At 70.2% G+C, this 43050-nt stretch carries 37 protein-coding genes and 1 riboswitch; of the genes, 16 read left to right on the forward strand and 21 right to left on the reverse strand.

Annotation, left to right across the window (positions count from 1 at the left end; translation table 11 throughout):
* Window positions 1-222: 222 nt before the first annotated feature.
* The 3 genes from AF1_RS14890 to AF1_RS33335 all read left to right on the forward strand — a co-directional run bounded on the left by AF1_RS14890 (window position 223) and on the right by AF1_RS33335 (window position 2781).
* Window positions 223-918 (forward strand): histidine phosphatase family protein, encoded by a 696-nt coding sequence (locus tag AF1_RS14890; protein ID WP_067798397.1) that lies wholly within the window; start codon window positions 223-225, stop codon window positions 916-918.
* A gap of 142 nt (window positions 919-1060) precedes the next feature.
* Entirely contained in the window at window positions 1061-1603 is a 543-nt protein-coding gene (locus AF1_RS33330) for a DUF4365 domain-containing protein (protein WP_084262909.1), read from the forward strand.
* Window positions 1600-2781: a hypothetical protein gene (locus AF1_RS33335; protein ID WP_242608539.1), complete on the forward strand. Its 1182-nt coding sequence runs from the start codon at window positions 1600-1602 to the stop codon at window positions 2779-2781. Before AF1_RS33330 ends, AF1_RS33335 begins: the two co-directional genes overlap by 4 nt.
* A gap of 416 nt (window positions 2782-3197) precedes the next feature.
* On the opposite strand, the gene AF1_RS14895 is transcribed toward AF1_RS33335, so the two are convergent.
* Complete coding sequence (locus tag AF1_RS14895; RefSeq protein ID WP_067798400.1) at window positions 3198-3488, reverse strand: hypothetical protein; 291 nt, start codon at window positions 3486-3488, stop codon at window positions 3198-3200.
* Window positions 3489-3550: 62 nt separating this feature from the next.
* Between AF1_RS14895 and AF1_RS14900 the strand changes: the two genes are divergently transcribed.
* The gene (locus AF1_RS14900) at window positions 3551-4186 is read left to right on the forward strand and encodes a TetR/AcrR family transcriptional regulator (RefSeq protein WP_131732253.1); all 636 of its coding nucleotides are present in this window, start codon (window positions 3551-3553) and stop codon (window positions 4184-4186) included.
* Between the two features lie 80 nt (window positions 4187-4266).
* Here the strand turns inward: AF1_RS14900 and AF1_RS14905 are convergent, their stop codons facing one another.
* A complete protein-coding gene (locus AF1_RS14905; RefSeq protein WP_067798406.1) occupies window positions 4267-4869 on the reverse strand; it encodes a TetR/AcrR family transcriptional regulator in 603 nt (200 codons plus the stop codon).
* Window positions 4870-4889: 20 nt separating this feature from the next.
* Here AF1_RS14905 and AF1_RS14910 point away from each other — a divergent pair, with 20 nt between their 5' ends.
* A complete protein-coding gene (locus AF1_RS14910; protein ID WP_207393898.1) occupies window positions 4890-5660 on the forward strand; it encodes an NAD(P)-dependent oxidoreductase in 771 nt (256 codons plus the stop codon).
* A gap of 292 nt (window positions 5661-5952) precedes the next feature.
* On the opposite strand, the gene AF1_RS34390 is transcribed toward AF1_RS14910, so the two are convergent.
* From AF1_RS34390 to AF1_RS14920, 3 genes are all read right to left on the reverse strand, one after another.
* Window positions 5953-6150, reverse strand: a complete 198-nt coding sequence (locus AF1_RS34390; protein WP_131732254.1) for a hypothetical protein — start codon at window positions 6148-6150, stop codon at window positions 5953-5955.
* The gene (locus AF1_RS14915) at window positions 6143-6439 is read right to left on the reverse strand and encodes a hypothetical protein (protein WP_067798411.1); all 297 of its coding nucleotides are present in this window, start codon (window positions 6437-6439) and stop codon (window positions 6143-6145) included. Before AF1_RS14915 ends, AF1_RS34390 begins: the two co-directional genes overlap by 8 nt.
* Window positions 6440-6621: 182 nt before the next feature.
* Entirely contained in the window at window positions 6622-7791 is a 1170-nt protein-coding gene (locus AF1_RS14920) for a helix-turn-helix domain-containing protein (protein WP_067798414.1), read from the reverse strand.
* Between the two features lie 162 nt (window positions 7792-7953).
* Between AF1_RS14920 and AF1_RS14925 the strand changes: the two genes are divergently transcribed.
* The 3 genes from AF1_RS14925 (at window position 7954) to metE (ending at window position 11460) form a co-directional block, all read left to right on the forward strand.
* A complete protein-coding gene (locus AF1_RS14925; RefSeq protein ID WP_067798416.1) occupies window positions 7954-8145 on the forward strand; it encodes a DUF397 domain-containing protein in 192 nt (63 codons plus the stop codon).
* A 268-nt stretch (window positions 8146-8413) separates the two neighbouring features.
* Window positions 8414-8857, forward strand: a complete 444-nt coding sequence (locus AF1_RS14930) for a hypothetical protein (protein ID WP_242608540.1) — start codon at window positions 8414-8416, stop codon at window positions 8855-8857.
* Window positions 8858-8902: 45 nt separating this feature from the next.
* Window positions 8903-9118: riboswitch (cobalamin riboswitch) on the forward strand.
* 104 nt (window positions 9119-9222) lie between these two features.
* Window positions 9223-11460 carry a 5-methyltetrahydropteroyltriglutamate--homocysteine S-methyltransferase gene (metE, locus tag AF1_RS14935; protein ID WP_067798419.1) on the forward strand — a complete coding sequence of 746 codons (2238 nt, stop codon included), beginning with the start codon at window positions 9223-9225 and terminating at the stop codon, window positions 11458-11460.
* Window positions 11461-11515: 55 nt separating this feature from the next.
* On the opposite strand, the gene AF1_RS14940 is transcribed toward metE, so the two are convergent.
* The 5 genes from AF1_RS14940 to AF1_RS14960 all read right to left on the reverse strand — a co-directional run bounded on the left by AF1_RS14940 (window position 11516) and on the right by AF1_RS14960 (window position 14813).
* Window positions 11516-12274, reverse strand: a complete 759-nt coding sequence (locus AF1_RS14940) for an ATP-binding protein (protein ID WP_131732255.1) — start codon at window positions 12272-12274, stop codon at window positions 11516-11518.
* 339 nt (window positions 12275-12613) lie between these two features.
* A complete protein-coding gene (locus AF1_RS14945; RefSeq protein ID WP_067798425.1) occupies window positions 12614-12811 on the reverse strand; it encodes a DUF397 domain-containing protein in 198 nt (65 codons plus the stop codon).
* Between the two features lie 6 nt (window positions 12812-12817).
* Window positions 12818-13660, reverse strand: coding sequence for a helix-turn-helix domain-containing protein (locus tag AF1_RS14950; protein ID WP_165488288.1), 843 nt, complete (start codon window positions 13658-13660; stop codon window positions 12818-12820).
* A gap of 101 nt (window positions 13661-13761) precedes the next feature.
* Window positions 13762-13989 (reverse strand): DUF397 domain-containing protein, encoded by a 228-nt coding sequence (locus tag AF1_RS14955; RefSeq protein ID WP_067798431.1) that lies wholly within the window; start codon window positions 13987-13989, stop codon window positions 13762-13764.
* Entirely contained in the window at window positions 13986-14813 is an 828-nt protein-coding gene (locus AF1_RS14960; RefSeq protein WP_084262913.1) for an SAM-dependent methyltransferase, read from the reverse strand. The genes AF1_RS14955 and AF1_RS14960 overlap by 4 nt, the downstream gene beginning before the upstream one ends.
* A 137-nt stretch (window positions 14814-14950) precedes the next feature.
* Here AF1_RS14960 and AF1_RS14965 point away from each other — a divergent pair, with 137 nt between their 5' ends.
* Window positions 14951-15295, forward strand: coding sequence for a hypothetical protein (locus tag AF1_RS14965; RefSeq protein ID WP_131732256.1), 345 nt, complete (start codon window positions 14951-14953; stop codon window positions 15293-15295).
* Window positions 15296-15351: 56 nt separating this feature from the next.
* Entirely contained in the window at window positions 15352-16179 is an 828-nt protein-coding gene (locus AF1_RS14970) for an MBL fold metallo-hydrolase (protein WP_067798482.1), read from the forward strand.
* Between the two features lie 3 nt (window positions 16180-16182).
* On the opposite strand, the gene AF1_RS14975 is transcribed toward AF1_RS14970, so the two are convergent.
* Window positions 16183-16443 (reverse strand): hypothetical protein, encoded by a 261-nt coding sequence (locus tag AF1_RS14975; RefSeq protein ID WP_067798439.1) that lies wholly within the window; start codon window positions 16441-16443, stop codon window positions 16183-16185.
* 3 nt (window positions 16444-16446) lie between these two features.
* Window positions 16447-19044, reverse strand: coding sequence for an MFS transporter (locus AF1_RS36360; RefSeq protein WP_131732257.1), 2598 nt, complete (start codon window positions 19042-19044; stop codon window positions 16447-16449).
* Between the two features lie 195 nt (window positions 19045-19239).
* Here AF1_RS36360 and AF1_RS14985 point away from each other — a divergent pair, with 195 nt between their 5' ends.
* Both AF1_RS14985 and AF1_RS14990 read left to right on the forward strand, forming a co-directional pair.
* The gene (locus AF1_RS14985) at window positions 19240-20637 is read left to right on the forward strand and encodes an MBL fold metallo-hydrolase (RefSeq protein WP_067798442.1); all 1398 of its coding nucleotides are present in this window, start codon (window positions 19240-19242) and stop codon (window positions 20635-20637) included.
* 19 nt (window positions 20638-20656) lie between these two features.
* On the forward strand, window positions 20657-21232 hold the full coding sequence (locus AF1_RS14990) for a rhodanese-like domain-containing protein (protein WP_067798445.1): 576 nt from the start codon (window positions 20657-20659) through the stop codon (window positions 21230-21232).
* 174 nt (window positions 21233-21406) lie between these two features.
* Here AF1_RS14990 and AF1_RS14995 read toward each other — a convergent pair whose 3' ends face one another.
* Window positions 21407-21970, reverse strand: coding sequence for a DoxX family membrane protein (locus AF1_RS14995; RefSeq protein ID WP_067798448.1), 564 nt, complete (start codon window positions 21968-21970; stop codon window positions 21407-21409).
* Window positions 21971-22211: 241 nt separating this feature from the next.
* Here AF1_RS14995 and AF1_RS15000 point away from each other — a divergent pair, with 241 nt between their 5' ends.
* A complete protein-coding gene (locus AF1_RS15000) occupies window positions 22212-22559 on the forward strand; it encodes an MmcQ/YjbR family DNA-binding protein (protein ID WP_067798452.1) in 348 nt (115 codons plus the stop codon).
* A gap of 213 nt (window positions 22560-22772) precedes the next feature.
* On the forward strand, window positions 22773-25406 hold the full coding sequence (locus tag AF1_RS15005) for a LuxR C-terminal-related transcriptional regulator (RefSeq protein ID WP_131732258.1): 2634 nt from the start codon (window positions 22773-22775) through the stop codon (window positions 25404-25406).
* Between the two features lie 3 nt (window positions 25407-25409).
* Here AF1_RS15005 and AF1_RS15010 read toward each other — a convergent pair whose 3' ends face one another.
* Window positions 25410-25637, reverse strand: a complete 228-nt coding sequence (locus AF1_RS15010; RefSeq protein ID WP_067798458.1) for a hypothetical protein — start codon at window positions 25635-25637, stop codon at window positions 25410-25412.
* A 257-nt stretch (window positions 25638-25894) separates the two neighbouring features.
* Here AF1_RS15010 and AF1_RS15015 point away from each other — a divergent pair, with 257 nt between their 5' ends.
* A complete protein-coding gene (locus AF1_RS15015) occupies window positions 25895-27952 on the forward strand; it encodes a helix-hairpin-helix domain-containing protein (protein WP_157419200.1) in 2058 nt (685 codons plus the stop codon).
* A gap of 20 nt (window positions 27953-27972) precedes the next feature.
* Here the strand turns inward: AF1_RS15015 and AF1_RS15020 are convergent, their stop codons facing one another.
* Entirely contained in the window at window positions 27973-28902 is a 930-nt protein-coding gene (locus AF1_RS15020; RefSeq protein ID WP_084262914.1) for a Rieske (2Fe-2S) protein, read from the reverse strand.
* Between the two features lie 207 nt (window positions 28903-29109).
* On the opposite strand from AF1_RS15020, the gene AF1_RS34400 reads away from it, so the two are divergent.
* Window positions 29110-29271 carry a hypothetical protein gene (locus AF1_RS34400; protein ID WP_157419202.1) on the forward strand — a complete coding sequence of 54 codons (162 nt, stop codon included), beginning with the start codon at window positions 29110-29112 and terminating at the stop codon, window positions 29269-29271.
* 376 nt (window positions 29272-29647) lie between these two features.
* Here the strand turns inward: AF1_RS34400 and AF1_RS15025 are convergent, their stop codons facing one another.
* The 6 genes from AF1_RS15025 to AF1_RS15055 form a co-directional block, all read right to left on the reverse strand.
* On the reverse strand, window positions 29648-30547 hold the full coding sequence (locus AF1_RS15025; RefSeq protein WP_067798463.1) for a serine/threonine-protein kinase: 900 nt from the start codon (window positions 30545-30547) through the stop codon (window positions 29648-29650).
* The gene (locus tag AF1_RS15030) at window positions 30544-32715 is read right to left on the reverse strand and encodes a UvrD-helicase domain-containing protein (protein ID WP_067798467.1); all 2172 of its coding nucleotides are present in this window, start codon (window positions 32713-32715) and stop codon (window positions 30544-30546) included. The genes AF1_RS15025 and AF1_RS15030 overlap by 4 nt, the downstream gene beginning before the upstream one ends.
* Window positions 32712-39221 (reverse strand): DEAD/DEAH box helicase, encoded by a 6510-nt coding sequence (locus AF1_RS15035; protein ID WP_067798470.1) that lies wholly within the window; start codon window positions 39219-39221, stop codon window positions 32712-32714. Before AF1_RS15035 ends, AF1_RS15030 begins: the two co-directional genes overlap by 4 nt.
* A gap of 310 nt (window positions 39222-39531) precedes the next feature.
* A complete protein-coding gene (locus AF1_RS36365; RefSeq protein ID WP_255218810.1) occupies window positions 39532-41001 on the reverse strand; it encodes an ASCH domain-containing protein in 1470 nt (489 codons plus the stop codon).
* Between the two features lie 18 nt (window positions 41002-41019).
* Window positions 41020-41592, reverse strand: coding sequence for an AAA family ATPase (locus AF1_RS15050; RefSeq protein ID WP_165488289.1), 573 nt, complete (start codon window positions 41590-41592; stop codon window positions 41020-41022).
* Window positions 41582-42511 carry a hypothetical protein gene (locus AF1_RS15055; protein WP_067798476.1) on the reverse strand — a complete coding sequence of 310 codons (930 nt, stop codon included), beginning with the start codon at window positions 42509-42511 and terminating at the stop codon, window positions 41582-41584. Before AF1_RS15055 ends, AF1_RS15050 begins: the two co-directional genes overlap by 11 nt.
* Window positions 42512-43050: the final 539 nt, after the last annotated feature.

A 43050-nucleotide genomic window follows, 5' to 3' on the forward strand; every position in this document is an offset into this window, starting at 1 on the left:
TGCTGGGCACCGACCACCCGACAACCGGGATCGTGCGTCATAACCTCCAGGTAGCAACAGAAATGTCGGTCACGTCTCAAAACGATCGTTTTTCATCCTGATGTGCGGGGGCCGGTCACCGCAAGATCGCGTTACGCGCGTCCGCGGGCTGACGTAACAAGCCCCCCGGGTGTTATCGGCGGGGGGTTCCGCCGCGCCGGGTCCGCGTGTCAGCCTGTCGGCGTGATCAAGGTGCGGCGGGTGTGGCTGATCCGGCATGGGCAGAGCGAGTCGAACTCCGGGCTTCCGACGAACGGTCCGGGGGCGGCCCCGCTCACCACGCGCGGACGCGAGCAGGCGGCGCGGATAGCCGAGGTGTTCACCGCGCCGCCCGATCTCATCGTCAGCTCACCGTTCGTCCGCGCACGCCAGACCGCCCAGGCGACCATCGAGCGGTTTCCCGAGGTCCCGTACGAGGAGTGGCCCGTCGAGGAGTTCACCTTCCTGGGCAGGCTGCACGGGCCGCAGACCACGGCGGAGCAGCGGCGGCCCTTCGCCGAGTCCTACTGGAAGCGCCTCGACCCCGCTTACGTCAACGGCGGCGACGGCGAGTCCTTCCATGCGCTCATCACACGCGTCCACGCCCTCCTGGACCGCCTTGCCGACCGTCCCGAGGACGGTCTGATCGCGGTGTTCACGCACGGCCTCTTCCTGAAGGCCGTGATCTGGTCCCTGTTCACCGGCGTCACCCACCCGGACGTCACCGCGATGCGCGCCTTCCGCCGTTTCAACGGCACATGCGACATCCCCAACTGCACCGTCACCGAACTGTGGCGCCCGAGCGGCCCGTACGGCTTCCGCGTCGTCCCCGGCGGCACCACCCACCTGCCCCAGCCCCCCACCCCCCGGCAGCCGGCCTCCTCCGCCCACCTGGACTAGGCCCTTCCACCGACCGCGCCGGGACACTCGGTCGCGTTCCTGGGGATGGCGGCAAGCCCAACACGCGTGTCCAACTCATGACCGACCACCCGCTGTGCACGACTCGCCATTTTCGAGTCAACTTCTACGGCACAATCGACCTGTGCGGGACCACGACCAGAACACCTTCCAAGGTGACTTCGGCGAAGCCTGGATAGAGGCCGTCGCCGCGGGCTGCGGTCTCCTTCGCGGTCGGCCTACCACGGTAGATCTCCAGAAGGCGGACGTGCAGCTCGTGTACCCAGGGGTGGAGCTGGGGACGTACTACCCGACAGTGAACGTACAGGTAAAAACTACGATCGAGCTCAGGCGGCTTGAATCCGGAGAGTTCAGCTACGACCTTGACCTAGAGACATACGATGCACTCAGACGCACCGATCACGCCGTTGGTAGGGTGCTCGCTGTCATCGGCGTTCCTGGGGAAGGTGAGAACGTGCGCCTTCAGGAGGAGGGAACGCTCCTGTGCGGGCGTGGGGCGTGGGTGTCACTTGAGGGTATGAGCCCCTCAAGTAACCGGACCAGCCAAGTGGTCCACCTTCCTGCGGTAAACACCCTGGATCGTTCAGGCTTGCACAGAATGCTCAAGACGCACGGAATTCGGCGATCGACCCCAGTTCCCGCCATTGATGTTTGGGAGCAGCCGTGAGCCAACTGGACACCGCCCCCGGGGGCGGCGCATTTAAGGCTCCAGGTCTAGAGGCGCTCACAAACTACCTGGAGAATTCGGGATGGTCTCTCGAAGATTTCGATGGCCGCACGAGTTTGTGGCAACCCGCTGACGGCATCACCGATCGCGTGATCCGCATCGTGCTACCCGCACAGCAGGAAGTTCGCGACTATCCCGAACGCACTTACGAAGCCTTGCAGGTGCTGTCCTTTGTGGAGCGAAGACTTCCCCAAGAGATAGTTAATGACATTCTTTTTGGCGGGGCCGACAATATTGCCGTCCGCCTGACTCCGGATGTTCCACCGGGCGAAGCACCACTGAATCTTGCGTATTCCGCCATTTCGGCCCTGAGGAACTTTGTGGTGGCCGCCGCCGCCGCACTGGATTTCGATTCTCTTGTCCTGCCGCCTAGGCGCCCGCAGCGCGCTGAAGCTTATGCCTCCCAAACAAGGATCTCAACGCAGCCGGGAAGCTTTATTCTTTCTCTCGCACTGCCGCTGGACGACATCTATTCGACCGAGTCTGACGACTCGGCACCACCGGGCCAGGAATCGCTTGTTCAGGTGCCCCCTCAGCCCTTTGGACGCAAAGTCACAAACAGAATGCTTACGGCTGCAAGAAAAGCCCAGCAGCTGGCTGGGCAGGTAAGCGAGGGAGATCTTCCGCTTTCCTCATTCGGAAAATACTCCCCCGGTGCACCAAATGCCACCGAACTTGCCGCCCTAAGTTCTTTGGGGGGTGCGGACCACGGGATTTACCAGATACGGTTCGCCAAAACACCACTGGCAGGTGGCGTGGCAGATCCGGCTTTTCTGCGAATAACGCCCGGCCAGCAGCGCATCCTCGGGGAGGCCGCTGACTACCTGCGCACAAAGCAGCCCAGAGCAGGAGTCACTGTCACCGGCCTCGTTGTCCGTTTGTTCCGAGAAGGAAAATACGGGTCGGGCGAAGCGGTAATCCAAGGGGTTTCTGATGACTCCGGCGAAACTCGTAGATATCGGGTGGAGTTGGGCGAGTCCGATTACAACGAGGCATTCCGTGCTCATGGGAACGGACTGTCGGTCACCGTAACGGGCGACCTGGACATAAGGGGGACGAGGCGATCGATTCGGAGAATCGAGTCCTTCTCTGTTCTCCCCGGTCTTGAAGACGAGTAGTCGCCAAGCGCAACCCGGCTTGCTGAACGTTCCCAAAGCGGGGCTCCGCAGCCCCAGTTTCCTGCGAGCCGGTCGGCTTGAGAATTCAAATCTCCCGCCATGGCCGGGGCCACCGGGCAGGTTTGTGGCCCGACCTACAATGGCGAGAGCGAGCACGCGTGCGGTTGTCGAAGGTTTAAGCGGTTGCGCGCGGATGGCGTTGCTTCCAGGCTCGGGTCATCGGCCAGGTAAGGCACCGCCCACCGTACCGGCCAGGTCTCGGAATCGCTGGACGAGTACGCGTGCTACGAGCCGGGCCCCATACGAAAGCAGGGCGCACGGGTGGCGGGCAGCGGCGTCCCGGGCCTGAGCGCCGGCGGCTCACCGGGGCGCACCCCTGGGGCGTCCTCCGCGGCGTGCGGGCGTGGAGGAGCCGGTCAGTGCCCGATCCAGGCGTCGACGAGTTCGAGACGCTCGACCGGCGGCTCGGGCGGGCGGAAGCCGAGCGCCTCGGTCACGACGCTGTCGACGACCGGGTGGAGGCGTTCCTCGACGAACCTGTTCCAGTCGGCCTTGGACTCCCACACGTCGATGTAGCGCAGGCCGCCCTCGATGCGGTACGCCAAGTGCGCGATGAGCCCCTTGGGCGGCTCGGAGCCCAGCCCCTCCTTGATACGGGCGTACACGTCGGGGCCGATCGGAACGTCGTAGGTGAACGCGTGTGCCATGGGATCCCCCTATCAATTTTCATCCGAAATGACTTCGGATGGATATGGCTATCATGAGACCCGTGGCATCACAGGTCAAGAGGCGGTACGACGCCAGCGCACGGCGGCAGGCGGCACAGGCCAACCGGCGGGCCATCCTGGACGCGGCCCGGGAGCTGTTCAGCACCCACGGCTACGCGGCCACGACGATGAGCGACATCGCCGAGCGCGCCGGTGTCGCCCTGGACACCGTCTACGCCGCGGTCGGCCGCAAACCCGCGGTCTTCCTGGAGCTGGTGGAGACCGCGTTGTCCGGCACCGACCAGATCGTTCCCGCGCGGCAGCGCGAATACGTGCGCGCCATCCGCGCCGAACCCGACTCGAAGCACAAGCTGGAGATCTACGCACGCGCGATCGGCGACATCCACGGCAGGCTGGCGCCGCTGCTGCGCGTCGCCCAGACGGCGACCCACCCGGAGGTGCGCGAGGTCTGGCAGAACATCGCCCGGCGCCGCGCCGCCAACATGCGTGAACTGGCCCAGGAACTCGCCGCCACCGGGCAGCTCCGTCCCGAACTCGGCCTGGACGAGATCACCGACATCATCTGGGCGACCAACTCCCCGGAGTTCTACTGCCTCCTCGTCGAGGACCGAGGCTGGTCACCGGAGCGATTCACCACCTGGCTGGCCGACACCTGGCACCGTCTGCTCCTCGCCTGACGCACCCTGGGCCGGTCCCGGTACCAGGCGACCACCCCGCCCATCGGCCTGCGCGGGACCGCCGGTGATCAGGGCCTCTGTCAGCGCAGCAGTGCGGTGACGAGGGTGTGCTTGAGCCAGGTTTCGTAGTCCTCGTGGGACCAGCCGGCATCCCCCACGAGGCTGTCGTGGACGCCCCCGCTCATCAGGGCGACGGCGATGTCGGCGGCCCGGGGATCGACGCGGGAGCCGGTGGCGCGGATGCGCTCGACCACCATGTCGACGCCGAGCCGGTTGCGGCGGGCCACCTCCGCCTGGGTGGCCGCGATGTCCGGATCGACGGCGGCGCCCGAACTCAGGATCGTGACGATGTCACCGCAGCGTTCCCTCACCTGGCGGGCCGCCCGCGCCAGCAGGCCGAGCAGTTCGACGGGGTCGCTCATTGCCTCCGACTCGGCGACCAGGTCCGGGATGCCCGCTTCGTCGTCCAGCAGGTCGACCAGCCCGGCGAGCACACCCGCCTTGGAACTGAAGTGGGCGTAGATGGTCTGCGGCGAGACACCCGCTTGTTTGGCGATGAGACGGATCGGGGTGCGCGCGTAGCCGTGCTCGGCGAAGAGCTCGCGCGCCGCGGTGAGGATCGTGCGCAGCGTCAGCGCCTCTCGCCGATCCCTCAACCGGACGACGCCTGGCAGGTCCCCCATGTAAGCTCCTACTTAGAACGTTGTTCCAACTACTGGATCGATGTACTAATTTTACCAGTGATCAGGCACTGACCAGCGAGATCAAGGAGAAGCCAGTGAAACTCGTCATCTTCGGGGCGAACGGCCCGACGGGACGCCTGGCGACTGAAATGGCGATCGCCGAAGGCCACACCGTGACCGCCGTGACCCGCCGGCCCGAGGCGTTCCCGCTGAGCTCCGCGGGGCTGACGGTGGCCGGAGCGGACGTGCTGGACGCCCAGGCGGTGGGCCAGGTGGTGGCCGGACACGACGCGGTCATCTCGACGCTCGGCGTCCCGTACACCAAGGAGCCGGTCACGGTCTACTCACAAGGCGCGGCCAATATCACCGCCGCGATGATCGACCACGGCCTGCGCCGCCTGGTCTGCGTGACCTCCATGGGAGTCTCCGGGCAGGCCGCGCCGGGCGACGGCCTCATCTTCCGCAAGCTGATCGCCCCCGTGCTTCTCGCCATGGGACGCACCATCTACGAGGACATGCGCCGGATGGAGGACATCGTGCGCGGCAGCGACCTCGACTGGACGATCGTCCGCCCGGCGGGACTCTTCGATGCCACCACGGTCACGACCTACCGCGCCGCACCGGAGCGCCTTTCCGGCAAGTTCACTTCGCGCGCCGATCTCGCCGACACGCTGTTGCGCGAGGCCACCGAAAACCGGAACATCCGTCGCTGCATCGACGTGGTCACCACCGAAGGCGTCCCCAGCTACATGCGCGTCTTCCTGAAAGAAGCACTCCACATCGGCAACTGAGCAGAACCGATACGGGACCGGGGCGCGGCAACCAGGAACCACTGACGTGGCGTGCTGGTGTACGCGATCGACGGCACCACAACGACCGTGCCCGACAACTCCGCGATGCATGGCCCCGTCTCTCTGCTACGGGGGCGAAGCAGAGAGACGGGGCCAGGCGGTGACGAGCAGCGGCCCGTTTCCCCAACTGGAGCCGGCCGTCACCACCGGGAACGAGGGACAATCCCCGAGCCCCACCCCACGGGATTCGTCCCTCTCGTGACCTACCGGGTGCCGGGGACGGCCGGCACGCTCATCGCCGGGAGGCGGCGGGGAGGAACTTGCGCTGAGGCCACGGCCAGGCCGCGGGGTTCTCGATCGCCGTCCGCAGTTCACGAGGATTGGCCGCCTCCACCAGCCGGACGCCGTCCGGTGAGGGGACCAGCGCCCACCATGCCCCGGTAGCGCGCCCGTACCAGGTGACCACTACGGGAGCGGTGCGCTCACCCATCGGCCTGCGCGGCGAGTTTGCCTTTCACCGCCACCACCACGTCGTGCAGGTGCGCGTCGTCGGCCGGAGCGATCGCACCGCCGCCGGGGAAGGCGAACCACAGTTCGCCGCCGCAGATCGCTCGCGGGTCACAGCGCACCAGCACCGGCGACCCGAACGCGGCCGGAACCGCCAGCAGCGGATCCGACTCGGCCACCTCCACCGCGTACCCGTGCGACTTGAGCGCCTGCGCCAGTGCCCAGACCCGTAACCGCCGCACCTCTGCCATCTCGGTTGGCTCCGCCGCCATGAACAGTCCTTCCGTCGAGTAGGGGGATGGACTGAGCAGCACGCGGCACCGCCGAGACTGAACTCTGCCGATCCGGATTGATCGGCGATGCTGTTGCACGTCCATGGAACGGACGCTTTTCATCCAGTTCAGCAACGTCAATGGCACTCTGAGCTTGACAGCTTGGGAAGTGCCACGCAGCGTCAGACCGGTAGGTGCATGAAGTCCGCGAATTCCCGCATATCAGGCGTCAGGGTTCGTCGCCGAGAAACGATCTGCCAGAAAATGTCCCGCGCATAGCGCTGGTTGGCCGTCCATTCGGGCACGTCATGGCGAACGTTCTGGAGCAGGTCGAACGCCTCCGCATGTTGCCGAAGCTGCACGCGTGCCTTGGCGACGTCGAGCAGATGCCGGTTCCGGTTGTTCGATGTGGGGCGCATGTCGCGAACCGGGATGTTCTGCGACATGGCGAGGACCTTGTCCGGCCGATCTTCCACCATGGCGTTCTCCGTCCGCTTCATGGCGACAGTGAGCGGCCCGAAGGCCCGGAGGAAGTCGCCGGGAGGCGAGTACTCACGCCCCATCGCGACGGCGGCGGTTCGTGCCAGCCGGATCGCATCCTCCGCATCACCGGGTCGGTTGTTGCGCACCGCCGCAGCCGAGAGCCGGACCAGCAGCCAGCCCCACGCGGAGAGTTCCGCCATGGTCGCGCGGGACATCCGAGGCTCCACATCGTCCGCCCACTCGGCCGCAAGCGCCCGCGTTTCGGTGAAGCGTCCCTGCCTGATCAGCAGCCAGGCGAGCGTGTTCACGGTGGCCGCGGCGTCCAGCCGATCGGACGCGTCATCGAGTGCCCGGCGCAGCGCCAGGTCAGCGGCGTCGAACTGCCGAGTCTGCGTCAGCAGCCAACCGGTGTGCTGCAGCAGGCGCGCCCGGACCTGGCGCCCTTCCGCGCCCAGCGCCTCGGCGTCCCGCAGAAGTGGCGGGAGCAGGACGGCGAGGTCCGGGTAACGGTCTGAGGAGAAGAGCGGCATCGCGGACGCCAGGGACCGTGCAACGCCTTCTACTGTGGGTTCCTCGGCCACTTCGTCTCTCGGGCGCCCATGCAGCGCCTCCCGGACGGCACTCCACTGCTCTGTATCGACGCCCGTCACCTCGTCGGATGCGGAGCCCCCGATCAACTCGGACGTCGGGATCTTGAGAGCGGCAGCGAACTTGCGCAGGGTCTCCAGCCGGGTGTCCTGCCGTTCGCCTTGTTCGAGCTTGCGGATCAGGGACAGGGAGACTCCGGCAAGATCCGAGAGTTCCCGCCGGGTGATCCCGCGCCGCTTACGCCACTCCTGTAAGCGTCGCCCAACGCTCCGAGTGCTCATGTTTCCAGGCTATGCACCGCGACCTCGTACGAGCAGGGCATCAATGAGATTAGCGGAGCACCGCCAGACGCGACCCAATCTGTTAGCAGTAAGGTACGACTCGATTAGGGACATAGCCGACCTATCTCGGATCCCTCTGGGGGCCGAATTGGAGGAGTACGCATGACCCAGTGGCGCAAATCGAAGCGCAGCGGCGGGGGCGCGCAGTCCAATTGTGTGGAGGTGGCGAGCCTCTCCGGTCACATCGGCATGCGCGACAGCAAGGACCCGGACGGCCCCCGCATCACGCTCCCGGCCGAGCAATTCCGCCGGCTGGCCGCCGACATCAAGCACGGAGCCCATGACGTGGCCTAGCAAGGCCGCCCTCCGGCAGGCATGAAGAGCCTCCGTCCGCCAGTCGCGGACGGAGGCTCTCCCGTCTTCACTCACTCCGTGCGCCGGACCGGTTCGAGGAGATCGGGGTTGAAGGTCGCCCGTCCCTTGCCTGCGCGTCCGGCCCCTTGACGGGGAGAAGGCCGCCGTCATGCTTGAGGTGGCCACCGATGACCGCCGGGGTACGCAAGTTCGACCCTTGTCCGAAGGACACGCCTTGCCACGTATTGCCATATCCGGTCACCGAGGATTGCCGAGTGAGACAGAGCAGCTCGTAGACCAGGCCATACGCGGGCTGCTCGCCTCCACCGAGGGGGAGATCACAGGGTTGTCCTGCCTGGCGGACGGCGCCGACCAGGTGTTCGCCCGCGCCGTCCTGGACCATGGCGGGGCCGTCGAGGTCATCGTTCCCGCGCGGCAGTACAGGGACGGGCTTCCCGAAGCGGTGCGTGCGGAGTACGACCGCATCGCCTCCAAGGCGAGGGATGTCCATCGGCTCGACTTCACGAAGTCCGAGTCCAGGGCCTACATGGCGGCCAGCGTCTACATGCTCGACCGCGCGGACGAACTGTGGGCCGTGTGGGACGGGAAGCCCGCGCGCGGCTACGGGGGCACCGCCGATGTCGTCGCCTGCGCCCGGGAACACCGCATCCCCGTCCGCGTGATCTGGCCGGACGGCGCGCAGCGCGGCTGAACCCGGGGGCGCGGCTCTCATCGCGGCCCTGATCGTCCGCCGTCGGTAGACTCGGGGTGCGGATGGTTCGTCCGTGCCCGGACGGGTGCGGACGTCGTAAGAGGGAACCCGGTGCGAGTCCGGGACTGCCCCGCAGCGGTGAGCGGGAACGACCGCCGTCATCACGCACTGGGCCGTACGGCCTGGGAAGCGACGGCCAGTAGGACGCCTTTCGAGGCGGCGCCCGCGAGTCCGAAGACCTGCCTCCGCCCGCGCGCCGGCCGGCGCGCGGTGGTCCGCGGTCTCGTGGGACGGCCTGCGACACGGCTTCGTCATGCCGTGCGCCCTCCCGCGGGTCCGCCCGTGGCACAGCGAGGGAAGCCGCCATGCACACGACGATCCTCGGATATCCCCGTATCGGGGCGCACCGGGAGCTGAAGTTCGCCACCGAGGACTACTGGGCGGGACGCGCCGACGCCGACGCCCTCACCGAGACCGGCGCCGACCTGCGCGCCGAGGTCTGGACGGGCCTGCGCGACGCCGGGCTCGACGCGATCCCGTCGAACACGTTCTCGTTCTACGACCAGATGCTCGACATGAGCGTGCTGCTCGACGCCGTCCCCGACCGGTACCGGCACCTGATGGGGTTCGACCGGTACTTCGCGATGGCGCGCGGGGTCCAGGACGTCCCGCCGCTTGAGATGACCAAATGGTTCGACACCAACTACCACTACATCGTCCCCGAGCTGGGGCCGGACACCCGGTTCCGGCTGGCGTACGGGGCGGCGGCCAAACCGCTCGCCGAGTACCGGGAGGCGAAGGCGCTCGGCATCGACACGCGTCCCGTGCTCGTGGGGCCGCTCACGTATCTGCTGCTGGCCAAGCCGGCGGTGGAGGGGTTCCGTCCGCTCGACCTGCTGGACGGCCTGGTCGACGTCTACGCCGAGGTGCTGGAGCGCCTGGCCGGGTCGGGCGCGCAGTGGGTGCAGTTGGACGAGCCGGTCCTCGCCGCCGACCGGAGCGAGGAGGAGATCGACGCGCTGGCCCGCGCCTACGCGCGCCTCGGGCAGCTCACCAGCAGGCCGCACCTGATGGTCGCCACCTACTTCGGCACGGTCGGCGCGGACGCGTTGCGGGTTCTGGCCCGCAGCCGGGTCGAGGCCGTCGGCCTGGACTTCGTCGCCGGGCCCGGCAACGTCGACGTACTCGCGTCCGTGGGCGGGCTGCCGCGCAAGACGCTCGTGGCGGGCGTGGTCGATGGGCGCAACGTATGGCGCACCGACTCGGGCAGGGCGCTGTCCACCTGCGCCTCCGTGCTGGGTCTCGTCGATCAGCTCGTGGTGGGCACGTCCTGCTCGCTGATGCACGTCCCGATCGACCTGGACGCCGAGACGGCCCTCGACCCGGGCGTCCGGGGGCGGCTCGCGTTCGCCCGGCAGAAGGTCGCCGAGGTCGTCGCGCTCGGACGGGCGCTGCGCGAGGACGTTCCCGTCCCGCAAAGCGCGCCCCTCCCCGAGGCGGGCACGGACCGGGCGGTCCGCGAACGGCTCGGAAGCATCGGCGACACGCGCCGCGGCGACCGCGCCGTCCGGTTCGCCGCGCAGCGGGAGGCGCTCGGCCTGCCGGACCTGGCGACGACCACGATCGGCTCGTTCCCGCAGACCCCCGAGATCCGCGGGGTCCGCGCCGACCGCCGGGCCGGGCGCATCACCGGCGACGCGTACGTCAGGGCCATGAAGGACGAGATCGCCCGCGTGATCGCGCTCCAGGAGGAACTCGGCCTGGACGTCCTCGTCCACGGCGAGCCGGAACGCAACGACATGGTGCAGTACTTCGCCGAGCAGCTCGACGGGTACGCGGCGACCGAGCACGGGTGGGTGCAGTCGTACGGGTCGCGGTATGTCCGCCCGCCGATCCTGCACAGCGACGTCGCGCGGCCCCGCCCGATGACGGTGGAGTGGGCCACGTACGCGCAGTCGCTGACGAGCAGGCCGGTCAAGGGAATGCTGACCGGGCCGGTGACGATGCTGGCCTGGTCGTTCGTCCGGGACGACCAGCCGCTCGCCGAGACCGCCCGGCAGGTCGCCCTCGCCCTCCGCGACGAGATCGCCGACCTGGAGGCCGCCGGGATCCGCGTCATCCAGGTGGACGAGCCGGCGCTGCGCGAGCTGCTGCCGCTCCGGGAGGCCGACCGGCCCGCCTACCTCGACTGGGCGATCGGCGCGTTCCGGCTGGCCACCTCCGGGGTCGGGGACGCCACGCAGATCCACACCCACATGTGCTACTCGGAGTTCGGCGAGATCATCGGCGCGATCGGGGCGCTGGACGCGGACGTGACCAGCGTGGAGGCGGCCCGCTCGCACATGGAGCTCGTCGGTGACCTGCGCGCCGCCGGCTACGGGAACGGCATCGGCCCCGGCGTGTACGACATCCACTCGCCGCGCGTGCCCGCCGCCGAGGAGATCGAGGAGAATCTGCGCCGCGCGCTGCGGGCCGTCGAACCGGGCCGGCTGTGGGTCAACCCCGACTGCGGGCTGAAGACCCGCGCCTACCCCGAGACCGAGGCGTCGCTGCGGAACATGGTCGCGGCCGCCCGCCGCGTCCGCGCGGACCTGGCCGGCTGACCCCCGCCGCCGCATGGCCCGCCCCCACCCGGGCCATGCGGCGGCCGTTCACCGGTTAGTCGTTCATGCACTCGTGCAGCCGGACCAGTTCCTCGCAGACCTCGGTGATGTCGGCGATCGGAAGCCGTCCGGTCTCGCCGGTGCGGGCGTGCCAGCGGAACGTCGCCGCCTCGCACCAGACGGTCAGGTCGCCGTTTCCGGACAGGACGCGGACGCCGAGTTCGTCCCGCGGGCTGAGATGCTCGACGCCGCGCTGGACGAGCAGCGCGTGCAGGTCCTTCGTCGCGTGCGGCTCGTCCCGCCTCCAGGCGTGCCGCCGGCGGCGCGCGGAACGCGGGAGCGGCAGGGCGATCCAGGTCGCCTTGCCGCGGACGGCCGGTGTCCGGAGCCGGGACCGGGACGGGTGGTGCCCCCACCGCCCCCGGGTCAGCAGGTCGATGATCTCCAGGCCGCGGCCGTGTTCGAGCATGGGCCGGCCGGCGTCCTCCTGGGGGCGCCATCCCCTGAGCGTGTCGAACGCCTTGACGACCAGTTCGTCCCGGCCGCTCCCGTCGGTGCGCTGGTAGACCCAGAGTTCGGCACCGGACGCGCCCTCCCGCGACGTGGCGTGTTGCAGGACGTTGGTGGCCAGCTCGCTGACCATGAGGGTGATGTCGTCGACGTCCTGGATGGAGAGCCCCAGTGCCGGGAGCAGTTCCGTGACGTGGGCACGCGCTACCCGCGCGATGGATTCGTCCGCGGGCAGGGGCAGGGCCGCGCAGCCGCCGTTCTCCAGCCTCCAGGGAATCCCGCGCATCGTTGCGGCCTTCGTCATGGCGCCCACCCTCGGGGGTTAGAGAACATTCACGATTCGGGCGATCGCGACATGACGCTCATGCTTCGCGACTCGCTATGTGTGAATCACAGGTCATAGCTTCGCACATTTCTGCCCGTAGGACGCCTCAGGCGGCAAAGAACATGCGAGCACAGTTGAGATGTTCACCGATACACCCGAAAACGTCCAAAGTACGTTCTACTCGGGTAGAAGAAGCATGTACCGACGGTCACCGGACCGGCCGGCGCCGGTCGCTGTAGCGTGGACGGCGCCTGAGAGAGGGCCGCACACACGAAGATCCCCCAGGGGTGCAGCCCTGGGGGATCGTGTGCGGCCCGGTCAGCGGTCGTACCGGCCCGCCTTCACGTCCGCGAGGAACGCGGCGAAGGCGGACCGGGCGACGACATGCGCCCCGGCCTCGGGTGTCCTGCTGTCGCGCAGCCCGGTGGCCGTTTCGAGGTCGGCGACCTCGACGCACCCCCCGTTGCTGCTCGCGCTCGCGGTGGCCTTGAACCACTGTGCCTGAGAGAGGTCCATATCCGCTTACTCCAGCGTCGCGATGATTTTCTCCAGATGTTCCGCGGTGTCGGCGGGGCTCAGCGCCGCCTGACGGATCTGTTCGAAGATCTCCTCATATGCCTCCACTTTGCCGGGGGTGTCGATCTCCTGAATGTCGGCATCGTTCTCCAGGAAGACCATGGTCGGCTCCCCGCCGGGGAACCGGAAGATGTTGACCAGCGTCGACATGCCCGGATGCAGGCCGTCCGACATGCGCAGCAGCCGCAGCTCGACCTTCGGGCGCGCGGCCATCGTCAGCAGGTGGCGGAACTGGGCGCGGCGGTCTCCCGGGTCGCCCCACTCGTACCGCAGGGCCGCCTCGGTGATCACCGCGATCAGCTCCGGCGCCGTCCCGTCGTCGCGGTCGAGGATCTGCTGGCGGCGCAGCCTGGCCCGCAGCGCCTGCTCCCGCCACTCGGGCGACCTCGACCCGGACGTCAGCAGTGCCTGCATGTACGGCAGGGTCTGCAGAAGACCGGGCAGCACCAGCGGCATGACCACCCGGATGCTCGACGCGTCCCCCTCGTAACCGGGGAACTCGTTGGAGTACACCTCCGGGTAGTCGCGCCACCAGGCCCGCTGCCGGGCGCGTGTCGCCAGCTCCTCCAGTTCGGCGAGATCGCTGCCCTCGTAGATGCGCGCCAGGTCGCGGATGTCGCTGAGCTCGGGGCGAACCCAGTTGTTGGCCTCGAACCGGCCGACCTTGCCCCTTCCCCAGTTCAGCCGGTCGCAGACCTGGTTGGCCGTGTATCCCGCCTCGACGCGCAGATCTCTCAGGCGGCGCGCCAGCCCCCGCTTGGCGATCGTGGCGCCGTATGCCTCGTTCACCGGCGCCACCTCCCTTGACATGCGGCCGGCATCAGCATACGCCTTCCGAATTTGTGAATCACAGATCTAACCGGATCAGGAATGGGTCCCATGGTGCGACCTCACGAGGCTGCGCGATCGAACTCGCCCTTCTTCACGCCGTCCAGGAAGCAGGCCCACTCGTGCTCGTCGAACACCGAGATGAGGTCGCCGGACGTGCGCAGCAGCGTCCATTGGCCCACGAAGGCGACCTCGACGGCGCCCTCGACGGCGCCCTCGCCGCTCGCCGAGCGCTGCCAGTCCAGGGCATCCGGGTCGATGCCCAGTTCGCTCACCGTCGGCTTCTTCATGCTGTCTTCCTCGCCACAGCGCAGTACACCCACCGCGATCCATCACTATCAGCGGCGATAGGGTCCTCGGCACCCCATTCGCCGGCGTAGGTCACCTTGGGGGCCGCCTCGTCGTGGGGCGGGACGATCTCCAGGCCGTCGAAGAACCGCTCGACCTGTGCGCGGGTCCGCGGGTTGGCGCTCGCGGTGGACTTGGCGTACACGGCCTTGATCGTGCCGATCGCTCGCTCGGGCTGCCGGTCGCTGGTTCCGGCGGACAGCGCCAGGTAGCTTCCGGGCGCCAGCCGGCTCATGTACCGCCGGACGAGGCCGTACGGGTCGTCCTCGTCCGGCACGAAGTGGACCAGCGCCACCAGCAGCAGCCCGACCGGCTTCGTGAAGTCGATCATCTCCCGGGTGACCTCGTGGTCGAACAGGCCGTCCGGGTCGCGGAAGTCGGCCGTGATGAACGCCGTCCCGGTCGAGCCCGCCAGCAGTTTGTTCGCGTGGACCCGGACCATCGGGTCGTTGTCGGCGTACAGGACCCGCGCGTCGGGCGCGACCGCCTGCGCCGCGTCGTGCGTGTTGTTCATCGTGGGCAGTCCCGCGCCGAGGTCGATGAACTGCCGGATACCGTGCTCGGCCAGCCAGCGCACCGAGCGCTGCAGGAACCCGCGGTTCGCCCATGCCACGTCGTCGACCTCGGGGACGTGGGCACGAATCTTGTCCGCGGCCTGGCGGTCGACCTCGTAATTGTCGGTGCCGCCGAGGTAGTAGTCGTACATTCGAGCCGGACTGGGGACGGTGATGTCCACCCCGGGTGGACCCTGCTCGATCTTGCGCACAGTTTCGCCTCCATTGCCGCAACTTGTGATGCACGGATTATGAAGCAACCCCCATGTTCGTGTCGCCCATGTCAATGTCCGGTCAGTTACTGGTCATGGCCGGGCGCGCGTGGTGGACTGGACGGGTGACAGATCCCATGACCGTGGCCATCGCCACCGCCATGGCGGGAAAAGCCGTCGAGGTCGCCGGGGAGCCGGTCCGGGCGGCCGTCGCGGAGATCTCCCGGCGGGTCCGGGAGCGGTTCCGCGGGCGTCCGGCGGATGAGGCGGCCCTGGCGCGGGCCGGCGAGGAACCCGAAGTTCTCGAAGGGGCGGTACGGCGGCTGCTGGACGAGGACCCCGCATTCCGCGCCCAACTCGAAACGATCTGGCAGCAGGGCCACGTGAACGCGTCGGGGGACGGTGTGGTCAATGTCTTCAATGGGAGAGCTGAGAAGGTCGTCCAGCTTAGGGACGTTCAGGGCGATATCAACATCGGGTAGGGCGGGATTCGAGGTCATTCCCCCGGGCATTACCGGGACGAAAAGGGGGAATGACCATGAAGACCGCGCCGGAACTCGCGCTACGCCAGCTCACCATGCAGTTCATCGGCAACGCCACGGCGCTGCTGCGCTGCGGGCCGTTCACGCTGCTGACCGACCCGAACTTCCTGCACCGCGGGCAGCGCGCCTATCTCGGGCACGGGCTGACGACCAAGCGGCTGACCGAGCCCGCGCTGCGGATCGAGGAACTGCCGCGCCTGGACGCCGTCGTCCTGTCCCACCTGCACGGCGACCACTGGGACCGGGTCGCCCGCGCGAAGCTCGACCGCGGCCTGCCGATCGTCACCACGCCGCACGCGGCGCGCCGGCTGCAGGGCTGGCACCGCTTCCGGCACGCGATCGGGCTGCGCACCTGGGAGTCGCACACCCTGATCAAGGACGGGACGCTGCTGCGCATCACCTCGATGCCGGGACGGCACGCCCCGGGCCCGGCCCGGCTGCTCCTGCCCCCGGTGATGGGCAGCCTGCTGGAGTTCAGCCCGGCCTCCGGTGACGTCCAGTTCCGGATCTACATCACCGGCGACACGCTGATGTTCGACGGAATCCACCAGATCGCCCGCCGTGCACGGGACATCGATCTGGCCGTCCTGCACTTGGGCGGTACCAAGCTGCCCGGTGGGCTCCTCGTCACGATGGACGCCACCCAGGGCGCTGACCTCGTGGAGGCGATCCACCCAGGGCGCGCTGTGCCGATCCACTACAACGACTACAGCGTCTTCACATCGTCCGTGGAAGACTTCCGCCACGAACTGGAGCGTCGGGGCCTGGGCGAGCACGCGACCTACATCTCCCCAGGGCAGATCCACACGTTCACCCAAGCCTGACCGCTACCGGCCCGCCCGGGTACGCCCCGCCCGTTTTTGCATGGCGCGGATCATGCGCAACGGGAAGAGGCCGACGAGCGGGGCCCGCCGCCCCAGGTCGTCGGTGTCCTTCTTGTCGAAGGCGCGGGCGTAGCGCCGCGCCTCGGACGCGGTGGAGTACTCCTTCGAGCCCGCGGCCCCGCATTCGCGGGCGCACCACCAGCGCATCGTCGTGCCCTCCGCGGCGAAGCGGAAGTCGTGGCCGAAGATCTGGCAGGTCAGCATGGGTCAGGGTTCCATGGTCGAGGCGGTGGCCCTGGGCGGCCCGTACTGGTTGCGCGCGAGCGGCTGCGCCCGTCCCTCGTGGACGGCCTCGCGCAGCGCGGCACGGAACCGGCCCGGCCCCCAGTAGCGGGCGCCCACCAGCTCGGCGAGCCGGGTGCGGCTCGTCGGCCCGTGCTCGATGAGCGCCTGCGCGATCGTGTTGACCTCGCGGTCCAGGGCGATTTCCGCGTCGGGCGCCCAGTCGCCCAGGGCGCCGAGCATGGCCGGCGCGTAGAACCTCTCCCCGGGGCCGGGGCGGAACCTGTGCAGCCCGGCGCGGCGCTCCCGCTGGCGGCGCAGGATGCGGGTGCGGATGCGCTCGTCGCGTTCCCGGGCGGCCCGCTCGCGTTCCGCCGCCGCCGCGCGTTCGCGTTCCGCCTGCTCGGCCGTGCCCGCCCGCGCCGCGAGCGTCTCGGCGGCGGAGCGGTGCTGCGCGGCCTCCATCCGGTCGGCGGCCGACTCGGCGGACAGCCGGTGGACGTCGGCCTCGCGTTCGTGCTGCGCGGCGGCCTCTTCGTCGCGCTCGGCGCGGGCCGCGTGGGCGAGCGCCAGTTCGGTGTGCATCCGCTCCCACGCGTCGTAGGTGTTGGCCTGCTCCTCGGCGATCTCCGCCTCGGCCCCCTCCAGATGTTCGGCGCGGCCTCGGGTCTGCGCGGCCATCGCCCGCTGCTCGCGGGCGCGGGCCCGCTCCACCGCGGCCTCCGCCAGGGCCGCGTGGGCCTCGGCGTCCTCGGGGTGCTCGGCGGCCAGCGCCTCCGCCCGCTCGCGCAGCGCGCGGGCCCGCTCGTCCGCCGCCCTGGCGCGTTCGCGGGCACCGGCGCGCTCGGGCTCGTTCCCGGCCTCCTCGGCGTGGGCGCGCTCGTCGTGCGCGGTCGCCTCCTCCGTGAGACGCTCGGCGTCCCATTCGGCGATCTGCGCGAGGGCCTCCTCGACCCGTAGCCGGTCGAGGGCACCGAGATCCCCCTCGTCGGCGCGCGGTTTCAGCTCGTGGACGGCGGCGCGGTGCTCGGCCGCCCGCGCCCGCTCCTCCTCGGCGTGCCGGCGCGCCTCCAGCGCGGCGCGACGCCCCGGCCGTCCTTCCGCCTCGGCCCCCGCCGCCGGCGCCGCCTCCTCCTCGACGGCGTGGGCGGTGAGCGGTTTGGCGATGGCCTCCAGCGAGGACCGCTCGGCGCGGACGCCGAAGAGCAGCTCGGCGATGCCGCCCACCGCCATGATCCCGGCGCCGACGAAGAACCCGATCGCGACCTTGCCGGTGACACCGCTTTCGATCATCTTTCCGAAGATGAGCGGGCCGGAGATGCCGCCGACGGCCGTCCCGATCGCGTAGAAGAACGCGATCGCCAGCGCCCGCGTCTCCATGGGGAAGATCTCGCTGACCGTCAGGTAGGCGGCGCTGGCCCCGGCCGAGGCGAAGAAGAACGTCACGGCGGTCAGCGTGATGAACGTCCAGCTCGTCAGCCCCTCGGACGCCAGGAAGACGCCGAGCAGGACGGTCAGCGCGGCCGAGATGAAGTACGTCCCCGAGATCATCGGCTTGCGGCCCACGGTGTCGAACATGCGCCCGAGCAGGAGCGGGCCGAGGAAGTTGCCGAGCGCGAACAGGACGATGTAGTACGGCACCGCCCCGGACGCCACGTCGAAGTACTTGCTCAGGATAGTGCCGAGGTCGAACGTCACCGCGTTGTACAGGAACGCCTGCCCGACGAACAGCGCGAACCCGAGCAGCGCCCGCCTCGGATAGTGCCTGATCGCGACCTGGGCGATCTCCCGGAACGGGATGGCCTTGCGCTGCCGGACGGTGATGCTCTGGCCCGGTTCCTCCAGCTCCTGGTCGGTCTCCCGGCGGACCTCGGCCTCGATGCCGTCGACGATCCGCTCGGCCTCCTCCTCGCGTCCGTGGATGAACAGCCAGCGCGGGCTCTCCGGGACGTGCCGCCGGACGATCATGATCGCCAGGCCGAGCACACCGCCCAGCCCGAACGCCAGCCGCCAGCCGAGGTCCTGCGCGAAGAACGAGGTGTTCAGCAGGAGCAGCGCGGCGAGCGCGCCTCCCGCGGACCCCACCCAGTAGCTGCCGTTGATCGCGAGGTCGACGCGGCCGCGGTTGCGGGCCGGGATCAGCTCGTCGATCGCCGAGTTGATCGCCGCGTACTCACCGCCGATGCCCATCCCGGTGACGAACCGGCAGATGAAGAAGTACCAGGGGGCGAACGCGAACGCGGTCGCGACCGTGGCGACGACGTAGACGACCAGCGTCAGGATGAACAGTCTCTTGCGGCCGAACCGGTCGGTGAGCTGGCCGAAGAACAGCGCGCCGAGGCACGCGCCCGCGACGTAGATCGCCGCCGCCGTCCCGATGTCGCTCGGGGACATGTGCACGCCGCTGCCGGGCTCGGTCAGCCGCGCGGCGACGGACCCGACGATGGTGACCTCAAGGCCGTCGAGAATCCAGACCGTCCCGAGGCCGACGATGATCATCCAGTGGAATCGCGCCCACGGAAGCCGGTCCATGCGCGCCGGGATCCGGGTGGTGATCGTCCCTACGCGCGTATCGGTGGTCATCGGGGGCAGCCCTCCCATGAAACCTGCGGCCGTCAACGGACGGATCAGCGATGAGTGCTACCCCTCAGTCGGATCTCACACCTCCCTACACCGTCGAGAATGCGGCCCCGTGCGGCATTTGCATCACCACATACCCCCTGGGGTATAGTGGCGGAAGTCCGTAAGGTACCCCAATGGGTATAAGGAGCGAACAGGATGCAGAACGGAAGGGTTCATGTCGAGGTCGTGGAGACCTCCTCTCTCGGCGACCGCAGCTACCTCGCCCATGACGGACGGGTCGCGCTGGTGGTCGACCCGCAGCGCGACATCGACCGCTTCCTGGCACTGGCCGGACGGCTGGGCGTCCGCATCACGCACGTCGCGGAGACCCACATGCACAACGACTACGTCTCCGGCGGGCTGGCGCTGGCCAAGGCGACCGGCGCGTCCTACCTGGTGTCCGCCGCGGACGAGGTCGGCTTCGAACGGGTCGGTGTGACCGACGGCGACGAACTCGCCCTGTCCGAGGCGATGCGCCTCCGGGTCGTCGCCACCCCGGGGCACACGTTCCACCACCTGTCGTACGTCCTGTCCGGGCCGGACGGCCCCGAGGGGGTGTTCACCGGCGGGTCCCTGCTGTTCGGCACGACCGGACGGCCCGACCTGCTCGGCGCCGAACACGCCCACACGCTGGCCCGCCACCAGCACGCCTCGGCACGGCGCCTGGCCGACCTGCTGCCCGACGGCGCGCGGATCTGGCCCACGCACGGGTTCGGCAGCTTCTGCTCGGCGAGCCAGTCCGACGCCGCCGCCTCGACCATGGGCAACGAGAAGCAGACCAACCCGGCCCTCCGCCTGGAAGCCGACGACTTCGTCACGCAGACTCTCGCCGGGCTGGACGCCTGGCCCGCGTACTACGCGCACATGGGCGTCCGCAACGCCTCCGGGCCCGAACTGGCCGACCTCACCCCGGCACGGACCGCCGACCCCGAGGAACTACAGGAACGCCTCGCCGCCGGGGAATGGGTGGTGGACCTCCGTTCCCGTAAGGCTTTCGCCCAGCGGCACCTGGCCGGGACGCTGAGCTTCGGCTTGGACGGTCCAATGTCGACCTGGCTCGGCTGGATGATCGAGTGGGGCACCCCCATCACCCTGCTGGGCGAGAGCCCCGAGCAGGTCGCCGAGGCGCAGCGCGAGCTGGTGCGCATCGGCATCGAGCGTCCGGCGGCGGGCGCGTCCGGCACCCCGGAGGAGTGGGCCGGCGGCGACGCCTCCAGACTGGCCGGGATGGCCGTCGCCGCGTTCACCGACCTCGCCGCCGCCCGCGCCGGACGTCCCACGCGGGACCTGCCCGCGGCGGACATCGTGCTGGACGTCCGCATGGGCGACGAGTGGCGCGCGGGCCACATCGACGGCGCCGTCCACATCCCGCTGCCCGATCTCCGGCACCGCATGGACGAACTGCCCGAGGGGGCCGTCTGGGTGCACTGCGGTTCCGGCTACCGGGCCGCCGCGGCGACCGCCCTGCTCCAGCGGGCCGGACGCCGGGTCGTGCACATCGACGACGACTTCCCCGAAGCCGGAGCCGCCGGCCTGACCATCACCGACAACTGACCCACCGAAAGGAAACTACGTGTCGAACCCCGCCATTCTCGATAGCGCCGCCCTGCGCCAGCTCATGGACTCCTCTGACGCACCCCGCGTGATCGACGTGCGCACCCCCGGCGAGTTCGAGACCTCCCACATCCCCGGCTCCTACAACGTGCCGCTGGACCTGCTCCGCGAGCACCGCGCCGAGCTCCGGGGCCACCTGGACGAGCAGGTCGTACTGATCTGCCGCTCCGGGCAGCGGTCCGACCTGGCCGCGCAGGCGCTGGCGGAGGCCGGGCTGCCCAACCTGCGCGTCCTGCAGGGCGGGATCACCGCCTGGCAGTCCGCGGGCGGGCCGATCGCCCACGGCCAGCCCCGCTGGGAGCTGGAACGCCAGGTCCGCCTGATCGCCGGGTCGATCGTGCTCGTCTCGGTGCTCGCCAGCACGGTCGTGCCGGGCGCCGAGTGGGTCGCGGCGGCGATCGGCGGCGGGCTGACCTTCGCCGCGCTCAGCAACACCTGCGCCATGGGCATGGTTCTGTCGAAGCTCCCCTACAACCGCGGGCCGCGGACGGAGATCCGCACCGTGGTGAACGCCCTCGCCGCCGACCGCGCGTGAGCGTGCGCGACGCGGAAACGGCCCGCTGACCGCGCCCGCCTTCGGCCCGTGCTCGGCTTCGGCGCGGGTCGGCTTCGGCGCGGTCAGCATCTGGCCCCCGCACAGCGAAGCCCCCGCACAGCGAAAGGGCGCCCGCCTCGGCGGGCGCCCTTCCGGGTCGGGTCACTTGTCGGGTCACTTGAGGAACGGGAGCCGCTTGACCAGCGGGAGGCCGGCCCACCAGCGGCCCAGGCCCAGGGTGTCGCCGGCGCTGACCAGCGCCAGCCCGACGATCAGCAGCGCGTAGATGAGGTGGTCGTCCATGAAGACGTTGTTCTCCGGAGGAAGAACCGCCGACCACATCAGCACCAGCAGCGCCGCGCCGCCGACGGCGGCGATCCGCATCCCGATGCCCAGGATCAGCGCGGCGCCGATCCCGGCCAGCCCGATCATGAACAGCCAGTCCGCCCACGCGGCGCCGGCCAGGTCGTTGTAGAACCCCGCGAACGGGCCCTTGGGGGCGTGCGCCAGGAACCCCTCGGTGGGGCTGCCGCCGTCGATCCAGCCCTTGGCGGCCGGGGTCTCGTGTCCCAGCCCGAACAGCTTGTCCACGAACGCCCAGGCGAACACCCAGCCCAGCGCCAGCCGCGCCGCGGCCCACACGTAACGGGCGGCGGGCGACTCGGTCAGCGGCTTGGGGGTGACCACGCGGATCAGGGTGCTGCGTCCCACGTGCGTCTTGTGCTCGGAGACTGTCATCGCCTCTCACCTTCCATCACTTCGCTGCTTTCGCTCACCCCCTACTCAACCCCCGCCACGCCCCGCGCCCTAGGTCCGTTCGGACCACGATCAGCGGGTACAAGGTCCCCAAGCCAGACGCCCTGTGCGCCTTCCAGTCCCTACGCGGAGGGGACCTCCGTCCCTATCCCCGGGGCTTTTCACCGGCTGCCGCAGGTTCGGGGGCCGGGAACCGTCCGACCCGGCTGGTACAGCTTGCGGGATGAGCGTTGACGTTTTCCTGAAGGCCGTGCGCGGGCTGCCAGAGGTGACCGAGGCCGACTCGTTCGGCGGCATGACCGGCTTCCGAGTGCACGGCAAGGGGTTCTGCTACCTCAACGAGGCCGACGGCATCATCCTGCTCAAGGCCACCCGCGAGGAACAGGAGGCCCTCGTCGCCGAGGCCCCGGAGGTCTTCTCCCCGTCCTGGTCCAGCGGACGCTTCGCCTGGCTGGAGATCGACCTCGGCAAGGTCGATCCCGAAGAACTGGGCGAGCTGGTCACCGAAGGCTGGCGGCTCTCAGCACCGAAACGCCTCGCGGACACGCTCCCGGCCCCGTCCGCCCCGTAGATCGTCCGGGCACCCGGCCGAGCCGCGCGGTATGCGCCTCTCGCGCGGTTTTTCGGAGTTATGGGATTGCTGTGGACCGTCGAAAAGATGGTCGTAGATACCGTCAAGGGGGGTCGTATCACAAGTAATCCCATAAATCAGCTTCCGTAGTGATTCCTCGGTGAGCGGGTGCGGGCCGCGGGACGGCGGCTCCGCGTGGGGGGAGGAGCCGAGATGAGCGAAGCTCCAGCGCAGGGGCGGGCTCGCGGTCGTTCACCGGCCCCGATCGCCAAGGCGAAGGTGTGCGTCCCCGGCGGACACCCCTGGGTCATCACCCGGCCCCACCTGATGGCGCGGCTCGAAAAGGGGACGCGGGGGCCGCTCACGGTCGTGACGGGTCCCCCCGGTGCGGGCAAGTCGGTCGTGACGGCGTCCTGGGCGGCCACCGGCCACCGGCCGGGCCCGGTCGCCTGGGTCTCGCTCGACGAGCCGGACCACCGCCCGGACGTGTTCTGGGATCTCGTCGTCGCGGCCCTGGAGCAGGCCGGGGTCGCCGATCTGCCCCGCCGCACCGGGCACGGGCACGACATGTTCTGCGCGCGGCTCGCCTTCACCCTGTCGGCCCGCGCGACACCCGTGGTGCTGGTGCTGGACGACTTCCACCCGCCGGTCGGCTCCGCGCTGGCCCACGAGGTGGCCCGCGTCCTGAAGGGGGCCGGCCCGGTGCTGCGGCTCGTCCTGACGTCCCGCAGCGATCCGCCGCTGCCCCTGCACCGGTACCGGCTGATGGGCGAGCTGGTCGAGATCCGGAGCGGTGACCTGGCGTTCGACGACCGGGAGGTGCGCGAACTGCTCGCCCACCACGGGGTGTCGGTGACACCGGCGTCCGTCAGCGCGCTGCGCCGGCGGACGGAGGGATGGGCGGCGGGTCTCCGGCTCGCGGCGATGACCATGGAGGGCCACCCGGACCCGGACGGCTTCGCCGCGCGGTTCGCCGGGGACGACCGCGCCATCGTCGAATACCTGGTGGCGGAGGTGCTGGACGCGCAGCCCCCCGAGGTCCGCCGCCTGCTGCTCGTGCTGAGCGTGGCGGAGCGCTTCGACGCGGAACTGGCGGCCGAACTGGCCGGGCCGGACGCCGGTGAGCTCTTCGCCGACCTCGTCCGCCGGAACGCCTTCGTCCTGCCGCTGGGGCACGGCTGGTACCGCTACCACGCGGTGTTCGGCGCGGCGCTGAACCTGATCCTGCGCCACGAGCATCCGGCGGCCTCGACGCCGCTGCACCGGCGTGCCGCGGCATGGTTCGGCCGCGCCGGGCTGCCGGACGAGGCCGTCCGGCAGGCGGTGCTGGCCGGGGACTGGTCCTACGCGTCCTGGCTGGTCATCGACGGGCTGGCGATCGGGCGCCTGCTGGGCCTGGCGGACGGGCGTCCCCTCGCCGCGCTGCTCGGCGACATCCCGGACCATGCCGTGTCCGGCACGGCCGAGCCCGAGCCGTCGCTCGTCGCCGCGGCGGTGTCGCTGGCGCGGGGAGACGACCGCGCCTGCGCCGAGCACCTCGGCCGGGCGGAAGATCTCCTGGCGGGCCTTCCGGACGCGCACGCACTTCCCGGACGGCTGGCGGCCGGGCTGATCAGGCTGGCCGCGATCCGGCCGGTGCGGCATGAGCACCTGCGCGACCTGGTCCGGGACCTGGACCGGCTGCTGGCCGCCGTTTCCGGCCCCGAATCGCCGGAACTGCGGGCACTGGTCCGCTACGCGCACGGGCTCCTGGAGTTGCGGGCCGGGCGGCCCGGCCATGCCGCGAGGGCGTTCCGGGACGCCCTGCCCGCCACGGAGGCCGGCGGCGATCTCCAGCGCCGCCGCTGCCTGGGCTCGCTGGCGCTGGCGGAGGCACTGCAGGGCAGATTCCGGTGGGCGGCCGACCTGGCGGCGAAAGCCGGGCGGCTGCCGGAGGTCTCCACCCTCCCGGCCGGGCGGAGGGTCGCGACCGCCCACCTGGCGTGCGCCTGGGTCGCGTTGGAGGACGCCCGTTTGGACGAGGCCCAGGTGGAGCTTGCCAAGGTCCGCGTGGCCAACGAGCAGGTCCCGGACGATTTCCTCGCCGTCCTGCACGATCTCCTGACGGCTCGCCTGGACATCGCCACCGGCCGTCCCGAAAGGGCGCTGACCGTGCTGGACGGCACCGACGAGGACGCCGCGGAACTGCCGTGGCTGCGGCGCCGGATGCGGCTGGCCGAGGCCGAGGCGCACATGGCGGACGGCGCACCGGCCGCCGCGATCGGACCGGCCCGGGACGCGGGCGGCGCCGAGGGGGCGGTCGCGCTCGCACGCGTGCACCTCGACCGGCAGGACCCGGCCGCGGCGTCCACGGCGATCCGTCCCGTGCTGACCGAATCCTCCGCGCCCGCCCCGGTCAGGCTGGACGCCTGGCTGCTCGACGCGTGCCTGGCCTACCGGACGGGGGACCACTCCCGGGGCCGCCGTTCGCTGGAACGCGCGCTCCGGCTGGGCGAACGCGAGGGGATCAGGCTGCCGTTCGCCAGGGCGCGCGGCTGGCTGCTCCCCGTCCTGGAGCGCGATCCCGAACTGCTGCGTCCGCACCGGCGGCTCATCGCCCCCCTCGTCCCGGCGGGCACCCGCACCCCGGCCGCGCCCGAAGCCCCCGCCGCCGTCGACCGGCTGAGCGCGCGGGAACGCGAGGTGCTGACCCTGCTCGCCAAGATGCTGACGACGGAGGAGATCGCCGCCGAGATGTACATCTCGGTCAACACCGTGAAGACGCATCTGAAGAGCATCTACCGCAAGCTCGCGGTGACGCGCCGGGGCGAGGCGGTCCGCCGCGCGCACCGGCTCCACCTGCTGTGATCCTCAGAGCCGGCGGACCTCAAGCAGCTCGAATCCCAGCGCCTGGACGCGTTCCAAGATCCCGTACAGGGCCGCCTGGTCCAGGTCCCGCCCCCGCAGCACCGTCTCGACCGGCGTGACCGTGATGCTGAGATCCTCGAACGCGAGCCGGAACGAATCACCGAGGCGGCCACTGATCCGGATCTCGTAGTCACTGAGTGCCTGCCGTGTGTCGTTCCCCGGTTCCGGCACGTCCCCTCCCCCTTCCGGCCGGCGCGGCCACGACCGGCTCGCCGCCCCGCCCGGAACGGCCGTCGCAGGGCTTCGTCCATGACCGAACGACACCGATTTCCGCACCCGCCCGGCATCCTCCGCCACGGGTGATTTGCGCGCCGGACCAGCAGGTCATCATGGTGGGACACGCTCGGGCAGCGCAGGCGGCGCGGCCGGGCGGCCCGGTGCCATCGGGCCGCACGAGCGGGCCCCGGACACTCCGGCAGGTGATGGGAATGGCCGCCGAATCCAGGATTTCAGACTCCACCCTCTGGGGAAATGTCGCCGTGGGTTTCCTCGTCCTCGTCGGCCTCCTCGTCCTCGCCCGGCTCATGGCGCTCACCGTCACCGGATCCCGGAAATGGGCACCTCTGGAGCGCAGACAGGCGTGGCTCATGCGAAACGGCCGCCTGCTCATCGTCCTTGTGACGGCGGCCTGGACGATCCGCCTCGTGCTCGGCGGCGAGAAAGAGATCATTCACTGGACCGCACTGGTCATGGTCGCCGTGGCGGGCCTGGTGGTGTTCGCCAACATTCTGATATGGCGGAAGGACGACTGGGCGGGCGGCGCCGGAATCCCGTCCATTCCGCTGGCGCTGGTCGTGGCGGGGGCAACGGCGGGGCTCGCCCTCACCCCGTTCGGCGGCTATCTGGCCACCGCCGCCCTGACCGCCGCGGGAGTGGCCGCCCTCGGTCTCGCGCTCGGCATCCAGCTCCGGATGCGGCTGACGGTCCGCAAGGCCGACGGCGGTGAGGACCCGGCAGGCGCCGCCTACGTCGTAGCCCGAATATCGACAATGGGGGCCGACAGGCCGCGAGGGCTCAAAGCACCGGAGGGAACCGACGTCCTCGCCCTCCCCGAAGAAGCCGTCAACGCCCTTCCGAAAGAGGGGCAACTGGCGGCGGGGGTGCTCAAGCTCATGATCGGCCTGTTCTCCCTCGCCCCCTGGCGCGCGAACATCGTGTTCGTCGACGACACCACGGTGACCGTGGACCTGCGGCGCAACGCACAACAGGTGACGTCCACCCTCATCTTCCACTCGGAACTCGGAGTGACCGGGCTCGACGCCGAGGCAGGCCCGCCCGGTGGCGATGTGACCTGCCACGACCTCCTGACCGCGGCGGCCGCCTTCCTCCTGCTCGAACTGAGCAAGCGGCATCCGGCCTTGAAGGAGGGGTTGTGCGGAACCGAGCGGTGGCGCAGCCTCGCCGGCCAGGTCCTCGCGGGCACGGCGCCATGGCAGGGCCGGCCGGAGGCCGAGGAGCAGCTCTTCGCGACGGCGGTGGAGCAAGACCCCGGAAACCACGCGGCCTGGCTGGGCTATCTCCACAGCCGCGCCGGTACCGCCGTCGGAACGCCGGAGACCGAGAAACGCTACGTCACCCGCCTCAGCGCGCTGTACGAACGCCTCCGCACAAAGTTCCATGAGAACGGATATCAAGCCCTGTGCATGCGCTCCGCGTACACCCTCGCCTCCGCGCACATAGATTACGGCACCCTGCTTTCCGAATCGGGACAGAACGGCAAGCCCGAGTTCGCCGCGGCCGCCAGGGTGTGCCGCAATCTGTGCGGATGGATCGCCAAGGCCAAGGAGAATCCGGACGAAGGATTGAGGATCTTCGCCAAGATAATGGACACGAACACGCAGATCCTGGCTTCGGCGGCCAACGGGAAGCCCTCATATCATCTCGACGCCGGGAAGGCTTACACGCCTTCCAACTACTACCTGCAGGCGCGCGTGGATGCGCAGAACGACCCCGATGCCGCGCTGGAGCAGTTGGATCTCGCGCTCGGCCTGCCGGAGTATCGAATCCAAGCCCGGACCGACCCGTCCTTGCGGCCGCTATGGAAGGACGCCCGGTACGGCGCGAAATTCGACGCGCTGCTGGAAAGGCCGATGCTGACCGACATCGAAGCCTTCAGGCCCTACCAGCGCAACCTGCGAGAGGCCGGCATCCACTACCCCGAGGAACTGGTCGAACGCGATGGGAAAGGTCTGGCGGACTCCCTCAAAATCCCAGCGGCCACCGTGGCATGGATGCGCGGGATCTGCCGGCTGGCGTGCTGCTGCCCCCACCCGGAGAACGCCATTTCCTGGACCGATCTCCTCACCCGGGAAGGGGTGGACACCCCCGATGCCCTGACCCTCATCGACGGCGAACGGAAGCAGCGGCTGATCGAGCGGCTCCAGCGGCTGGCCTGGACCGTGGCAGCACCCCCGATCACCGATGAGGACCTCAAGGACTGGATAGCCCGGATCGCCGAAGACAGAAGATCACACCGGCACCCGTAGACCCGGACGCGCGGCCGGTGTCAGGACGCCGGTGTGCGCGCCAGCGGGCGACGGATCTTCCGAGCGGCACGTCCCGCGACCTCGCCGACGGGCACGCCCTCCGGCGGAACGCGAACCTCGATGCGGCCGTCCCGGACGCGCGCCTCGTAGTAGGGCTGCGGCGTGCTGGCCGGGCCGCGCACGATGCCGCCGTCGGCGAACCGGAACGTGCTGCCGTGCCACGGACAGGTGACGCAGCCGCTCTCGAACGTCCCCTCGCCCAGCGGGCCGCCCATGTGACTGCAGGTGGCGGCCAGCGCGTAGACCTTCCCGTCCATCCGCTGGAGCAGGATCCGCACGCCGTCGGCGTCCGCCGTGCGGTGCTCGCCGTCGGCCAGTTCGGCCTCCGCCAGCACCGGCGTCCACTCTTCCGGCCCCTGCTGCCACGCGGTCCGGTTGACGTTGACGCCCTTGACGAAGGTCAGGTGCCCGCCCAGGTAGGCGCTGAGCATCATGATCCCGAACCCGGCGAACCCCAGCGCCTTGCCCCTGCGGCGGTCGCCCCGCGCTCGCGCGATGAGCGACGTCACGTACAGGGTCAGCGCCGTCGAGTTGGCCGCGGCGTGGGTCAGCCCCACCCGCCGCTCCGGCCCGATCGTGTCGGCCCAGTCGTTCGCCCCGGTGAGGGCGGTGGGCACGGCGGCGATCACACCGGCCCTCACCAGCAGGTCGGCCGCCTGCTCGACCTTGGCCTTCCCCGTGGCGTCCAGCAGCGCGGCCATGGTCCACGCGCCGATCGGCACATCGGTGAGCATCGGATGCAGCGGATGCCCCAGATTGGTCCCGCTGAGCAGATTCCGGACGATCCGCGGCCGGACCACCCGCCTGACCGCCGAACTGACCGGCTTGGCGGCCTTGTCCAGCGCCTCCGCCCGCTCCAGCCGGCGCACCGCCCTGTGCGGCATGCTCATAACGCCTCCCCCAAGGCACGACATCACTAGTCCGCTCCCTATCCCACCCGCACCCCCCAAAACCCCGCCCGCTGGCCTCTACCGCTTCGACCTGCTACTTCCAGACCAACGGCGACTGCGTGCATGTCTCCGGCAGCGCGCTCGAGGCGTCCGGCCCCGGCTGGTGGACCAACATCGACTGCCCTCACCTCGACCGCCGTCGTCACCGTGCAGTTGCAGGAGCACGACGGCAGCTGGCGGAGCAAGGGAACGGTGGGCAGGAAGACGGTGTACTCGGGCGGCGGTTCGGCCAACCGTGCCATCGGCCTGGCCGACAGCGCCGATAAGCTGCTGACCCCGGTCCGCACCATCGCATGCCTGCGGAACTGACCGGGACGGCCGACCAGCGAGGAACGTCACCATCGACTCGCACAGCACCTTGTACGCGGCACTGCACGGCGAACTGACCCCGCACCCGTGGCGCGGCGCGGCACCGGACTCGGACGCCTACGGCCTCTTCGTGGCGCGCTCGGCGGCGATGGGGTGGCTGGCCGAGGCCCGCGAGGGCACCGGCGGCGGGGTGTGGGGGATGAACGACGCCGGGTACACCGCGGCGTCCGGGCCCCGCCCGACCCGGGTCGCCTGGTTTCAGGCCGTCCTCGCCGAGGACGTCCCGCCCGACCGGCCGCTGCCCCTGCAACCGTTCCTCACCTGCGCCGGCGACGTGACGGCGCGACTCGGCGCACTGCGGCCGACACGACGGGCGTCATCTCAGGTGCGCGAGGGCGGTGGTGTAGAGGTGGCCCGGATCGGTGGCCAGGTCGCGGGCGATCCATCCGGGGATCGGGGTCAGTTCACGCACCCAGGGGCGCAGGCGACGGTAGACCGAGAGCGCGTCGGCGGGCCGTGACTCCGGTTCCTTGGCCAGCAGCGTGTAGACCAGGTCGGCCAGTTCGCCGGGGACGCCGTCCAGCGGCGGAGGCGGTTCCGACTGGCGGCGCGTGATCTCGTCCAGGACGTGCGGGGACTGGAACGGCCGTTCCCCGGCGAGCAGTTCGTACAGCAGGCAGCCGACCGCGTACAGGTCACTGGCATGGCTCGCGTCCGCGCCGTGCAGGAGTTCGGGTGCCATGTACCGGGCGGTGCCGGGGATCTGCCCGGTCTGCGTGATCCGGGAGAACTCGTCGCCGGTCGACGCGGCCACACCGAAGTCGATCACCCTGATCGCCCCGTCCGGGCCGAGCATCAGGTTCTCCGGTTTCACGTCCCGGTGGATCAGGCCGGCGGCGTGCGCCGCGACCAGCACCGCGCATGTCTGGGCGCCGATGAACGCGGCCCAGGAGGCGGGCAGCGCGCCGTGCTCGTCGAGGAGCTTCCCGACCGAGTCGCCCGGCAGCGGCTCCATCACCAGGAACAGGGCGTCGTCCTCACCGAAGTCGTAGACGGTCGGGACGCCCGCGTGCCGCAGCCGCGCGGTGATCCGCGCCTCCCGGCGGAACCGGCGGCGCGCGTCCGGTTCGCGGCCGGGGCCCGGCGCGCTGACCAGTTTGATCGCGATGGGTCGGTTGAGCCGCAGGTCGGTGCCGTTCCAGACCTCGCCCATGCCGCCGCGGCCGATGGGCGAGGTGACCCGGTACCGGCCGGCGATGTCCCGCGCGGAACTCACGGCAGGAATCCGCTCTTCGTCCCGTGCCAGGTGATGACGGCGTTGTCGCGCGCCCGGGTGACGGCGACGAACAGCAGGGAACGCGCGGTCCGCAGGTCGCGGCGGTAGCGCAGCGGGTCCTCATCGCGGAACCGGGTGATCCACGCGGCGGGGACGAGCCCCTCGGCGACCCCCGCGATGATCATGTTCTGGTATTCGAGGCCCTTGAAACGGTGCATGGTGCCGACGTGGACGGGCGCCTCGACGTACCGGGGGCCGTCCGCGGTGATGGCGCAGGCGACGATGCCCTCCTTGGCGAGGCGGGTCTCGACGTCGGCGACCATGCGGCGTTCGGGGACGCACACCGCAACCGAGTCGCCGTTCCACGCCTTGACCTGTTCGACGATGCCGTCGAGTTCGGTGTCCCAGGTGGGGAAGCCGCGCAGTTCCGGCTCCGCACCGCGCAGCACCGACCGGTAGCCGGCGAGGTCGGCGCGGCCGTCGTCCAGGTCGTCCCACCGCTCTCCGCCGAGCACTCGGACGGCGGTGCCGAGGATCTCGTGCGTGGTGCGGTAGCTGAGCGTCAGCCGGGACGACCGGCCGCGGATCGCGATGCCGAGGTTCCCGAGCGAGACGTGGTTGCCGTAGATGCGCTGATGCGTGTCGCCGGTGATGAACATGTCGTTCGGGCCCGGGTCGACCATCGCGCGCAGCATCCGCCAGTGCGCGGCGGACAGGTCCTGCGCCTCGTCCACGACGACGTGCCGGTAGCGGGGGCGCAGCCGCATCCCGGACTCGTCCTGCAGTTGCGGCGCGTCGGCCTGCCGCTCCCGGTACGCCTCGCGGTCCCGGGCGCGGGCCGCCTCGATCTGCGCGGCCCGCTCGGTGACCTGGCGGAGCGTCGACAGGTTGTTGTTCTCCAGCCGCATCACGTACCGCTCGGTGAGGTTCCAGATCCGCTTGCGGTCGGCGCGGTTGAGGGGGCGGCCCCGCCCGGCGCGGCGGGCCCGGAAGTACTCGTGCTGCGTCCGCAGCCCCTGCCCGAGGATCACCTGCGACCATTCCTCGTGCAGGAACCCGGCGTCCCAGCGGGTCTCGTTCTCCTCCGCGAGCAGGTCGTCCCATTCCTTGCGGGCTTTCTCGTCGTCGAGGCGGCGCCGCGCCCGGCCGCGCTCGGACTGCGCGACGATCTCGCCGGCGAGCTTGTCCACGTTGGTGATGTGGACGCGCGCGGCCACCTCCTCCCCGGCGAGGGCGATGAGCCGCTGTTCGAGGTCGGCGGCCAGGTTCTTGTTGAACGTGGTGAGCAGGACGGCCTTGCCGCCACCGGCCGGAAGCCGGTCCACGAGGTGCTTGACGCGGTGCAGCGCGACGATCGTCTTGCCGGTGCCGGGTCCGCCGCTGACCCGCGCCGGGCCGCTGTAGTCCTTCTCGACGAGCTTGCGCTGCGTCGGGTGCAGGTACACCTTCCAGCGGCCGAAGTCGCCCTGTTCGAGTACTTCGCGCAGGTCGGCGTCGGCGGTGGTGACGGCCGTGGCGGGACGGGTGAGGGCCGCCGCGTAGTCCGCGGTGTCGACTTCCTCCTCGACGGCGACGGGCGCGGTCACCTGCTCCAGGACGTCCTCGGGGGACGTGCCGTCGTGCAGCGCGAGCAGCACCTCGCCGGTCAGCTGGGGCGCGTACGACACGAGCCCGAGCAGCTCGTCCTCGGTGGTGATCTTCGCGATGAGCGGCAGCAGCGGCTCGGCGACGCCGAGTTCGAGGAGTTGCTCGGGCGAGTACGCGGCGAACAGCGGCACCGCCTCCACCGGCTCCGGCGAGGGCTCCGGCCGCCCGTTGCCGCCGACGACCTCCTCCGCCACGACCAGGTCGAGGAACTCGATGCCGCCCGTGACCGGGTTGATCTGGTACCGGTACCGGTCGAGGTGGTCGTACACCTCGCCGCGCGGCTTGACCGCGACGAGGATGTACTCGGTGCCGCCCGCGTGCAGCAGCAGCGCCCGGTAGTCGTCGTTGACGCGCGCCGAGTACAGCTGCGAGTTCTTCAGCTGCTTGAACCGCAGCCCCTTGTTGCCGGGGTCGCCCCGGAACTTGTGCTGGAAGTCGTAGATCGCGCCCTTCACCGCGCGCGGGAGCTTCAGGATCTCCTTCTCGGCCCGGTCGAGCAGCCGCAGCGTGGCCGCGCTCACTTCGCCCCCTCGATTCGTTCCGCCAGTTCTTCACGCGTCCAGTGGTTCACGGCCCGCACCTCCCACCCCGCCTGCGCGTAGGCGGTGTCCCGGCGCCGCGCCTCCTCACCGTCTCCGGCGAGGACGATCGCGACCTTGCGGTCCGGCCAGGCCAGTTCCGCCTGCCATGCCTGCTCGCCCAGCTCGTAGCCGATGCCGCTGTCCGGTGGCGCCGGCACCCCGGCGGCGGCGAGACCGCGCACGAACGCGGCCAGGCCCGGCTCGTCGGGGTCGATCATGTCGAGGACCGCTATCCAGCCGTCCGTCAGCACGGTGGGCTCGGACACGGGTCCGGCCGTCTCGACGCGCGTCGGCGCGGGCTCCTCGGGCGAGGCGGCCGGGGCCGGGACGGTCTCGGCGCCGGGTTCGGGGGACGTGCCCGGCTCGTCCCGCAGGTCCTCGTCGAGCGGCAGCAGGCTGAGCGCGGTCTGCCGCCCTTCGCCTCCGGCCGCCGCGAGCAGCGCCGGGTCGAACCGGTCGATCTCCGACAGGGCGAGCTGCCCGCCGTCGCCGTCGCCGTGGTCGAGGAACTGCACCAGGTTCCCCCAGTACAGCCAGCTCGCCCACCGCCGCTTGTGCGCGTCGGTGTCGGCGACGATGGTCTCGTTCCGGTCGTCGATGACGACGAACGCGCTCCACGCGGGGGCGCCCTGCCGGGTCGTGTCCACGATCAGCGTCAGCGGGTCGGCCGCGTAGACGTTGACCGGCCCGGCCACCGGTTCGGGCAGCTCCGAGCCGCGCAGCGCCGCGCCGACCCGTTCGGCCACACCAGGCCGATCGCACGTCGACCGCGCCTTCGGAAGACTCGACTTGAGCACCCCGGCGGTCACGGCCTCGGCGCGCCGCAGCCACACGTCCGGGTCCGGCTCGGTCAGGTAGGCGAGGAGGGTGTCGACGGGGTTGGTCCACATCGTCCTCGGCAAATCGTCCGGGTCTCCGCTGCGTCCGTACAGCTTCCTGGCCGCCAGCCGCGCGTTGTTCTGGTACGGGCTGTAGTCCTCGACGCCGTCACAGGGCTCGTGGCGGCGGGCCTCCCACTCGTCCAGGTCCTTCCAGGTGAGCGCGAAGACCAGCCGCCCGTGCGCCCGGAGCTGGGCACGCTTGGCGGCGTCGTCGGCGAGCCGGTTGATCTCCGGTGCCGCGTGGTAGTTGTATCCGTCGAGATACACGGCGACCTGCTGCGGCTCGTCGTCGATCAGCCGGAACACCACGTCCGGCCGCGTCCCCCGGATCGTGTTCTGCAGGGTCACCCGCCACCGCCGGACGGTCGCGCCGCCCGACACGGCGTTCGGGATCTCGATGCGCAGGTCGGCGGTCTTCCGCCCCGCGACGACCGGGCCGCGCGTCAGCGACGCGTTGCCGCCGTCCCGCTTCGCCCAGCTCTCCAGCCCCTCCAGGAACCGCGACTCGAGCTCGCTCTCGACCTGGTCCCACAGTGAGATCTCGCTCGTGTCGGCGACGGACGCCGTCTGCCATTCCTCCAGCAGCTCTTCCAGCATGTCGACGGCCTCGGCCCGGCTGACCTTGTCGAACAGCGTCCCCGGGACGTGCGAGAGCAGGCACCGGTGGCACGCGCGCTTCCCCGGCTCCTCCCGGCACGGGCATTCGGCGGCACGGGCGCGGGCCGCCTCCAGCACTCGCCGGAACTCCGCGGGGTCGGCGAGCCGGTGCAGGTATCCGGTCCCGCCGGGCAGCGTGTCGTACAGGACGAGGAAGCGCCGCCGCCGCCCGGTCGCCTGGTCCGGCATCGTCGCCGTCACGATCTCCAGGTGGTCGGGGTCACCGCCGTAGCAGGCCGCGACGCCCGCCATCAGCGCCGCCTGGAACGACGCCGTGCGCTCCTCCACGTACAGCGTCGCGACCGGCAGCAGGATCCGCAGCGCCTCCGTCCACAGCTCGTGCGCGAGGATCATCTTGTGGTGGTCGGTGTCCCGCGACGCCCGCCGGTAGGAGCACCAGGTGCGGTGGTGCCGCCGGCTCCGGTCCGTGGAGGACGTCCCGATCAGCGCGTCCCGCCCGTTCTCGTCGTCCTGTCCGGGCGGGCCGTCCACGGTCGCCCCGCCGCACGAGGGGCACACGTGGAAATGCGCGACCTGCCGTTCCTCCCCGGCGAACCGGGCCACGTCACGCCGGTCGGTGCGCCGCACCCCGAGGTTGAACCGGCGCACCACCGCGTGCCGGGTGAAGTCGACCCCGAACACGGCGCCCGAATGCCGCCACGACCCCGGCGCGATGTCGGCGCGGTCGATGTCGACGGCGACGGCGTCCTCGTAGTACCGGCGCTCCCGCTCGTCGGAGTCGTCGCCGATCCGCGCCTCGTCACGCCGGTCGTGCGCGAACACCCGCACCGGCCGCAGCACCTTGTGCAGGTTCTGCACGGCCCCGATGGCGGGGTCGCCGCACCGCGCGCACGCCGAGATGTCGTCCGCCGCGTCGAGCCCCGTCCGGACGTGCCCGCAGCTCGGGCAGACCCGCCACTGCTCCCATGAGGGACGCGACTCGGTACCGATGTCCAGCCCGCTGACCTTGTGCTGGTAGCCGCGGATGTAGAAGGAGTTGCCGGGCGCCAGCTCGGTCAGCGCGAGCCGCGCCGACCGCCCGTACTCGCGGACCTCGCTGTGGTACGTCCGCTCCTCGGCGGTCTCCTCCTCCCAGGTGACCGTCGCTTCGAGCGTGGTGACGTTGTCGAGCAGCGAGTAGTTCGGCAGCAGTCCGAGTTCGACGAGCGTGCCCTGCGCGCTGCGCCGCCCCATGTCGCCCATCAGCCGCGCGATCCCGCCCCGCTCGGAGCGCAGCGACCGGCGGACCGCGTTCTGGGACGGGTCCGATTCGAGCAGCGAGCCGATGGCCTCGTCGATGCGGTCCAGCCGGTCCTTCAGGTCGGCGCGGCGGGCCTCCCACCGTTCCTCGACGTCCCGGACGACGTCCTTCAGCCCGGCGGTGGCGAACGCGCGCAGGTCGGCGGCGGCGTCCGGGGACACCGACCCGCCGAACAGGTCGAGGAACGGTTCGACGGCGCCGCAGTCCAGCGCGGCGCCGGTGAACGCGGCGAGCCAGCCCGTCTCGCCGAACAGCGCGGACGTGCGGCGCGGCAGCGGCAGCACGCCGGGCAGCCGTCCCCGCGCGCACAGGTCGACCAGGTGCGCGGCGTACTGGCGGCGCAGGATCTCGATGGCGGACAGGTAGCTGCCCGGCGGCACGATCCGCCCCGCGATCATCGCCTCGGGCTCGTCGATGAAGTACAGGTCGCGGGGGTGGCGGCCGACGAGCGTCACCAGGAACGCGTTGCCGGTCCTGCGCCCGGCGCGCCCGACCCGCTGGACGTAGTTGGCGGGGCCGGGCGGCAGTGACGCGAGGATCACCGCGGACAGGTCGCCGATGTCGATGCCGAGTTCCAGCGTCGGCGTGCACGCCATCACGTTCGGGTCGTTGTAGCGCTGCTCCTTCTTGCGGAACCGCGCCTCGACGTCCTCGCGCTGCCGGCGGGTGAGGGCGCCGGTGTGCTCGGCCGTCACGACCCGGAACGGCTCGTGCCCGAGGTACAGACGCCGGTAGTAGTCGTTGCGGTAGCTGCGGGTGCCGCGGCCGGTGAGGGCGCCGCCGCACCGGTAGCGGGGGCACGGCTGCCCGTACCAGGCGTCCACCAGTTCGGGGCGGAGGGTCTGCTGCCATGCGCACCGGTCGCAGCCGAGCCCGGCCTCGTCGGCCTCCGCGTCCGTCAGCGCGTACACCAGGACATGCCCCGGCTGCAGCCCGTACACCCCGGTCGCGCCGTCGATGACGCGCTTGGCGACGAGGCCCTCCTCGGCGAGGACGGGCAGCAGCCGCCGCAGGTACTCGCCGGCCTGCCGCCGGTCGAGGGCGAGGCAGCGGGCCGCCCAGTCCTGCGCCCAGCCCTGGTCGGCGTCGATCCGGTCGAACTCCGACGACCGCTTCTGCCGGTCGAGCAGGAACGTGGGCGCGCTCAGCCCGCGCGGGAACGCGGGCATCCCCTCGGGGCGCCGCCCCCAGATCGCGCCGAACCGCTTGGTGCCGCCGCACGCGATCCACGCGTCCAGCCACCGGTGCTTGATCGCGCCCCGGTAGCGGAGCCGTTCCAGCAGCCCCCGGACGAGCGTCGCGTACCGCTCCGGCGTCTGAATCTCGATCATGCCGGTGACCTGTGTATGGACGTCCTTCGCCAGCGCCGCGGCGCGGCCGGGGTCGGGCAGCGCGACCTCGGCGACCGCGGTGCGGGTGAGGTCGAGGGTGCGGCCCTGCCGGGACCGCAGCCCGAACTCCAGGATCGTCTGGAACGCGAGCCGCTCCCCGATCAGGTTCCACGCGGCGGGGGTGCCGCTGGTGGTCTCGGCGAGGATCGCGTCCACCTCGGGGCGTTCGTGCAGGTCCGGCGGGACGACCGCGGGCAGCACCCCGGACTGGCTCGCCGCCGCCGCCAGATCCCCGATCACCTCGTTCAGCGGCGCGCCCCTCCCGAGCTCCAGCCGCGAACTGATCAGCCGCCGCAGCGAGAACGCGTACGACCGGTTCGCCACGAACCCGGCCCGGTGCGCCGCGTCCTGCACGGAGTCGTTGAACAGCAGCGTCTTCCGCCGGCGCGGGTCGGCGGACAGCTGCGGGCCCGCCATCAGCTGCGTGACCGTCACCGCCGCCAGCGACGCCAGCCCCGCGCCGAGGTACCGGATGCCCTGGTCCATCGCGCACGCCGGGCACCGGTCCTGTTTCGCGGCGTTCTCGGCCGCCTCGTCGTGCACGATGTCGGTGAGGACGAACACGCCGTCGCCGATGGCGCCGTACCGGTGCAGCACCGGATCGAACGTCTTCACCCCGTCCCCGGTGAGGATCGCGAGGCCGCGCACCCTCGCCTCGACCTCCGCCTTCGTCGCCGCGATCAGCGGACGGACCCGCTTCTTCTCCGGCCCGGTGGACGCCCGGTAGATCCGCTCCGGGACGGTGACGAGGTCGCCCGGGTCACGCTGCGGCGAGAACGCCGTCCACCCGGACCGTCCGCAATGCCGGCAGTAGACCGCCGGGAGCATCGTCTTGCCGAAGTGGTCGAAGCCCGAGTCGGCCTCCAGGACCGGCGGCTCCCCGATCCACGCGAACGCGGCCCTGTCGTCCACCATCCGCAGCAGCCGCGACACCGCCCGCACCCACAGATGCGTCTCCACCAGCAGGAAAGGCGTCTCGGGGGCGTCGGCCTCGGGATCGCGGGCCGCGGAGATCAGCGCCACGAACCGCGCCAGCGCCTTCGCCGCCGTGGACGGGTTGTCGCGGATGGACACACCCCACGAGTACGCGCCCATCTTCGGCAGCAGCTTCAGCATCTGCTCGGGCGTCAGCGGGTCCCCGTCCTTGAGCAGCTCCAGGACGGCCCGGGTGAGGATGTGCCGCTTCAGCACCTCGGCGAGCTGCGTCGGCGTCAGGCCGTCGCGGCCGGTGACCGCGCGCTGGATGCGGGTCAGCGCATCCGGGTCGTGGATCGGGTCGCCGCACGTGATGAGGTCGTCCGGGGACGGCAGCGGAAGCCCGTAGTCGAGTTCGCCGAGGAACTCGTCGACGGTGCACCGGTCCTCCCCGATCACCGCGTCTTCCGAGAACGGTGTCCCGAACACCTCCCGCGCCGCCGCCCGGATCTCCGCGCCGTCGCCGCCCTCGCCCAGCGTCGCGGACGTCGCGACCGGGCAGATGTCCCCCAGCGGCCTGCCCGGCTCGGCCTTGCCGGTGACGGCCGCCAGCCGGCGCAGCAGCATCGCCACATCGGTGCCCTGCGCACCGTCGTAGGTGTGGAACTCGTCCACGACCACGTAGGCGGGGTTCGCGTCCTTCCACAGCGGGACGTCGTCGCCGCGCTGGAGGAGCAGGTCCAGCATCTTGTAGTTCGTGATCAGGATGTCGGGCGGGTTCCGGCGGATCTCCGCCCGGTCCGTCATCACCCGCGGATACCCGACCTCCGGCGTGTCCCCGATGTAGAGGCCCGCGGTGACCTGCTCCAGGCCGTGCTTGTGGAGGTAGTCGTTGAGCCGGTTCGCCTGGTCGGTGGCGAGCGCGTTCATCGGATACAGCAGGACGGCCTTGATGCCGCCCCGCCCCTTCGACCGCTCCCGCCGGCAGTGATCCAGGACGGGGATCAGGAACGACTCGGTCTTACCGGACCCGGTCCCCGTCGTGATCAGCGTCGGCTTCGCCGGGCCGTGCAGGGTGCTGAGCCGCTCAAAAGCCTTCGCCTGATGCCGGTGCGGACGGAAATCCAGCCTGTGCCACTCAAGGCAGTCCTGCCAGCCGGACTCCGCCTTCCGGAACGGCGTCCGGATCCGCAGGTAGGGGCCCCGGAAGATGCCCTGCACCGGGTCGTTCAGGAACCGCTGCAGCGCCTCCCGCGCCGACGGGTCGCTGAGTGCGAACGTCGTGGACAGGTACTGGGTCAGGTTCTCCCGGAGCTCCTCCGCGGCCAGCGTCGGCTTCACGTCTCAGCGCCTCCGGAGTCATCGGAACCTAAAGGAAGAGCAGTGGCGCCTGCCCAGCAGGCACCCAGTGCCCAGCCATGTGCACCGAGAAGACCCTGCAGCATTGCGCGACTCTACTGGCTCCATACGACTTTATGCCGCTGCAGACGGCCGGCCGTCCAACGTCGGTCAGGAGCATGTGAGGGTATAGCGGGCGAGGATGACGTCGGCGGGTTGTCACGGCGGATGGTGTTGGCACCGACGAGCCGCGCACAGGGGCAGCGGATGGAGAGATATCCCCCACGCCCACCAGGATGGTGCTGTCTTCGGATCAGACGTAGGGGACGTCCGGCTCCGCAGGGGTGACGAGCGAGATTTCTATGGCCAGCACGCCGAGGGCTTCCTTTTCGGGGCCGTAGATGCGGCGGATGTTGGCGAGTTGCTGGTCACGTGGGCTGTCGGGGTTGACGTGGGACGGCCCTTCCGCGTCGAACATCTCCTCGAATGAGGAGTAACGGGCGACCCTTTTGACCTGAGTCAGGACGTCGTCTCGGCCGCATATGAAGCGGATGTGGTCACCCGCCTTCAGTTTCCGCAGGTTGGGGTACTGCACGCGGATCTCGATGGTCTTGCGGCCGGCCGCGACCAGGTCGAAGTAACGGCGGTAGAGATTCATCTCGCGGGCTCGTACGCCCAGTTCCGCCGGAGGACGAGCGGTCATGACGCGGTCCAGTTCGTGGGTCGTGTAGCTGCGGTAGAAGTGTTTGGGGTCGGCGAGCATCTTGCCGACGAGCCAGACGAGTGCGTCGACGTAGGAGTCGGTCGTGCCCGGCCATTCGGTGATGTCCAGCATCCAGTCCCGCGTCCCAGGCGGCGGCGGCACTTTTCCTTCTCTGATGAGCGACTTGGACAGTTTGGCCCCCGCATCGGTCAGAACCATGGGGGTGAAGATCCGAGGCGGCGGTGCCAGGCCGGGGAGCTGGGCGAAAGCCTCGTCGACGAGCTGGCAGCCGTAGGCCCAGTCGCCCCCTTTGACCATCACGGAAAGATTGACGTGGTCGCGTGCCGCCATCCGCTCTTTGACGAGGTTCCGGTAGAGGGTCGGGAGGTCGAGGTAGGCACCGGTGTCGGCTGTGACGGCGACCTCGTAGTCGCCATGGTCGGTGCATACTGCGGCGAAATCCGCACCGCCCGAGCCGGTGCGCAGTAGCCGTGTGCGTTCGCCTCTTTTCTCGGCCCACCCGCACTGCGGGCATGGGAGACGCAGGTGGACGTGGCCGTGGGATGGGGCGAGCGGCCAGCGAATCTGCTCCAGGCGGCCAAGGGTTGCGAGGAACTCATGCCGGAACGCGGGGACGGTCTGCCGGCTGCTGTACGTCTCGATCTCGTAGTCGACGCCGGTCGCGTCCGCCAAAGAGTCGAACATGCCCCGGTAGTACTTGCCGATCAGGTCACCGACGGCGGCCTCGCCGAGAGCGTGGGCGTAAGTCTGCTGGTAGGCGTGATGAGTCTCGGGATCCAGGCGGATGTCATAGGGCGCATTGTCCAGAGCACCGAAGCGGACGATCGTGTCCACGTTGAAGGTGCGCTTGGTGGCCTTCGCGAGCAGGAACGCCGCCGTGTGCACCAACGAGGTGCCAAGATGTGGCGCCCCGTTGATCTGGGTACCGACACAGAATGTGACCCTGTCGGGATTCGTGGCCTGCAGGCGGGGCCGGACCATGTCGACGCTGCGCAGCATCGCGTTGGCCAGGACATTGTTCGGGCTGATGATCTCCACGGGGTCGTTGTGGCCGTTCATCACCTTGCGGCCTTTCCGTCAGGTGGTGGGGACGGGAAGCTGGGCGAGGATGAAATCGACACGGCGTGCGGGCTCATCGGCGGGGACGAAGATCGGCCGGTATCCGGCGTCATAGTAACCCTGCGTGATCAGCTCGTGGACGCGGCGGATCTCTCGTTCCTTGGCCCACACCAAGTCGTCCTCGGAGTCGAAGTCATCCAGCGGGTCCAGTACGAACACTGCGTCGTACCGGTAGATCCGGGACGCTTCCTCTAGTTCCGGATAAGGGCCGAGTCCGAAGAACGCATCCCATCCGTACCCATCGGGGATGCCGCGGTTGTAGAACCTCAACCCGGCCTTGTGGCCGCAGTACTCCTCGATGAACGCCGCCAGAACGTCGCGGGAGTAGGCGCGCCTGTCTCCCACCTGCAGGTGGCGGCCGAGCCTGTTGCGGTGCTCCCGATAGATCTCCCGGGCGGCCTCACGCTCACTGCAGGGAATACCGCGCTCATGGAGTTCGGTGATGACCGCCTCTTTGCCGGCGGACGGTCCTCCTGTGACGACATACCGCCGAGGTGCCGTATTCGGGTTCAACAGCCGATCAAGACTCATGAGTGCGTCCTCGTTCCTTGTCCGGGCCGACATCGCGGCCTGTCAGCGATCGTCGCCAGGCGACGGCGAGGTCGGCGCCCTCGGCGGCCGCCAGTAGCCGGGTCGTGAAGTCGGCACGGCCCTCTGCGGGATCGGCGACCCCAGAGAGCAGGAGTTCTTGGGCGGGAGTGAGGGTGGGAGTCCACCCTGCCGATGCGGCGATCTCGCCAGGACCGAGCGCGGTGGCGGCGTGCAACAGCGCCGAGCCGTAGGCGGCTTGGTAACGCCGCGTCGCGTGCAATACCAGGGCCTGACGCCACAGCGCGGCATCAGCGGCGTCAGCCAGTTCGGATCCAGCGGCGTCCATGCTGACCAACTGAGCGACCCTGAGCAATTCGGCACGTAGCAAGTAGACGGCACCCCAAAGGGCCGCCAGGGCATGCTGATGTTCGGCGGCCTCCCAGGCGAAGACGTCGGCGGGCAGATTCGGCCGCCTGGCAGCGGGGTGCAGCCTGGGTGGCGCGGCATGCCGGGTGGCGAGTTCTTCGGTGTCGCGGCGCAACTGCCAGATGACGAGGTCCAACAGCTTCGGCTCGATCCGCTTGCGGAAGTGGTGCACCTCGTAGCCGGCCGCCGCAGCGGCCACCTCCCGCCGGGAGGTGAGTGTGGTGCCCGACGTCGAGTCGTCCATACCGAACAGCAACCGAGCGGGCTTGGCGAGCTCCGCGTTGCCGAACCGGCTCAGCTGCTCCCGAAGGAGGCCGTCCAGCGCGTGTGCCAGGCTGGAGCGATCATCAGCGTCCAGTGCCCGCACCTTCACGCCTCGTAGGCCGAGCAGGGCGGGACCGCACTGCTGCACTCTGACGGGAAGCCCGGCGCGCAGCAGCCTTCGCATCTCGCTCCGCAACGCCTCGTCCGTCGCGGTCCCCAGCTCGTTCACGGCATCAGTATCGCATCCATGCCCAGAAAAGGCCCACTATGGAGCCCAGATAATGCCCAACCTTCCCGCAGTGCTGACGATCTTGTTAGTGCAGGGGATGGACTGCTTCGTCCTACGCGACGGCATCGGCTGATCGGTACCCGTCCAGACAGGGGACGCCAAGGTTCGTTCTACGACCACGCGCCCAGCACACCAGAGATGACGAGAGCCGCAACATCAACAACGCCGTCGTCCTGTTCACCTTGCTCACCGTCCCGGCCAGCATCGCCCTAGCGCTCCTCCAGGTGCTCGGCTCCAAGGCCCCGTGGCTCTTCGGCACCGTGCTCGCGATATTCGCCGTCCTGACAGGCTTCCTCATGCTCACCCGCCCGGCTCGCCTGGTCCTCCGCAGCATCCGACACCGCCTGTCCATGCGACCCGCACACCCACCACGCCGCCCTGCAACCCGCGTCTTTCCACGCATGGAACCCCGCCCAACGAGAGGCCGGCCCCAAGACGAGCCGTCGGAGTCCCGCCTCGGGGCCAGTGCGACTCGCTAC

This window comes from Actinomadura formosensis NBRC 14204 (genome assembly GCF_001552155.1).
In the GTDB taxonomy this organism is placed as follows: domain Bacteria; phylum Actinomycetota; class Actinomycetes; order Streptosporangiales; family Streptosporangiaceae; genus Spirillospora; species Spirillospora formosensis.

Coding starts and splice junctions, on each gene's coding strand:
- AF1_RS14895 (WP_067798400.1), bottom strand. CDS start 3,488: ATGGCACACGCGTTCACCTACGACGTTCCGATCGGCCCCGACGTGTAC.
- AF1_RS14905 (WP_067798406.1), bottom strand. CDS start 4,869: ATGGGGGACCTGCCAGGCGTCGTCCGGTTGAGGGATCGGCGAGAGGCG.
- AF1_RS34390 (WP_131732254.1), bottom strand. CDS start 6,150: ATGGGTGAGCGCACCGCTCCCGTAGTGGTCACCTGGTACGGGCGCGCT.
- AF1_RS14915 (WP_067798411.1), bottom strand. CDS start 6,439: ATGGCGGCGGAGCCAACCGAGATGGCAGAGGTGCGGCGGTTACGGGTC.
- AF1_RS14920 (WP_067798414.1), bottom strand. CDS start 7,791: ATGAGCACTCGGAGCGTTGGGCGACGCTTACAGGAGTGGCGTAAGCGG.
- AF1_RS14925 (WP_067798416.1), top strand. CDS start 7,954: ATGACCCAGTGGCGCAAATCGAAGCGCAGCGGCGGGGGCGCGCAGTCC.
- metE (WP_067798419.1), top strand. CDS start 9,223: ATGCACACGACGATCCTCGGATATCCCCGTATCGGGGCGCACCGGGAG.
- AF1_RS14940 (WP_131732255.1), bottom strand. CDS start 12,274: ATGACGAAGGCCGCAACGATGCGCGGGATTCCCTGGAGGCTGGAGAAC.
- AF1_RS14945 (WP_067798425.1), bottom strand. CDS start 12,811: ATGGACCTCTCTCAGGCACAGTGGTTCAAGGCCACCGCGAGCGCGAGC.
- AF1_RS14955 (WP_067798431.1), bottom strand. CDS start 13,989: ATGAAGAAGCCGACGGTGAGCGAACTGGGCATCGACCCGGATGCCCTG.
- AF1_RS14965 (WP_131732256.1), top strand. CDS start 14,951: ATGACCGTGGCCATCGCCACCGCCATGGCGGGAAAAGCCGTCGAGGTC.
- AF1_RS14970 (WP_067798482.1), top strand. CDS start 15,352: ATGAAGACCGCGCCGGAACTCGCGCTACGCCAGCTCACCATGCAGTTC.
- AF1_RS14975 (WP_067798439.1), bottom strand. CDS start 16,443: ATGCTGACCTGCCAGATCTTCGGCCACGACTTCCGCTTCGCCGCGGAG.
- AF1_RS36360 (WP_131732257.1), bottom strand. CDS start 19,044: ATGACCACCGATACGCGCGTAGGGACGATCACCACCCGGATCCCGGCG.
- AF1_RS14985 (WP_067798442.1), top strand. CDS start 19,240: ATGCAGAACGGAAGGGTTCATGTCGAGGTCGTGGAGACCTCCTCTCTC.
- AF1_RS14995 (WP_067798448.1), bottom strand. CDS start 21,970: ATGACAGTCTCCGAGCACAAGACGCACGTGGGACGCAGCACCCTGATC.
- AF1_RS15000 (WP_067798452.1), top strand. CDS start 22,212: ATGAGCGTTGACGTTTTCCTGAAGGCCGTGCGCGGGCTGCCAGAGGTG.
- AF1_RS15005 (WP_131732258.1), top strand. CDS start 22,773: ATGAGCGAAGCTCCAGCGCAGGGGCGGGCTCGCGGTCGTTCACCGGCC.
- AF1_RS15015 (WP_157419200.1), top strand. CDS start 25,895: ATGGCCGCCGAATCCAGGATTTCAGACTCCACCCTCTGGGGAAATGTC.
- AF1_RS15020 (WP_084262914.1), bottom strand. CDS start 28,902: ATGAGCATGCCGCACAGGGCGGTGCGCCGGCTGGAGCGGGCGGAGGCG.
- AF1_RS36365 (WP_255218810.1), bottom strand. CDS start 41,001: ATGAACGGCCACAACGACCCCGTGGAGATCATCAGCCCGAACAATGTC.
- AF1_RS15050 (WP_165488289.1), bottom strand. CDS start 41,592: ATGAGTCTTGATCGGCTGTTGAACCCGAATACGGCACCTCGGCGGTAT.